55 protein-coding genes and 1 tRNA gene (1 of these 56 running past the window's edge) are annotated in these 56,213 nt (G+C 72.0%); 34 read left to right on the top strand and 22 right to left on the bottom strand.

What is annotated here, in order from left to right:
- Positions 1-95, bottom strand: partial view of a phosphatase gene (locus IH80_RS0106005; protein WP_030958298.1) — the start only. It extends 712 nt beyond the left edge of the window; the window shows 95 of its 807 coding nt (coding positions 1-95); its start codon is at positions 93-95; its stop codon lies beyond the left edge, outside the window.
- A 56-nt stretch (positions 96-151) separates the two neighbouring features.
- Positions 152-730 carry a TetR/AcrR family transcriptional regulator gene (locus tag IH80_RS0106000; RefSeq protein WP_030958297.1) on the bottom strand — a complete coding sequence of 193 codons (579 nt, stop codon included), beginning with the start codon at positions 728-730 and terminating at the stop codon, positions 152-154.
- Between the two features lie 99 nt (positions 731-829).
- Between IH80_RS0106000 and IH80_RS0105995 the strand changes: the two genes are divergently transcribed.
- From IH80_RS0105995 to IH80_RS0105935, 14 genes are all read left to right on the top strand, one after another.
- Complete coding sequence (locus tag IH80_RS0105995; protein WP_030958295.1) at positions 830-2,446, top strand: carboxyl transferase domain-containing protein; 1,617 nt, start codon at positions 830-832, stop codon at positions 2,444-2,446.
- Positions 2,447-2,472: 26 nt separating this feature from the next.
- A complete protein-coding gene (locus IH80_RS0105990; RefSeq protein WP_030958293.1) occupies positions 2,473-4,488 on the top strand; it encodes an acetyl-CoA carboxylase biotin carboxylase subunit in 2,016 nt (671 codons plus the stop codon).
- Between the two features lie 11 nt (positions 4,489-4,499).
- Positions 4,500-5,417 carry a hydroxymethylglutaryl-CoA lyase gene (locus IH80_RS0105985; RefSeq protein ID WP_030958291.1) on the top strand — a complete coding sequence of 306 codons (918 nt, stop codon included), beginning with the start codon at positions 4,500-4,502 and terminating at the stop codon, positions 5,415-5,417.
- Between the two features lie 7 nt (positions 5,418-5,424).
- Positions 5,425-6,585, top strand: coding sequence for an acyl-CoA dehydrogenase family protein (locus tag IH80_RS0105980; protein ID WP_030958290.1), 1,161 nt, complete (start codon positions 5,425-5,427; stop codon positions 6,583-6,585).
- A gap of 148 nt (positions 6,586-6,733) precedes the next feature.
- The gene (locus IH80_RS0105975; RefSeq protein WP_030958289.1) at positions 6,734-7,774 is read left to right on the top strand and encodes an ABC transporter substrate-binding protein; all 1,041 of its coding nucleotides are present in this window, start codon (positions 6,734-6,736) and stop codon (positions 7,772-7,774) included.
- A 107-nt stretch (positions 7,775-7,881) separates the two neighbouring features.
- Complete coding sequence (locus IH80_RS0105970; protein ID WP_030958287.1) at positions 7,882-8,781, top strand: siderophore-interacting protein; 900 nt, start codon at positions 7,882-7,884, stop codon at positions 8,779-8,781.
- Positions 8,782-8,927: 146 nt separating this feature from the next.
- Complete coding sequence (locus IH80_RS0105965; RefSeq protein ID WP_030958284.1) at positions 8,928-10,418, top strand: pyridoxal phosphate-dependent decarboxylase family protein; 1,491 nt, start codon at positions 8,928-8,930, stop codon at positions 10,416-10,418.
- Complete coding sequence (locus IH80_RS0105960) at positions 10,402-11,703, top strand: lysine N(6)-hydroxylase/L-ornithine N(5)-oxygenase family protein (RefSeq protein ID WP_030958283.1); 1,302 nt, start codon at positions 10,402-10,404, stop codon at positions 11,701-11,703. The genes IH80_RS0105965 and IH80_RS0105960 overlap by 17 nt, the downstream gene beginning before the upstream one ends.
- Positions 11,700-12,287, top strand: coding sequence for a GNAT family N-acetyltransferase (locus IH80_RS0105955; protein WP_030958282.1), 588 nt, complete (start codon positions 11,700-11,702; stop codon positions 12,285-12,287). The genes IH80_RS0105960 and IH80_RS0105955 overlap by 4 nt, the downstream gene beginning before the upstream one ends.
- Positions 12,284-14,065, top strand: coding sequence for an IucA/IucC family protein (locus IH80_RS0105950; RefSeq protein ID WP_030958281.1), 1,782 nt, complete (start codon positions 12,284-12,286; stop codon positions 14,063-14,065). The genes IH80_RS0105955 and IH80_RS0105950 overlap by 4 nt, the downstream gene beginning before the upstream one ends.
- A 147-nt stretch (positions 14,066-14,212) precedes the next feature.
- On the top strand, positions 14,213-14,512 hold the full coding sequence (locus tag IH80_RS0105945; protein ID WP_030958279.1) for a hypothetical protein: 300 nt from the start codon (positions 14,213-14,215) through the stop codon (positions 14,510-14,512).
- A gap of 9 nt (positions 14,513-14,521) precedes the next feature.
- The gene (locus IH80_RS45735) at positions 14,522-14,710 is read left to right on the top strand and encodes a hypothetical protein (RefSeq protein ID WP_037879009.1); all 189 of its coding nucleotides are present in this window, start codon (positions 14,522-14,524) and stop codon (positions 14,708-14,710) included.
- Positions 14,676-16,106, top strand: coding sequence for an alpha/beta hydrolase (locus IH80_RS40620; RefSeq protein WP_234432140.1), 1,431 nt, complete (start codon positions 14,676-14,678; stop codon positions 16,104-16,106). Before IH80_RS45735 ends, IH80_RS40620 begins: the two co-directional genes overlap by 35 nt.
- Positions 16,107-16,198: 92 nt before the next feature.
- Complete coding sequence (locus tag IH80_RS0105935) at positions 16,199-16,654, top strand: hypothetical protein (RefSeq protein ID WP_030958277.1); 456 nt, start codon at positions 16,199-16,201, stop codon at positions 16,652-16,654.
- Positions 16,655-16,691: 37 nt separating this feature from the next.
- Here IH80_RS0105935 and IH80_RS0105930 read toward each other — a convergent pair whose 3' ends face one another.
- Positions 16,692-18,272, bottom strand: coding sequence for a beta-N-acetylhexosaminidase (locus IH80_RS0105930; protein WP_030958276.1), 1,581 nt, complete (start codon positions 18,270-18,272; stop codon positions 16,692-16,694).
- Positions 18,273-18,324: 52 nt separating this feature from the next.
- On the opposite strand from IH80_RS0105930, the gene IH80_RS0105925 reads away from it, so the two are divergent.
- The 3 genes from IH80_RS0105925 (at position 18,325) to glmS (ending at position 21,474) form a co-directional block, all read left to right on the top strand.
- Positions 18,325-19,212, top strand: a complete 888-nt coding sequence (locus tag IH80_RS0105925) for a DUF4429 domain-containing protein (RefSeq protein ID WP_030958275.1) — start codon at positions 18,325-18,327, stop codon at positions 19,210-19,212.
- Positions 19,213-19,309: 97 nt separating this feature from the next.
- Positions 19,310-19,585, top strand: a complete 276-nt coding sequence (locus tag IH80_RS0105920; RefSeq protein WP_030025937.1) for a hypothetical protein — start codon at positions 19,310-19,312, stop codon at positions 19,583-19,585.
- 71 nt (positions 19,586-19,656) lie between these two features.
- Entirely contained in the window at positions 19,657-21,474 is a 1,818-nt protein-coding gene (gene glmS, locus IH80_RS0105915) for a glutamine--fructose-6-phosphate transaminase (isomerizing) (protein ID WP_030655524.1), read from the top strand.
- Positions 21,475-21,547: 73 nt separating this feature from the next.
- Here the strand turns inward: glmS and IH80_RS0105910 are convergent, their stop codons facing one another.
- Together IH80_RS0105910 and IH80_RS0105905 are read right to left on the bottom strand one after the other, a co-directional pair.
- Positions 21,548-22,117, bottom strand: coding sequence for an acetate uptake transporter (locus IH80_RS0105910; protein WP_030958273.1), 570 nt, complete (start codon positions 22,115-22,117; stop codon positions 21,548-21,550).
- 98 nt (positions 22,118-22,215) lie between these two features.
- Complete coding sequence (locus IH80_RS0105905; protein WP_030958271.1) at positions 22,216-22,749, bottom strand: universal stress protein; 534 nt, start codon at positions 22,747-22,749, stop codon at positions 22,216-22,218.
- 322 nt (positions 22,750-23,071) lie between these two features.
- Between IH80_RS0105905 and IH80_RS0105900 the strand changes: the two genes are divergently transcribed.
- The 4 genes from IH80_RS0105900 to IH80_RS0105885 all read left to right on the top strand — a co-directional run bounded on the left by IH80_RS0105900 (position 23,072) and on the right by IH80_RS0105885 (position 25,934).
- Positions 23,072-23,497 carry a hypothetical protein gene (locus tag IH80_RS0105900; protein ID WP_324609395.1) on the top strand — a complete coding sequence of 142 codons (426 nt, stop codon included), beginning with the start codon at positions 23,072-23,074 and terminating at the stop codon, positions 23,495-23,497.
- A 376-nt stretch (positions 23,498-23,873) separates the two neighbouring features.
- The gene (locus IH80_RS0105895) at positions 23,874-25,046 is read left to right on the top strand and encodes a helix-turn-helix domain-containing protein (protein ID WP_030958269.1); all 1,173 of its coding nucleotides are present in this window, start codon (positions 23,874-23,876) and stop codon (positions 25,044-25,046) included.
- A gap of 105 nt (positions 25,047-25,151) precedes the next feature.
- The gene (orn, locus tag IH80_RS0105890) at positions 25,152-25,754 is read left to right on the top strand and encodes an oligoribonuclease (protein WP_030958267.1); all 603 of its coding nucleotides are present in this window, start codon (positions 25,152-25,154) and stop codon (positions 25,752-25,754) included.
- Between the two features lie 107 nt (positions 25,755-25,861).
- Positions 25,862-25,934, top strand: a tRNA-His gene (locus IH80_RS0105885).
- 75 nt (positions 25,935-26,009) lie between these two features.
- On the opposite strand, the gene IH80_RS0105880 is transcribed toward IH80_RS0105885, so the two are convergent.
- Complete coding sequence (locus tag IH80_RS0105880) at positions 26,010-27,053, bottom strand: LacI family DNA-binding transcriptional regulator (protein WP_030958265.1); 1,044 nt, start codon at positions 27,051-27,053, stop codon at positions 26,010-26,012.
- 106 nt (positions 27,054-27,159) lie between these two features.
- Here IH80_RS0105880 and IH80_RS0105875 point away from each other — a divergent pair, with 106 nt between their 5' ends.
- The 4 genes from IH80_RS0105875 to IH80_RS0105860 are packed head-to-tail and all read left to right on the top strand — an operon-like array spanning position 27,160 to position 31,718.
- The gene (locus IH80_RS0105875) at positions 27,160-28,512 is read left to right on the top strand and encodes an ABC transporter substrate-binding protein (protein WP_030958263.1); all 1,353 of its coding nucleotides are present in this window, start codon (positions 27,160-27,162) and stop codon (positions 28,510-28,512) included.
- Between the two features lie 7 nt (positions 28,513-28,519).
- Positions 28,520-29,515, top strand: a complete 996-nt coding sequence (locus IH80_RS0105870; protein ID WP_030958261.1) for a carbohydrate ABC transporter permease — start codon at positions 28,520-28,522, stop codon at positions 29,513-29,515.
- On the top strand, positions 29,512-30,336 hold the full coding sequence (locus IH80_RS0105865; protein WP_078906345.1) for a carbohydrate ABC transporter permease: 825 nt from the start codon (positions 29,512-29,514) through the stop codon (positions 30,334-30,336). The genes IH80_RS0105870 and IH80_RS0105865 overlap by 4 nt, the downstream gene beginning before the upstream one ends.
- Positions 30,333-31,718 carry a GH1 family beta-glucosidase gene (locus tag IH80_RS0105860; protein ID WP_030958258.1) on the top strand — a complete coding sequence of 462 codons (1,386 nt, stop codon included), beginning with the start codon at positions 30,333-30,335 and terminating at the stop codon, positions 31,716-31,718. Before IH80_RS0105865 ends, IH80_RS0105860 begins: the two co-directional genes overlap by 4 nt.
- 17 nt (positions 31,719-31,735) lie before the next feature.
- On the opposite strand, the gene IH80_RS0105855 is transcribed toward IH80_RS0105860, so the two are convergent.
- A complete protein-coding gene (locus IH80_RS0105855; RefSeq protein WP_030958257.1) occupies positions 31,736-32,554 on the bottom strand; it encodes an NAD(P)H-binding protein in 819 nt (272 codons plus the stop codon).
- Positions 32,555-32,672: 118 nt separating this feature from the next.
- Between IH80_RS0105855 and IH80_RS0105850 the strand changes: the two genes are divergently transcribed.
- Complete coding sequence (locus IH80_RS0105850; RefSeq protein ID WP_037879005.1) at positions 32,673-33,173, top strand: MarR family winged helix-turn-helix transcriptional regulator; 501 nt, start codon at positions 32,673-32,675, stop codon at positions 33,171-33,173.
- Between the two features lie 301 nt (positions 33,174-33,474).
- Here IH80_RS0105850 and IH80_RS0105845 read toward each other — a convergent pair whose 3' ends face one another.
- The 6 genes from IH80_RS0105845 to IH80_RS0105820 all read right to left on the bottom strand — a co-directional run bounded on the left by IH80_RS0105845 (position 33,475) and on the right by IH80_RS0105820 (position 37,546).
- Entirely contained in the window at positions 33,475-33,774 is a 300-nt protein-coding gene (locus IH80_RS0105845; protein WP_030958254.1) for a hypothetical protein, read from the bottom strand.
- Between the two features lie 80 nt (positions 33,775-33,854).
- Positions 33,855-34,517: an NADPH-dependent F420 reductase gene (locus IH80_RS0105840; RefSeq protein WP_030958252.1), complete on the bottom strand. Its 663-nt coding sequence runs from the start codon at positions 34,515-34,517 to the stop codon at positions 33,855-33,857.
- A gap of 55 nt (positions 34,518-34,572) precedes the next feature.
- Entirely contained in the window at positions 34,573-35,223 is a 651-nt protein-coding gene (locus IH80_RS0105835; protein ID WP_051808847.1) for a disulfide bond formation protein B, read from the bottom strand.
- Between the two features lie 2 nt (positions 35,224-35,225).
- Complete coding sequence (locus IH80_RS45280; RefSeq protein WP_199819219.1) at positions 35,226-35,390, bottom strand: DUF5993 family protein; 165 nt, start codon at positions 35,388-35,390, stop codon at positions 35,226-35,228.
- A gap of 52 nt (positions 35,391-35,442) precedes the next feature.
- Complete coding sequence (locus IH80_RS0105825; protein WP_030958249.1) at positions 35,443-36,849, bottom strand: sensor histidine kinase; 1,407 nt, start codon at positions 36,847-36,849, stop codon at positions 35,443-35,445.
- Positions 36,850-36,856: 7 nt separating this feature from the next.
- Complete coding sequence (locus IH80_RS0105820) at positions 36,857-37,546, bottom strand: response regulator transcription factor (protein WP_030655573.1); 690 nt, start codon at positions 37,544-37,546, stop codon at positions 36,857-36,859.
- A 103-nt stretch (positions 37,547-37,649) separates the two neighbouring features.
- Between IH80_RS0105820 and IH80_RS0105815 the strand changes: the two genes are divergently transcribed.
- Entirely contained in the window at positions 37,650-38,174 is a 525-nt protein-coding gene (locus IH80_RS0105815; protein WP_234432139.1) for a hypothetical protein, read from the top strand.
- A 13-nt stretch (positions 38,175-38,187) separates the two neighbouring features.
- Here IH80_RS0105815 and IH80_RS0105810 read toward each other — a convergent pair whose 3' ends face one another.
- Complete coding sequence (locus IH80_RS0105810; RefSeq protein ID WP_030958246.1) at positions 38,188-39,063, bottom strand: spermidine synthase; 876 nt, start codon at positions 39,061-39,063, stop codon at positions 38,188-38,190.
- A 34-nt stretch (positions 39,064-39,097) separates the two neighbouring features.
- Positions 39,098-39,496: a hypothetical protein gene (locus IH80_RS0105805; protein ID WP_030958244.1), complete on the bottom strand. Its 399-nt coding sequence runs from the start codon at positions 39,494-39,496 to the stop codon at positions 39,098-39,100.
- A 242-nt stretch (positions 39,497-39,738) separates the two neighbouring features.
- Between IH80_RS0105805 and IH80_RS0105800 the strand changes: the two genes are divergently transcribed.
- Positions 39,739-41,052, top strand: coding sequence for a hypothetical protein (locus tag IH80_RS0105800; protein WP_030958241.1), 1,314 nt, complete (start codon positions 39,739-39,741; stop codon positions 41,050-41,052).
- An 805-nt stretch (positions 41,053-41,857) separates the two neighbouring features.
- On the opposite strand, the gene IH80_RS0105795 is transcribed toward IH80_RS0105800, so the two are convergent.
- Complete coding sequence (locus IH80_RS0105795; protein WP_051808845.1) at positions 41,858-42,970, bottom strand: TDT family transporter; 1,113 nt, start codon at positions 42,968-42,970, stop codon at positions 41,858-41,860.
- Positions 42,971-43,040: 70 nt separating this feature from the next.
- On the opposite strand from IH80_RS0105795, the gene IH80_RS0105790 reads away from it, so the two are divergent.
- Entirely contained in the window at positions 43,041-43,964 is a 924-nt protein-coding gene (locus tag IH80_RS0105790) for a LysR family transcriptional regulator (protein WP_030958239.1), read from the top strand.
- On the opposite strand, the gene IH80_RS0105785 is transcribed toward IH80_RS0105790, so the two are convergent.
- Complete coding sequence (locus IH80_RS0105785; protein WP_030958238.1) at positions 43,961-44,758, bottom strand: thioesterase family protein; 798 nt, start codon at positions 44,756-44,758, stop codon at positions 43,961-43,963. The genes IH80_RS0105790 and IH80_RS0105785 overlap by 4 nt on opposite strands.
- Before the next feature lie 232 nt (positions 44,759-44,990).
- Between IH80_RS0105785 and IH80_RS0105780 the strand changes: the two genes are divergently transcribed.
- Entirely contained in the window at positions 44,991-45,338 is a 348-nt protein-coding gene (locus IH80_RS0105780; protein WP_030958236.1) for a hypothetical protein, read from the top strand.
- A gap of 110 nt (positions 45,339-45,448) precedes the next feature.
- Here the strand turns inward: IH80_RS0105780 and IH80_RS0105775 are convergent, their stop codons facing one another.
- The 4 genes from IH80_RS0105775 to IH80_RS0105760 form a co-directional block, all read right to left on the bottom strand.
- Entirely contained in the window at positions 45,449-46,255 is an 807-nt protein-coding gene (locus IH80_RS0105775; protein WP_199819218.1) for a hypothetical protein, read from the bottom strand.
- A gap of 113 nt (positions 46,256-46,368) precedes the next feature.
- Positions 46,369-47,076 carry a gamma-glutamyl-gamma-aminobutyrate hydrolase family protein gene (locus tag IH80_RS0105770; protein WP_030958232.1) on the bottom strand — a complete coding sequence of 236 codons (708 nt, stop codon included), beginning with the start codon at positions 47,074-47,076 and terminating at the stop codon, positions 46,369-46,371.
- 43 nt (positions 47,077-47,119) lie between these two features.
- Entirely contained in the window at positions 47,120-48,598 is a 1,479-nt protein-coding gene (gene eat, locus IH80_RS0105765; RefSeq protein WP_030958231.1) for an ethanolamine permease, read from the bottom strand.
- Between the two features lie 135 nt (positions 48,599-48,733).
- On the bottom strand, positions 48,734-49,480 hold the full coding sequence (locus IH80_RS0105760) for a FadR/GntR family transcriptional regulator (protein ID WP_030958230.1): 747 nt from the start codon (positions 49,478-49,480) through the stop codon (positions 48,734-48,736).
- 77 nt (positions 49,481-49,557) lie between these two features.
- Here IH80_RS0105760 and IH80_RS0105755 point away from each other — a divergent pair, with 77 nt between their 5' ends.
- The 4 genes from IH80_RS0105755 to IH80_RS0105740 all read left to right on the top strand — a co-directional run bounded on the left by IH80_RS0105755 (position 49,558) and on the right by IH80_RS0105740 (position 54,542).
- On the top strand, positions 49,558-50,928 hold the full coding sequence (locus IH80_RS0105755) for a glutamine synthetase family protein (RefSeq protein ID WP_030958229.1): 1,371 nt from the start codon (positions 49,558-49,560) through the stop codon (positions 50,926-50,928).
- A gap of 64 nt (positions 50,929-50,992) precedes the next feature.
- Positions 50,993-52,345: an aldehyde dehydrogenase family protein gene (locus tag IH80_RS0105750; protein ID WP_234432142.1), complete on the top strand. Its 1,353-nt coding sequence runs from the start codon at positions 50,993-50,995 to the stop codon at positions 52,343-52,345.
- A gap of 5 nt (positions 52,346-52,350) precedes the next feature.
- Positions 52,351-53,142: a 3-oxoacyl-ACP reductase gene (locus IH80_RS0105745; RefSeq protein ID WP_030958225.1), complete on the top strand. Its 792-nt coding sequence runs from the start codon at positions 52,351-52,353 to the stop codon at positions 53,140-53,142.
- A gap of 104 nt (positions 53,143-53,246) precedes the next feature.
- A complete protein-coding gene (locus IH80_RS0105740) occupies positions 53,247-54,542 on the top strand; it encodes a haloacid dehalogenase-like hydrolase (RefSeq protein ID WP_030958224.1) in 1,296 nt (431 codons plus the stop codon).
- On the opposite strand, the gene IH80_RS0105735 is transcribed toward IH80_RS0105740, so the two are convergent.
- Positions 54,539-55,741 (bottom strand): amino acid deaminase/aldolase, encoded by a 1,203-nt coding sequence (locus tag IH80_RS0105735; protein WP_030958223.1) that lies wholly within the window; start codon positions 55,739-55,741, stop codon positions 54,539-54,541. The genes IH80_RS0105740 and IH80_RS0105735 overlap by 4 nt on opposite strands.
- Positions 55,742-56,213 lie beyond the last annotated feature (472 nt).

Below are 56,213 nucleotides of genomic sequence, written 5' to 3'. Positions count from 1 at the left end.
GCGACCTGCCCCGCGATCCGCGTGCGGACCAGATGGTCGATGAGTTCGGCGCGGCTGGGTACGGGCGTCTCTATCGGCTTCGGCATGCGGGCCATTCTGCCGCCGCCGGGGCGGAGGCGGCGCGTCCATTCCGGTCGGCGGACGCCCCGGGTCATGCCGACAGCGCCCCGAAGGCCCCGTGCGCGAGCCTGCGCAGCAGCGACTCCGTCGCCTCCCGGCCCAGGGCCGCCAGGTGCGGGGTGGAGTTGAGCAGGCCGAACACGGCGTGCACGGCGACGCGCACCTCCGCCTCGCCGACCTCGGGGTGCAGCTCCCGTACGACCTCCACCCACAGCTCCACGTACTGGCGCTGGAGCTGCCGCACGAGCTTGCGGTCGGCCTCCCGCAGCCGGTCGAGCTCGCGGTCGTGCAGCGTGATCAGCGCCTGGTCGTCCAGTGCGAAATCGATGTGGCCGTCGATGAGGGAGGACAGGACCCGGCCCGGGTCGCCCGCCGCCTCCGCGACCCGGTGGCGGCCGCCGGTGAGCAGCCGTTCGCTGATGCCGACGAGCAGCTCGGCGAGCATGGCGTCCTTGCCCGCGAAGTGCCGGTACAGGCCGGGGCCGCTGATGCCCACCGCAGCCCCTATTTCGTCCACGCCGACGCCGTGGAACCCGCGCGCGGCGAAGAGGCGGGCGGCCTCGCTGAGGATCTGCTCGCGTCGGGTGGGGGCGGCCGCTCTGATGCTCATGGGAAACCATTCTAGACAGGGCCGTTAGCGGTCGTTAACCTGAGCTCCACGAGCGTTAACGCTCATTAACCGCCTGGAACGAGCAAGGGAGCTCGACCGATGCAGCAGGCACCAGTGCTGACGAGCGCCGCGGACCCGGCGTCCGAGGCCTGGCGGACCAACGAGGCCGCCCACCGCGAGCTGACCGAGGGCCTGCGCGCCCGGCTCGACGCGGCCCGGCTCGGCGGCGGCGAGAAGGCCCGCGCCCGCCACACCGCCCGCGGGAAGCTCCTCCCGCGCGACCGCGTGGACACCCTCCTCGACCCGGGCTCCCCCTTCCTGGAGCTGGCCCCGCTGGCCGCCGAGGGCATGTACGGGGGCGCCGCGCCCGCCGCCGGGGTCATCGCGGGCATCGGCCGGGTCAGCGGCCGCGAGTGCGTGATCGTCGCGAACGACGCCACCGTCAAGGGCGGCACGTACTACCCGATGACCGTCAAGAAGCACCTGCGCGCCCAGGAAGTGGCGCTGGAGAATCGTCTCCCCTGCCTCTACCTGGTCGATTCCGGCGGTGCCTTCCTGCCCATGCAGGACGAGGTCTTCCCCGACCGGGAGCACTTCGGCCGCATCTTCTACAACCAGGCCCGCATGTCGGGCGCCGGCATCCCGCAGATCGCCGCCGTCCTCGGCTCCTGCACCGCGGGCGGGGCGTACGTCCCGGCCATGAGCGACGAGGCCGTCATCGTCCGCAACCAGGGCACGATCTTCCTCGGCGGCCCGCCGCTGGTGAAGGCCGCGACCGGTGAGGTGGTCACGGCCGAGGAGCTCGGCGGCGGCGAGGTCCACTCCCGCGTCTCCGGCGTGACCGACCACCTCGCGGAGGACGACGCGCACGCGCTGCGGATCGTACGGAACATCGTGGCGACCCTGCCCGCGCGCGGGGCCCTGCCCTGGTCGGTGGAGGCTCCGGAGGAGCCGAAGGTGGACCCGGCCGGGCTGTACGGCGCGGTCCCGGTCGACTCCCGCACCCCTTACGACGCCCGCGAGATCATCGCGCGGATCACGGACGGCTCCCGCTTCCAGGAGTTCAAGTCCGAGTTCGGCCAGACGCTCGTCACCGGCTTCGCCCGGATCCACGGCCACCCGGTCGGGATCATCGCGAACAACGGCATCCTGTTCGCCGAGTCCGCCCAGAAGGGCGCGCACTTCATCGAGCTGTGCGACCAGCGCGGCATCCCGCTGCTCTTCCTCCAGAACATCTCGGGCTTCATGGTCGGCCGCGACTACGAGGCCGGCGGCATCGCCAAGCACGGCGCCAAGATGGTGACGGCCGTGGCCTGCGCCCGGGTGCCGAAGCTGACGGTGGTGGTCGGCGGCTCGTACGGCGCCGGCAACTACTCGATGTGCGGCCGGGCGTACTCGCCCCGCTTCCTGTGGATGTGGCCCAACGCCAAGATCTCGGTGATGGGCGGCGAGCAGGCGGCCTCGGTCCTCGCGACGGTCAAGCGCGACCAGATCGAGGGCGCCGGCCAGGAGTGGCCGGCCGAGGACGAGGAGGCCTTCAAGGCCCCGGTCCGCGCCCAGTACGAGGAGCAGGGCAACGCCTACTACGCCACGGCGCGGCTGTGGGACGACGGGGTCATCGACCCCATGGAGACCCGGCAGGTGCTGGGACTGGCCCTGACCGCGTGCGCGAACGCCCCGCTGGGCGATTCGGGCTTCGGCATCTTCCGTATGTGACGTGATGTGACGTGAGGACCTCACTGATGTTCAGCACTGTTCTGGTCGCGAACCGCGGCGAGATCGCGGTCCGGGTCATCCGCACCCTGCGGGAGCTCGGCATCCGCTCCGTGGCCGTCTTCAGCGACGCGGACGCGGACGCCCGCCACGTACGGGAGGCCGACACGGCCGTCCGGATCGGTCCGGCGGCGGCCGCGGAGAGCTACCTGTCGGTGGAGCGGCTGCTGGATGCCGCGCAGCGGACGGGCGCCGAGGCCGTCCACCCCGGCTACGGCTTCCTCGCGGAGAACGCAGCCTTCGCGCAGGCCTGCACCGAGGCCGGGCTGGCCTTCATCGGGCCGCCCGCCTCCGCGATCTCCCTCATGGGCGACAAGATCCGCGCCAAGGAGACGGTGAAGGCGGCGGGTGTGCCCGTGGTTCCCGGCTCCTCCGGCAGCGGTCTGACCGACGCCGAACTGGTCGCGGCCGCCTCGGAGATCGGCATGCCGGTCCTGCTGAAGCCCTCGGCGGGCGGCGGCGGCAAGGGCATGCGGCTCGTCCGGGACGAGGCGGTGCTGGCCGAGGAGATCGCGGCGGCCCGCCGCGAGGCCCGTTCCTCCTTCGGCGACGACACCCTGCTGGTCGAGCGGTGGGTGGACCGGCCCCGGCACATCGAGATCCAGGTGCTGGCGGACTCCCACGGCAACGTGGTCCACCTCGGCGAGCGCGAGTGCTCGCTGCAGCGCCGGCACCAGAAGGTCATCGAGGAGGCCCCCTCGGTCCTGCTCGACGAGAAGACCCGCGCCGCGATGGGCGCGGCCGCCGTGGACGCGGCCCGCTCCTGCGGGTACGTCGGCGCGGGCACGGTGGAGTTCATCGTCCCGGGCGGGGACCCGTCCTCCTACTACTTCATGGAGATGAACACCCGTCTCCAGGTCGAGCACCCGGTGACGGAGCTGGTCACCGGCCTGGACCTGGTGGAGCTCCAGCTGCGGGTGGCCTCCGGCGAGGCGCTGCCCGTCACCCAGGACGACATCCGGCTGACCGGGCACGCCATCGAGGCCCGCGTCTGCGCGGAGGACCCGGCGCGCGGCTTCCTGCCGTCCGGCGGGACGGTCCTGGCGCTGTCCGAGCCGTCGGGCGGAGCGGTCCGCACGGACTCGGGCCTGACCGCGGGCGTACCGGTGGGCTCGACGTACGACCCGATGCTGTCGAAGGTCATCGTCCACGGGCCGGACCGCCCGGCGGCCCTGCGCATGCTGCGGGCCGCCCTCGCCGACACGGTGATCCTGGGCGTCCAGACGAACGCCGGTTTCCTGCGGCGGCTGCTGGCCCACCCGGACGTGGTGTCGGGCGACCTGGACACGGGCCTGGTCGAGCGCGACCTCCCGTCCCTCCTGCCGGAGGGGGTCCCGGACGAGGTGTACGCCACCGCAGCCCTGCTGGCGGGCACCGCGCCGGAGCCGCGGGCGACGGGGTGGGCCGACCCGTTCGACGCCGCGAGCGGCTGGCGCCTGGGCGGCACCCCCGCCTGGACCGTCCGCCACCTCCGCCTTCCCGGCCAGGACCCGGTGGAGGTCCGTACCCGGCAACGGGGCGCCGAGCAGGAGATCCTGCTGGGCGCGGCCGACAGCGGCGCCGCACCGGCCCGCGGCCGGATCGTCAGCCGCACCCCAGGCACCGTCACCGTCGAACTCGACGGCGTCACGCACCGCTTCAGCCACGCCGCCTCCCCGGAGGGGACCTGGCTCGGCCGCGACGCCGACTCCTGGCACGTGCAGGCGTACGACCCCGTCGCGGCGAACCTCAGCGGCGGCGGACGCAGCGGCGCGGACACCCTCGCCGCGCCCATGCCCGGCACCGTCACCGTCGTCAAGGTGGCCGTCGGCGACAAGGTGACGGCCGGTCAGAGCCTGCTCGTCGTCGAGGCGATGAAGATGGAGCACGTCATCTCCGCCCCGCACGCCGGCACGGTCACCGAGCTGGACGTCTCCCCCGGCACCACCGTCGCCATGGACCAGGTCCTGGCCGTCGTCACCCCGGACGAGGAGGAGGGCGCGTGATCGGCCTGCCCATGACCGTCCCGGCCCCCGGCCTGCCGTCCCGGGTCCGCATCCACGAGGTCGGCGCCCGCGACGGCCTGCAGAACGAGAAGACGGCCGTCCCCACGGAGGTCAAGGCTGAGTTCGTCCGCCGCCTGGCCGGCGCGGGCCTGACCACGATCGAGGCGACCAGCTTCGTGCACCCCAAGTGGGTGCCCCAGCTGGCCGACGCCGAGCAGCTCTTCCCGCTGCTCGCCGACGTGGACGCCGCCCTGCCCGTCCTGGTGCCGAACGAGCGCGGCCTGGACCGCGCGCTCGCCCTCGGGGCCACCCGTATCGCCGTGTTCGGCTCGGCCACGGAGACCTTCGCCTCCCGCAACCTCAACCGCACCGTCGCCGAGTCCCTCGCGATGTTCGAGCCGGTCGTGGCGCGCGCCCGGGAGGGCGGGGCGCACGTACGCGGCTACCTGTCCATGTGCTTCGGCGATCCCTGGGAGGGCGCGGTCCCCGTCCACCAGGTCGTCTCCGTGGCCAAGGCCCTGCTCGACCTGGGCTGTGACGAGCTGAGCCTCGGCGACACCATCGGCGTCGCCACCCCGGGCCATGTCCAGGCCCTGCTCTCCGCGCTGAACGAGGCCGGTGTGACCACCGACCGCATCGGCGTGCACTTCCACGACACCTACGGCCAGGCCCTGTCCAACACCCTCGCCGCGCTCCAGCACGGGGTCACCACCGTCGACGCCTCCGCGGGCGGCCTCGGCGGGTGCCCGTACGCGAAGAGCGCCACCGGCAACCTCGCGACCGAGGACCTGGTGTGGATGCTCGACGGTCTCGGCATCGAGACCGGGGTCGATCTGGCCGCCCTCACCGCCACGAGCGTGTGGATGGCCGAACGGCTGGGACGCCCCAGCCCCTCCCGTACCGTCCGCGCCCTCTCCCACAAGGAGTAGTCACACCATGTCCCTCGACCACCGGCTCGCCCCTGAGCACGAGGAACTCCGCCGCACTGTCGAGGCGTTCGCCCACGACGTCGTCGCCCCGAAGATCGGCGACCTGTACGAGCGGCACGAGTTCCCCTACGAGATCGTCGCCGAGATGGGCCGCATGGGCCTGTTCGGCCTGCCCTTCCCGGAGGAGTACGGCGGCATGGGCGGGGACTACCTCGCCCTGGGCATCGCCCTGGAGGAGCTGGCCCGCGTCGACTCCTCGGTCGCCATCACCCTCGAGGCCGGGGTCTCCCTGGGCGCCATGCCCCTGTACCTCTTCGGCACCGAGGAGCAGAAGCGGGAGTGGCTGCCGAAGCTGTGCTCCGGCGAGGTGCTGGGCGCCTTCGGTCTGACGGAGCCCGGCGCGGGCTCGGACGCCGGCGGCACCCGCACGACCGCCGTCAAGGACGGCGACGAGTGGGTCATCAACGGCTCGAAGTGCTTCATCACCAACTCCGGTACGGACATCACCGGTCTGGTCACGGTCACGGCCGTGACGGGCCGCAAGGCGGACGGCCGCCCGGAGATCTCCTCGATCATCGTCCCGTCCGGCACCCCGGGCTTCACGGTGGCCGCCCCCTACTCCAAGGTCGGTTGGAACTCCTCGGACACCCGTGAGCTGTCCTTCGACGGCGTACGGGTCCCGCTCGCCAACCTGGTGGGCGAGGAGGGCCGCGGCTACGCCCAGTTCCTGCGGATCCTGGACGAGGGCCGGATCGCCATCTCCGCGCTCGCCACGGGCCTCGCGCAGGGCTGTGTGGACGAGTCGGTGAAGTACGCCAGGGAGCGGCACGCCTTCGGCAAGGCCATCGGCGACAACCAGGCCATCCAGTTCAAGCTGGCCGACATGGAGATGCGCGCCCACATGGCCCGCATCGGCTGGCGCGACGCGGCCTCCCGCCTGGTGGCCGGGGAGCCGTTCAAGAAGGAGGCGGCGATCGCGAAGCTGTACTCCTCCACGGTGGCCGTGGACAACGCCCGTGACGCCACGCAGATCCACGGCGGCTACGGCTTCATGAACGAGTACCCGGTGGCCCGCATGTGGCGGGACTCCAAGATCCTGGAGATCGGTGAGGGCACCAGCGAGGTCCAGCGCATGCTGATCGCACGGGAGTTGGGCTTCGCGGGCTAGTCCGCACGCCCGTGCGGGCGCGGGTGGCGCGAGGGGGCCCGAAAAAAACTTAGGGCCCCCTTACCGTTTCCGGCCAAGGTTAGGCTAACCTTCCCCACGAACGGCACGCTGGTGGCCGCCCCGGTACGCACGAAATCGGACATCGATTATGCCCAAGTCCCGCAGCTTCTCCTTCACCCGTCGCGGCTTCATCGCCGCGGGCGGCGCCCTCGGTCTCGTCGCCACGCTCGCCGCGTGCGGCGGCGCCGACACGGCGAAGGGTGACGGCGACAAGGGCAGCACCGCCGCCGCTTCCTCCGGTCCCTGGAGCTTCAAGGACGACCTCGGCAAGGACGTCAGCGCCAAGTCCACGCCGAAGAACATCGTCGCCTTCACCGGCACCGCCGCCGCGCTGTACGACTACGGCGTCTCCGTCAAGGGCGTTTTCGGCCCGACCAAGACCGCCGACGGCAAGCCCGACGTCCAGGCCGGCTCGATGGACATCTCCAAGGTCGAGATCCTCGGCAACGTCTACGACGAGTTCAACGTCGAGAAGTACGCCGCCCTCCAGCCCGACCTGCTCGTCACCAACACCTGGGACGGCTCGTACTGGTACGTGCCCGAGGCCTCCAAGGACAAGATCCTGAAGCTGGCCCCGCACGCCGCGATCGGCGTCGGCGGCAACGTCTCGATGGACAAGGCCCTGGAGCGCACGGCGGACCTCGCCAAGTCGCTGGGCGCCGACATGAACGCCAAGGCCGCCGTCGACGGCAAGGCCCGCTTCGAGGCCGCGGCCGCCAAGGTCCGCGAGGCCACCAAGGCCAACCCGGGCATCAAGGTCCTCGTCGGCTCCGGCTCCGCCGACCTGTTCTACGCCTCCACCCCGGACACCTCGGCCGACCTGAAGTACTTCAAGTCCCTGGGCGTCGAGTTCATCACCCCCGAGAAGCTCGACGAGGGCGGCTTCTTCGAGAGCCTGAGCTGGGAGAACGCCGGCAAGTACAAGGCCGACCTCGTCCTGCTCGACAACCGCACCGGCACCCTGCAGCCGGAGGAGCTGAAGGCCAAGGCCACCTGGGCCGAGATGCCCGCCGTGAAGGCCGGCCAGATCGCCCCGCGCACCACCGAGCCGATCTACTCGTACGACAAGTGCGCCCAGATCCTCGAGGACCTCGCCAAGGCCGTCCAGAACGCCAAGAAGGTCGCCTGACCCACGCGCGGCGCCCGGTGACCCCGGGCGCCCGCCTCCAGGGCGTGTCCGCACGGACACGCCCTGGGCACGTCTGAGGCCGCACCGACTTCCAGGGGGACTTCCGCATGACCGTCACCGCGTCCGACACCCCGGCCGTGGCGCACTTCCGCTTCTTCGCGCTCGAAGTGCTCCGTACCCGCCGCCTGGGCCACTCGTTCCTGCGGGTCACGTTCGGCGGGGAGTCCCTCGCGGGTTTCCGCTCGGGCGGCTTCGACCAGAGCCTGTCGCTCTTCCTGCCCCCGTCCGGTACGGAGCACACCGAGCTCCCGTCCACCGACGAGGACACCTGGTTCGCCGCCTGGCGCGGCATGCCGGACGAGGAGCGGCCGGTCATGCGCTCCTACACCGTGCGCGAGCAGCGCCGTGACGAGGCGGGCGCGGTCGAGGTCGACATCGACTTCGTCCTGCACGGGGACTCCAGCCCCGCCTCCCACTGGGCCGGCCGCGCGAGCGCCGGCCGCCGGATCCTCGCGATCGGCCCGGCCGTCGCGGAGAACAAGTCCGTACGCTTCCAGGCCCCGGCCGACGCCGACGCGGTCTGGATGTACGCGGACGAGACCGCCGTGCCGGCCGCGGCCGCCATCCTGGAGCGGCTGCCCGCGGGCCGGCGCGTCCGGGCCTGGTTCGAGGTCCCGCACGAGGACGACCGGCTCGAACTCGACGCGCCCGCCGACGCGGACATCACCTGGATCGTGCGCGAGGGCGACGGCCGGGAGCGGACCGGCCGGGTCCTGGACGCACTCCGCTCGGCGCAGGTACCGGCCGCCGCGGCCCCGTACGTGTGGCTGGCGGGCGAGGCCGGCACCGTGCGCGCGGTGCGCCGCCACTTCGTGCAGGAACGATCCGTCGACCGCCGTTCGGTGCGCTTCACCGGCTACTGGCGGCTCGGCGCGAGCGAGGAGCAGCTCCTCGCCGAGGCGTACGCGGGGCAGGCGCCCAGCGAAGACCCCACCTCCGAGCTGTAGTCAGTTCCGTTCCGTTCCACAGCAGTTCGCGATGGGCCCTGGCCGAAACCGGGGTCCATCGCCATTTGGCCATTCTGTTAGGTTAGGCTAACCTAAACATCACACGCCCCACCCTCCCCATCTCCCCCCTGCCCGGAGGAAAGTTGATGCGTCGGCATCTGCTGAACGAGACGACCGCGGACATCTACCGCCGTTCCGTCACCGAGAGCGTCGACCGCGTCGCCGCCAAGCTCGCCACCACCGAGCGGCCGCACACCGGCATATCCGTCGACGAACTCGCTCCGGTCATCAACGGGATCGACCTCGACACCCCGCTCGGCGACACCTCCGCCGCGCTCGCCGAGCTGGAGGACGTCTACCTCCGCGACGCCGTCTACTTCCACCACCCGCGCTACCTGGGCCACCTCAACTGCCCGGTCGTCATACCCGCGGTGGTCGGCGAGGCCGTCATGGCCGCCGTCAACTCCTCCCTCGACACCTGGGACCAGTCCATCGGCGGCACGCTCATCGAGCGCCGCCTCATCGACTGGACCACGCGCCGCATCGGCCTCGGGGAGAAGGCGGACGGCATCTTCACCTCCGGTGGCAGCCAGTCCAACTTCCACGCTCTGCTGCTGGCCCGCGACGAGGCCTGCCGCACCGTCATGAAGCGCGCCATGGACGCCGGGATCGGCCTGACCAAGGCCGAACTCCTCCCGAAACTGCGCATCTTCACGTCCGAGGCCAGCCACTTCAGCGTGCAGAAGTCCGCCGCCATGCTGGGCCTCGGCTACGAGGCCGTCATCTCCGTACCCGTCGACCGCAACCGCCGCATGGACACCTCCGTCCTGGCGCTGGAGCTGGAGGAGTGCGCCGCCGAGGGCCTCTTCCCCATGGCCGTCGTCGCCACCGCCGGCACCACCGACTTCGGGTCCATCGACCCGCTCCCCGAGATCGCCCGCCTGACCGCCGAGCACTCCGCGTGGATGCACGTGGACGCCGCCTACGGCTGCGGCCTGCTGGTCTCCCCCACCCGCCGGCACCTCCTCGACGGCATCGAGCACGCCGACTCGGTCACGGTCGACTACCACAAGTCGTTCTTCCAGCCCGTCAGCTCCAGCGCGATGCTGGTCCGCGACCGCGACACCCTCAAGCACGCCACGTACCACGCGGACTACCTCAACCCGCGGCGCATGGCCGAGGAGCGGATCCCCAACCAGGTCGACAAGTCCATCCAGACCACGCGCCGCTTCGACGCCCTCAAGCTCTGGATGACGCTGCGCATCATGGGCGCCGACGGCATCGGCTCGCTCTTCGACGAGGTCATCGACCTCGCCGCCGCCGGCTACGACGTCATCACGGCCGACCCGCGGTTCGAGGTCGTCGTCGCACCGCAGATCTCCACCCTCGTCTTCCGCTTCCTGCCCGGCGAGGACGTTCCCGCGGAACTCCTCGACGAGGCCCAGCTCCACGCCCGCAAGGCGCTCTTCGCCTCCGGCGAGGCCGTCGTCGCCGGCACCAAGGTGGACGGGAAGCAGTACCTGAAGTTCACCCTCCTCAACCCGCAGACCACGACGGCCGACATCACCGCCGTCCTCGACCTCCTCGCCGCACACGCCGAGCAGTTCCTGGGAGAATCCCTTGCCGTCCACCACTGAGCCCCACGACTTCATCGGCATCGGTCTCGGTCCCTTCAACCTGGGACTGGCCTGCCTGACCGCGCCGATCGACGAGCTGAGCGGCCTGTTCATCGAGTCGAAGCCGCACTTCGAGTGGCACGCGGGGATGTTCCTGGACGGCGCGCACCTCCAGACGCCCTTCATGTCGGACCTGGTCACCCTCGCCGACCCGACGTCGCCCTTCTCCTTCCTGAACTACCTGAAGGACCAGGACCGGCTGTACTCCTTCTACATCCGGGAGAACTTCTACCCGCTGCGCGCCGAGTACAACGACTACTGCCGCTGGGCCGCCGACCGCCTCGACAACGTCCTGTACTCGACCTCCGTCACCGAGGTCACCTACGACGAGGCCGCCGCCCTCTACGAGGTCCGCACCGACGCGGGCGAGACCCACCGCGCCCGCCGCCTCGTCCTGGGCACCGGCACCTCGCCGTACGTCCCGGAGGCCTGCGCCGGCCTCGGCGGCGACTTCCTGCACAACGCCGCCTACATGCCCCACAAGGCGGAGCTGCAGAAGAAGAAGTCCATCACCCTGATCGGCTCCGGCCAGAGCGCCGCGGAGATCTACTACGACCTCCTCGCCGAGATCGACGTGTACGGCTACCAGCTCAACTGGGTCACGCGCTCCCCGCGCTTCTTCCCGCTGGAGTACACGAAGCTGACGCTGGAGATGACCTCCCCCGAGTACGTGGACTACTTCCACGCCCTCCCGGAGGACACCCGCTACCGGCTGGAGACCCAGCAGAAGAACCTCTTCAAGGGCATCGACGGCGACCTGATCAACGCCATCTTCGACCTGCTCTACCAGAAGAAGATCACCATGCCGGGCGCGGTGCCCACGACCCTGCTGACCAACACCTCACTGAACAGCACGGCGTACGACACCACCACGGGCACCTACACCCTGGGGCTGCGCCAGGAGGAGCAGGAGCGGGACTTCTCCCTCAGCACCGAGGGCCTGGTCCTGGCCACCGGCTACAAGTACCGCACGCCGGACTTCCTGAACCCGGTGCGCGACCGCCTGAACTTCGACGGCCGCGGCCGCCTCGACGCCGCCCGCAACTACAGCGTCGACACCACCGGCCGCGAGGTGTACCTCCAGAACGGCACCACCCACAACCACTCCCTGACCTCCCCCGACCTGGGCATGGCCGCCTACCGCAACGCGTTCATCGTCGGTGAGCTGCTCGGCCGCGAGTACTACAAGGTCGAGAAGTCCATCGCGTTCCAGCAGTTCGCCGCCCCGGAAGGCACCCACGCATGAGCACCACCGACACCCTCTACTCCCGGACGGACCCGGTCCTCGGGGACTTCGCGATCCGCCCGCTGGACCCCTTCGCCGACGCGGAGCTGCTCCACGGCTGGGTCACGCACCCCAAGGCCTCGTTCTGGATGATGCAGGACGCCTCGCTGCCGGACGTCGAGCGCGAGTACATGCGCATCACGGCGCACGAGCACCACCAGGCCTACATCGGCCTGCACGAGGGCCGCCCGGCCTTCCTGATGGAGACCTACGACCCGAGCGAGCTGGAACTGGTCGGCCTGTACGACGCCCAGCCGGGCGACGTGGGCATGCACTTCCTCGTCGCGCCCAGCGACCAGCCCCTGCACGGGTTCACCCGCGCGGTCATCACGACCGTCATGGCCGCGATCTTCGCCGACCCGGCCACCGTGCGCGTCGTCGTCGAGCCGGACGTCGCCAACACCGCCGTGCACGCCCTGAACGAGGTCGTCGGCTTCGTGCCGGAGCGCCAGGTCACCAAGCCGGAGAAGGAAGCGCTGCTGAGCTTCTGCACCCGCGCGCAGTTCGAGGCCGCCACCGGCATCACCCAGGGGGTGTCGATATGAGTCTCACCGACGCCGTCTCCCACCTCTCCCCCGAGCTGTGGGCCCGCGCCAACCGCGCCCTGGTCCGCAAGGCCATCGCCGAGTTCGCGCACGAGCGCCTGCTGACCCCCGTGTCCCTCGGCGGCGACCGCTACTCGGTCGTCTCCGACGACGGCGCGGTGGAGTACCACTTCGACGCCGCCCGGCAGGTCCTCGACCACTGGTCGGTGGACGAGGCCACCATCACCCGGCTGCGGGACGGCGCGTCCCTGCCGCTGGACGCCCTCGACTTCCACATCGAGTTCCAGCAGACCCTGGGGCTGAGCGCGGAGGTCATGCCGGTCTACCTGGAGGAGATCTCCTCCACCCTGGCGGGCTCGGCCTTCAAGTACACCAAGCCGCAGATCCCCGCCGGCGTGCTGGCCAAGTCCTCCTTCCAGGACATCGAGACCGGCATGACCGAGGGCCACCCCTGCTTCGTCGCCAACAACGGCCGGCTCGGCTTCGGCGTGCACGAGTACCACGCCTACGCTCCGGAGGCCGCGAACCCGGTCCACCTGATCTGGGCCGCCGCGCACAAGGACGTCGCCACCTTCACGGCCGGTGCCGGCCTGGAGCACGACAGCTTCATGCGCGCCGAGCTCGGCGACGCCGCGGTCGACCTGTTCGCGGCGAAGCTGCGCTCCCTGGACCTGGACCCGGCGGACTACCTGCTCTTCCCGGTCCACCCGTGGCAGTGGTGGAACAAGACCACGATCACCTTCGCAGCGGAGATCGCGGGCCGCCGCCTGGTGCTGCTCGGCGAGGGCGAGGACGCCTACCTCCCGCAGCAGTCGATCCGTACGTTCTTCAACACCACCACCCCGACCAAGCACTACGTCAAGACGGCCATCTCCGTCCTGAACATGGGCTTCATGCGCGGCCTGTCGGCGGCCTACATGGAGGCCACCCCCGCCATCAACGACTGGCTGCACCAGCTGATCGAGTCCGACGAGGTCCTGCGGTCCGTCGACTTCTCGATCATCCGCGAGCGCGCGGCCATCGGCTACCGGCACCTGCAGTACGAGCGCGCCACCGACCGCTACTCGCCGTACCGCAAGATGCTGGCGGCCCTGTGGCGCGAATCCCCCGTGAACTCCCTCGCGGACGGCGAGCGCCTGGCCACCATGGCCTCGCTCCTCCACGTGGACGCCGAGGGCAGGTCCTTCGTCGGCGCCCTCATCGAGGAGTCCGGCCTCACCCCGGCCGAGTGGCTGAAGCCCTACCTGCGCGCGTACCTGCTGCCGCTGGTGCACTGCTTCTACCAGTACGACCTCGCGTACATGCCGCACGGCGAGAACACCATCCTGGTCATCAAGGACGGTGTCGTACAGCGTGCGATCTTCAAGGACATCGCCGAGGAGATCGTCATCATGGACGCGGACGCGGTGCTGCCGCCCGCGGTCGAGCGGATCCGGGCGGACGTCCCGGAGGACATGAAGCTGCTGTCGATCTTCACGGACGTCTTCGACTGCTTCTTCCGCTTCCTGTCCTCCATCCTCGTCTCGGAGGGCATCTGCACCGAGGAGACCTTCTGGCGGGCCGTGGCCGACTGCGCCCACGACTACCAGGAGTCCATGCCGGCCCTCGCGGAGAAGTTCGAGCGCTACGACTTCTTCGCCGAGGAGTTCCAGCTGTCCTGCCTCAACCGCCTCCAGCTGCGCAACAACAAGCAGATGGTCGACCTCTCCGACCCGTCCGCCGCGCTCCAGCTGATCGGCACCCTCAAGAACCCCGTCGCGCCCTTCGCCCGACGGTGAGACGCGGGGCGGGGCGCTGCCGAATACGGTCCCTCGGCGGCGCCCCGCCTCCCGCCGTCCCGCTGTCCCGTATTCCGAACGAGCTGGCGAATCAGTTCGCTTGCGCATACGATCTCCGCGATCATCGGAAGCACGGGGGAGCGTTCCATGTCGTGGGACCAGAACATCTCGCAGGGTGAACTGCGGTTATCGGCCGGGGCCGTGGACACCTTGGTCAAAGACCTTCAGCCGGTACTGGCGAAGGCCCTGTCGGACTTGACCGAAGCGGGCACCTCCTTCGCGCCCTGGACCGCCGGAGCGAGGATGACGGGCGCGAGCGACGGCTGGGGAACCGCATTGCGAACCCTCCAGCAAACCTTTGCCGACCATGCGGAAGGCCTCAGGGGCCTCGCGAACGGCACCGACGTGATGGAACAGGAAATCCTGTCCAAGTTCCGGGGCTGGTGACCTGCCGCCGTGCCCGAACTCTTCGCCCAGCTGTTGCGTCAGGACTTCGCCGACCTCGACGCTGCCACCGCTTCCTGGAAGAAGCTGGCCAAGGCCTTCGACGACACCCAGCGGGGCAGCGCCAAGCGCGTCACCGGGCCCCTGCACAAGGCCGGCTGGGCCGGTGTCAGCGCCCACTACGGGTTCTCCGCCATGTGAGGCCACCGAGACGAAGCTCGGCACGGCCGAGGTGAACGCCCGCCTGATCGCCACGATCCTGCAGGCACTCGGCACCAAGATGCGCGCCGCCCAGCGCGATCTGCGCAGCGCGGTCGCGGACGCCGAAGCCGCCGGGCACAAGGTCCGTGACGACGACGGATGGGTCGAACCGAAGCAGGCCGTCGACCCCAAGTACCACAACGACCCCGACTACGCGGGCCTGCAACGCGAGGCCAACTCCGGACTCGGGGGCTTCCGGGCCCGTATCGACGCGGCGGTCGAGGCGGCCAGAACCGCCGGCCAGACGGCGGCCGACGCCCTCTACCAACTGGATCCCTTCGACCTCGACAAGCGCTACGGCGGCGCGCACGCCCAGGAGGACGCGGCGCGCGTCGCCGCTTACGCCGGTATCGACCCGAAGGCCATCCCGGACGGCAAGGACCCCCAGCGCTCGAAGGACTGGTGGGCCGGCCTGGACGAGGAGAAGCGGCAGTTCTACCTCGCCGCATACCCTGAGCGGATCGGTTCGCTGGACGGCCTGCCCGCACCCGTCCGCGACGAGGCCAACCGGGCCGCGCTGGACCTGCGCCTGAACGACTACGCACTGCGGGAGGGCACGCTCGGCTACCACGACCGGTACAACTACCGGAACCTGACCACCCTCAAGGACCGGCTGGAGAAGACGGACAGCGGCCCGCCGGACAAGCAGATGTACCTGCTCGGATACGGCACCGAGAAGGACGGCCGCGCGATCGTCGCCATGGGCAACCCGGACACGGCGCGACACACCGCCGTCCTGGTACCGGGCACGGACAACCAGCTGGACAATTACGGCGGCCAACTGGACCGCATCGGCAAGCTGCAGGACTCCGCGCGGAAGTCGGCCGCCCCCGGCGAGGACGTCGCCGTCATCAGCTGGATGGACTACGACGCCCCCGAGATCGACGGCAGCGTCACCACACGGGGCAGGGCGCACGCCGGGGAGGAGGACCTTCGGGACTTCACCCACGGCCTGCGCTCCGCGCACCAGGGCGAGCGCACCCACCTGACCGTCATCGGCCACAGCTACGGATCCACCATGACCGGCGCCGCCGATGCCGGCGGCCGCGGTCTGGATGCGGATGACGTGGTGGTGGTCGGCAGCCCCGGCCTCACCGTCGAGCGGGCGAACCAGCTGCACGTGAACCCGCAGCACCTGTGGGTGGGGGCCGCCCCGGACGACAATGTCTCCAACTGGTTCTCCGATGCCACCCTCGGGGAGGACCCGAAGGACCCCGCCTTCGGAGCTCAGCGGATGCCCGTGGACACGTCCGGGCACAGCGGCTACTGGAACGAGGGCAGCCGGAGCCTGGACAACCAGGGCCGCATCGTCGCCGGGCTGAAGCCGCGGCCCTGACCGTCGAACCGATCCGAAGGAGACCTCGAACCATGTCCAGGACCCTCAGGGTTTCCCTCACTCTCGCCGTCACACTGCTGCTTGGAGGCTGCATGTCCGACAACGGGGTCAACGATCCGCTCCCCCGTATGAGCAAGGACAAGGCGCAGGCGTGGGCGCAGCACTGGGTCGAGTCCATGGCCCGCACGACGAAGTCCGAGATCATCGCGGGCACTCCCGAGGCGAACTTCCACAACTGCACCGGCAAGAACGGTGAGACCGCCGACGACGGCCGCTTCATGCTGATGTTCAACGCCCGGGCCACACTTCCCCGGGACCGGTACGTCGAGGCCGCGAGAGCGCTGAAGGACGAACTCACCAAGCAGGGCTTCGAGATCGTGGGCTATCAGGAGGGTCCGGGCCAGGAGCGCGGTGCCTACGGGCTCCAGGCCACCCATCCGAAGGACAAGCAGTACGTCTCCGCGGGCGACGTCGGCGACGACGTGTGGAGCCTGTCGGTGGACACCCCGTGCCTGCTGCCGCCCGACGCGGAGCAGCAGCAGTTCTGAGCCCGGTGCCGCCGGCCCTGCCGCCGCGGCCGGGTCGTCAGCGGGACCAGGGGACGTCCGGGGCGCGGTGGTAGCCGATGTCCTGGGCGCCCAGGCGGGGGGCCTGGGCGGCCAGACGGCGGCTGTACGCCGTCCAGTCGAGGGCGGCCGGCGGGGACCAGCCCAGCTCCGCCAGGCCCAGCACCCGCGGGAAGGCCATCAGCTCCCACTCGGCCCGCGTCGCGACGTTCTCCGTCCACAGCGGGGCCTCCACGCCGAGCACCGCGGACTCCGGCACCCCGGCCAGGTAGGCCCCCGGGTTCCAGGAGTAGGAGCGCGCGACCGGGACGTAGCCCGCCCACGACAGGCCCGGCTTCGTCGCCGCCTCGTACTTCATGTCCAGGTAGACGCGGTCCGCGGGCGAGAGGATCAGCGGGTGGCCGGCCTTCGCGGCCGCCACCACGGCCGACCGGTCCGCGGCCGAGGTCTTGTCGTGGCCCCAGTACTGGAGCACCGCCCCGGCCGCCGGTCGCGCCGATGCCAGCTGGTGCCAGGCCACCACCGTCTTGCCGCGGCGGCCCACCACCTCCTGGGCCCGGTCCATGAAGGCCGCGTAGTCGGCCGCCGGCGTCGCGTGCGCCTCGTCGCCGCCGATGTGCAGGTAGCGGCCGGGCGTCAGCTCCGCCAGCTCCCCGAGCACGTCGTCGACGAACTCGTAGGTCCGCTCCTTCGCCACGCACAGCGAGCTGAAGCCGACCTTGGTCCCGGTGTACCGGGGCGGCGCCTTCCCGTCACAGTTCAGCTCGGCGTAGGAGGCCAGCGCCGCGTTGGTGTGCCCCGGCATGTCGATCTCCGGGACCACGTCCACGTACCGCTCGCCCGCGTACGCCACCAGCTCGCGGTACTCGTCCTTCGTCCAGTGGCCGCCCGGGCCGCCGCCGACCTCGCTCGCGCCGCCGTACTGCGCCAGCCGCGGCCAGGAGTCGATCGCCAGGCGCCAGCCCTGGTCGTCGGTGAGGTGCACGTGCAGGGTGTTGATCTTGTACTGGGCGAGCTGGTCCACGTACCGCTTCACCTGTTCCAGCGTGAAGAAGTGCCGTGCGATGTCGACCATGGCCCCCCGGTAGGCGAAGCGCGGCCGGTCGGTGACCGTGCCGCCCGGCACCGTCCCGGGCCCCGACACCGGCACCAGCTGACGCAGGGTCTGGCCCGCGCGGAACAGGCCGGCCGGGGTCCGCGCGACGAGGTCGACCCCGCTCGGTCCGGAGACCAGCCGGTACCCCTCCTCCCCGACCCCGTCGGCCGTCGCGTCGATCCTGAGCCGGATCCCGTCCCCCCTCGCCCCGCCGATCACCGGCAGCGGCAGCCCGCTCGGGCCGCGCAGCTGCTCCGCGAGCAGCTCGCCCACCCGGCGGACCTCCTCGCCCGCGCCCGGTCCCGTACGGATGACCGTGCCCGGCCCGAAGGAGTAGCCGGGCCCGGCGGCGCGCGCGGAGACCGGCGCCGGCAGGAGCCGTTCGAAGGGGGTGAGGGCCGCGGGCGGGTCGTCACCGGCGCTCGCGTCGTCGCCGTGGGCGGCGGTGCAGGAGACGGCACCGAGGACGAGGAGGGTGCCGAGCGCGCGTCGCAGGACTCTCATGTGCCCAGGTATAGGCCAACTGGCCCGCCGTGCGCGGTGGGAGAATCGCCGAATGGCGGAAATCATCCAGAAGGACGGAACCTGGACGTTCGACGGCGACGCGGTGCGCATCGTGCCCGGTCGCGACAAGGGGGTGGGGCTGTTGCGGCAGACCCTGGGTGAGGTGGTCGTGCCGTTGCGCGCGCTCGCGGGGATCTCCTACGAGCCCGGCCGCAAGGCCGGGCGGCTGCGGCTGCGGTTGCGCGAGGGGGCCGACGCGCTGACCCAGGTGACGGGCGGGCGGCTGCCGGAGGCCTCCGACCCGTACCGGCTGAGCGTGGAGCCGGACCGGACGGGGGTCGCGGAGTACTTCGTGGACGCGGTGCGCAACGCCCTGCTGCTGGAGCAGGTGGATCCGGGTCCCTCGCAGAGCTACCTGCTGCCCGGCCCGACCGTGCCGATAGCGGTGGGCGCGGGCGACGGGACCGTCACCTTCGACGGCGACCGCGTCGCTCTGGAGTGGAACTGGACGACCGAGGAGGCCAAGCGCTCCGGAGGGCCGCGCGAGTTCCGGGTCACGGACCTGCGGACGGTGGAGTGGGCGCCGGCGAAGGGGCTCGAGAACGGCTGGCTCCGCTTCAGCCTGGCCGGCGCGGCCCAGCCCGCCGCGCCGAAGTACGACCCGTACACGGTGGAGCTGTTCGGCTTCAAGAAGGACCCGCTGATGGCGCTCGTCGCCGCGGCGGTGGCGCTGCGGTTGCCGCACCCGGCCGGGCCCCCGCAGGACCGGGCCGTCGAGGACGCCCCGCCGAAGGAGCTCGCCGCGCCGGCCGCCACGGTCGCGGAGGACCACGACGCGCTGCTGCGCCGGCTGCGGGAGCTGGGTGAGCTGCACCAGACGGGAGTGCTCACGGCCGACGAGTTCGCCGCGGCCAAGCAGGCCGTTTTGCGTAGATTCTGACCGGATGCATCCATTCCGCTGGTCCAGACCAGAGGGATCCTGCCCGAAATCGGGCAGGATCTTTGCGTTGGACGGTCGGAACCGTCAGTATCTACGGGTGCTCGACCGCCGCCCGTCCTATGACGATCTCGTCGAACACCTGGTGCGCAGCACCTCGCTGCAGCGGGGCGAAGCGGCCCGGGTGGTCCTCGACGTGCTCGCCTACTTCGACGAGACGACGGAGGACTTCGTCCGCCGCCGCCACCGCGAACTGCAGGCCGGCGGAGCCGTGAACGCGGAGATCTTCGAGCGGATCGCGGCCGAGCTGCCGCACCGCGCCGTGGCACCTCCGGAGCTCTCGCTCCGGCAGCTGCGCCGCATCGTCTACGGCTGACCGGCCGCGGCCGGAGCGGCCGCGGGCGGGTGACGGGTACACGAACCGAATTTCAGGAGGGGCAAAACCGTATGTGCGGAATCGTCGGTTACATCGGAAAGCGTGATGTGGCACCGCTGCTGCTGGAGGGCCTGGCGCGGCTGGAGTACCGCGGCTACGACTCCGCGGGCATCGTCGTGAACAGCCCGAAGGCCGGCGCGCTCAAGATGGTCAAGGCCAAGGGCCGCGTCCGTGACCTGGAGGCCCGCGTCCCGAAGCGCTTCGCCGGCACCACCGGCATCGCCCACACCCGCTGGGCCACGCACGGCGCCCCGAGCGACGTCAACTCGCACCCGCACCTGGACCCGGAGAACAAGGTCGCCGTCGTCCACAACGGCATCGTCGACAACGCCGCCGAGCTCCGCGCCAAGCTGGAGGCCGAGGGCGTCGTCTTCGCCTCCGAGACCGACACCGAGGTCATCACCCACCTGATCGCCCGCTCCCAGGCCGACACCCTGGAGGAGAAGGTCCGCGAGGCCGTCAAGGCGATCGACGGCACCTACGGCATCGCCGTGATGCACGCCGACTTCACCGACCGCATCGTCGTCGCCCGCAACGGCTCGCCGGTCATCCTCGGCATCGGCGAGAAGGAGATGCTGGTCGCCTCCGACGTCGCCGCGCTGATCGCCCACACCCGCCAGGTCGTCACCCTGAACGACGGCGAGATGGCCACCCTGAAGGCCGACGACTTCCGCACGTACACCACGAGCGGCACGACGACGAACGCCACCCCGGAGACCGTGGAGTGGGAGGCCGCCTCCTACGACATGGGCGGCCACGACACCTACATGCACAAGGAGATCTCCGAGCAGCCCGACGCGGTCGACCGCGTGCTGCGCGGCCGGATCGACGACCGCTTCAACACGGTCCACCTGGGCGGCCTGAACCTGGACCCGCGCGAGGCGCGCGGCATCCGCAGGGTCAAGATCCTGGGCTGCGGCACCTCCTACCACGCGGGCCTGATCGGCGCCGGCCTCATCGAGGGCATGGCCCGCATCCCCGCCGACGCCGAGCCTGCGTCGGAGTTCCGCTACCGCAACCCGGTCGTGGACCCCGACACCCTGTACATCGCGGTCTCCCAGTCGGGCGAGACCTACGACGTGCTCGCGGCCGTCCAGGAGCTCAAGCGCAAGGGCGCCCGCGTCCTCGGCGTGGTCAACGTGGTCGGCTCCGCCATCGCCCGCGAGGCCGACGGCGGCGTGTACGTGCACGCCGGCCCCGAGGTCTGCGTCGTCTCCACCAAGTGCTTCACCAACACGGTCGTGGCCTTCGCGCTGCTCGCCGTGCACCTGGGCCGCATCCGGGACCTCTCGGTCACCGACGGCAAGCGGATCATCGAGGGCCTGCGCAAGCTGCCCGCGCAGATCCAGGAGATCCTCGACGGCGAAGAGGACATCAAGAAGCTCGCGGCCGAGTTCGCCGAGGCCAAGTCGATGATGTTCATCGGCCGGGTGCGCGGCTACCCGGTGGCGCTGGAAGCCTCCCTCAAGCTGAAGGAGATCTCCTACATCCACGCCGAGGCCTACCCCGCCTCCGAGCTCAAGCACGGCCCGCTGGCCCTGATCGAGCCCTCGCTGCCGACCGTCGCCATCGTCCCGGACGACGACCTGCTGGAGAAGAACCGCGCGGCGCTGGAGGAGATCAAGGCCCGCAGCGGCCGGATCCTCGCGGTCGCCCACCGCGAGCAGGAGAAGGCGGACCACACCATCGTGGTCCCGAAGAACGAGGACGAGCTGGACCCGATCCTCATGGGCATCCCGCTCCAGCTGCTGGCTTACCACACCGCCCTGGCCATGGGCCGGGACATCGACAAGCCGCGCAACCTGGCGAAGTCGGTCACCGTCGAGTAGCAGCCCCGGCTGTCACCGGACCCACGGGAGCCCCCGTGCGCACCGCGCGCACGGGGGCTCCTGCATGCCGTGCTCAGCCAGCGGCGACGGCGCCGCTGCGTCCTGCCCTGCCGAAGGCCATCGGCCAGTGCGCCAGGGCCGCGGTGGCCCCGTACCAGGCCAGCAGTCCGGAGACGGCGGCGACCCAGCCGCCCGCCTTGGCCAGTGCGCCGTTGTCCACGAAGGAGGCTATGGCCAGCAGGAGGAGGGAGAGGGTCAGGAGGGCGTAGACGCCCTGACCGAACAGACCGCTCGCGGCGGCGACCGTGAGGGTCAGCGCGAGCATCGCGAAGAGGACAAGAAACGTTCCGGCGGCCTCGTCCGAGGCAGAACCGCCCGCGCCCTTGGCCCACGTGAACCAGAAGACGCCGAGGCCCGCGAACGCGGTGCCGTTGAATCCGTTGCCGCCGCGGTACTCCAGGAGACCCAGGAGGAAGAGGGCGGCGCCGCCGACGTACATCGCGAGCGACACGGAGCCGGCAGCGGACACACCGTCGATGACACCGGTGTGGCCGATACCGAATGCGAGAAGGGTGAGACCCAGGGCGATGTTCCCGAGGGTCGAAGTCGAGGCCGTGCTTCCCGCAGAGACACCATTGTCCACGGCGGGCTCCCTTCGATCTGCAGTTGTTTGCTGCGTCCCAGCAGCATTTATCTACCCTTTACACGAGGGCACAACCGCACAATCGACTTAACACCCGGTCACGGAATGACAACGACCGGTCGCTGCGCACGCTTGGCGAGCCGCCCGGCCACCGACCCGAAGATCCTGCCGACGATCCCGTGCGTGGAGCCGACCACGATCGCGTCGGCCGAATACTCCCGGCCGACCTCCTCCAGCTCATGGCAGATGTCACCGCCGCGCTCGACCAGGATCCATGGCACTTCGGCCAGATAGTCGGCGCAGGCCAGCTCCAGTCCGAGCACCTCGGTGCGGTGGTCCGGCACATCCACGAAGACGGGCGGCTCGCAGCCGGCCCACACGGTGGTGGGAAGCCGGTTGGCGACATGGACGATGATCAGACCCGACCCGGAGCGGCGGGCCATGCCGATCGCGTACGCGAGCGCGCGCTCACTGGACGTCGATCCGTCGAATCCCACCACGACGCCGTGCCGGAAGGCCGGGTCGCAAGGGGAGTGTGTCTGTTCCACCGCGCGCAGCTCGGCGGCCGACGCGGGGTCGGCGAGCCGTTTGCGCTTGCGGTCCGCGGGTTCGTGGAATTCGTGACCGGCCATGGGTGTCTCGGCGAAGAGGTCCTTGGAGGAAGCAACAGGGGCGAAATCGGCGACGCAGTGTGACGGAGCTCTGTCCGGGAAGCATCTTCCCAAGCCCGTACCCACCAGGGTACGGCGACACTCCTGTCCTGCACAGGGCTTGCCGTACTTGGAGAGCGTCCCAGGGAGCATGCCGGAGCGCGGGCGCCTTGGCAATGGCCGCTGCCCCCTACAGCCAGTGACGGGGCGGGGAGTTGCCACCCGTGCGCGCAGTGACCGAGCCCCGCCGGGCGGCGTTGGACATGCGTCCGACCGTTCAGGAAGAGCCCGCAGGGAGTACGCCGTGCCCGGCCATCCGGTTCACCCCGACCAGCCAGCTCAGCCGACCCAGTCCGTCCACTTCCCCGACCCGAGCCCGCACTTCACCGCCTCTCCGCGTCAGCCGCTTCACCCGTCCGTGCAGTCCTCCGGACGCCCGCACGACGACCCCGCAGGGGAGGTCGTGCGCTGGGCCGCCTTCAGCTGCCTGCTCGTCCCGGTGGTCCTCGTCGTCTACGGGACGTCCTTCGGCGGGGCGGCGGTCGCCACCCTCGGCCTGTTCGTCGTGACGGCCGCCTGCCTGGTCCTGCTGCGGCACTCGGAGCGGGCCGCGGGCCGGGTCCGGGCGCAGGAGCGGCTTCCCTCGTCGCACCGCCGCCGGCACTCGCGCGGTGGCCCCGCGGGCCGCCGGGGCTGCCGCACCTCCGACGCCGCGTCCCCGCACGACTGACTCATTCGCACACCCACACCCGCACGTTTTCAGCCAACTTCCCGGCAGGGCGCCCCCCTTGCCGGAATGTCCCCCCGACTCCCCCACCACCAGCGACGACACTCGCCGGGGGGCGTTTTGGCCCTATGGGTACTGGCCACAGCCGGGATGTGCGCTTCCCACCCGGGTAGCGGAGTGGAACCCTTCCTGATCGAATGCTTTTCGCCAAGTTGAGAAGTCGACATAGCGCTGCGTGCTGAACTTGTCACGCCGACACCACGGGACGCAGTAGATTCGATCATGTATTTACGGCGGGGGATCCACGTGCAAGGCCGAGGGGAAACGTGCAGGTGCGACCAGACCAAGGAGTCGCGACACCCAAGGGGGGCTTAGCGCCATGAGCCAGGATTCCACCGCCGTCGTCACAGACGCCGGCCGGAAGCTCGCGGGGCGTCGCCGCAGGGAGATCGTCGCGGTGCTGCTCTTCAGCGGCGGACCGATCTTCGAGAGTTCCATTCCACTATCCGTGTTCGGCATTGACCGGCAGGACGCGGGAGTTCCACGCTACCGACTGCTCGTGTGCGCCGGTGAGGACGGTCCGCTCAGGACCACCGGCGGACTCGAACTGACCGCGCCGTACGGGTTGGAGGCGATCGCCCGGGCAGGCACGGTCGTCGTGCCCGCCTGGCGTTCCATCACTTCACCGCCGCCTCCGGAGGCGCTCGACGCACTGCGTCTGGCGCACGAGGAGGGGGCCCGGATCGTCGGACTGTGCACCGGGGCCTTCGTGCTCGCGGCCGCCGGTCTGCTGGACGGCCGGCCCGCGACGACGCACTGGATGTACGCGCCGACGCTGGCCAAGCGCTACCCGTCCGTCCACGTCGATCCGCGCGAACTGTTCGTCGACGACGGCGACGTGCTCACGTCCGCGGGCACGGCGGCCGGAATCGACCTCTGCCTGCACATCGTGCGCACCGACCACGGCAGCGAGGCGGCCGGGGCCCTGGCCCGCAGGCTCGTCGTGCCGCCGCGCCGCACGGGTGGCCAGGAGCGCTACCTCGACCGGTCACTGCCGGAGGAGATCGGCGCCGACCCGCTGGCCGAGGTCGTCGCCTGGGCGCTGGAACACCTCCACGAGCAGTTCGACGTGGAGACGCTGGCCGCCCGCGCCTACATGAGCCGGCGCACCTTCGACCGGCGGTTCCGCTCGCTCACCGGCAGCGCGCCGCTCCAGTGGCTGATCACGCAGCGGGTGCTCCAGGCCCAGCGGCTGCTGGAGACCTCCGACTACTCGGTCGACGAGGTCGCCGGACGCTGCGGGTTCCGCTCGCCGGTCGCCCTGCGCGGTCACTTCCGGCGGCAGCTGGGGTCCTCCCCGGCCGCCTACCGCTCGGCCTACCGGGCACGCCGGCCGCAGGCCGACGTGGCACAGGTGGCGGAGATCTCCACGGGACCGGTGCCGCACCAGCGCACTCCGCAGCCCCACCGGGCGGCGGCGGCCCTGGCCGCGGCGGGCCCCACGGTGACGGAGCTGTACGCCCCGAACCGGGTCCTGCGGGAACACGCGTAACCCCCACAACGGGTACGACAGCGAAGGTCCTCCATCGGTCACCGCCGATGGGGGACCTTCGGCATATGCGGTCGGCTCCGCAAGGGACCGCATAAGGTGGGACACATGAACGATCGCATGGTGTGGATCGACTGCGAGATGACCGGGCTCTCGTTGACGGACGACGCACTTATCGAGGTGGCCGCGCTGGTCACCGACTCGGAACTCAACGTGCTCGGCGAGGGCGTGGACATCGTGATCCGCCCGCCGGACCGCGCCCTGGAGACCATGCCCGACGTGGTCCGCGAGATGCACACCGCCTCCGGCCTGCTGGACGAGCTGGCCGGCGGAACCACCCTCGCGGATGCCGAGGCGCAGGTCCTGGCGTACGTACGGGAGCACGTGAAGGAACCGCGCAAGGCACCGCTCTGCGGGAACTCGGTCGGCACCGACCGCGGCTTCCTGCTGCGCGACATGGCCGCGCTGGAGAGCTACCTGCACTACCGGATCGTGGACGTGTCCTCGGTCAAGGAGCTGGCGCGCCGCTGGTACCCGCGGGCCTACTTCAACAGCCCCCCGAAGAACGGCAACCACCGGGCGCTGGCCGACATCAAGGACTCCATCACCGAGCTGCGCTACTACCGGGAGGCCGTCTTCGTGCCGCAGCCCGGACCCGACTCGGACACGGCCCGCAGCATCGCCGCCAAGCACACGACGCCGGGAGCGTAGGCGTCCTGCCCGACCCCTCCGGAGGGGGTGCGGGAAAAGGGTGGAGCGAGCACCCTCCTGAACCCTGTACCCTTTTCTTCGGCCGGTCGGTTCTCCGACCGGACATGGTGGGTGTAGCTCAGTTGGTAGAGCACCTGGTTGTGGTCCAGGTGGCCGCGGGTTCAAGTCCCGTCACTCACCCTGCGGGAAGGCCCCGGTACGCGGAAGCGGACCGGGGCCTTCTGCATGTCCCGCACCTTCGGGGCTCCAGGGCGGTCAGGACGACTCCCGGACCACCAGTCTGTTCTGCAGGACCACCGAGGGCCCGCCCGTGCCCGTGACGCTCCCCCGCCCTCCCGAGACGCGCTCCAGGAGCATCCTCGCCATGGTCCGGCCCATCTCCTCGATGGGCTGGCGGACGCTGGTCAGCGGAGGGTCCATGTGCCGGGCCACCACCGAGTCGTCGAAGCCGACCAGCGCCACGTCACTCGGGATCCGGCGCCCGGCCGCGCGCAGCTCCAGCCGGGCGCCCGCCGCCATGACGTCCGAGGAGGCGAAGACGGCGTCGAGCGCGGGGCTGCGCTCCAGCAGCTCGCGCATGGCCCGGCGGCCGCCCTCCTCGGTGAAGTCGGCGACCGCGACCAGCCGCTCGTCGACGGGACGGCCCGCGGCTGCCAGGGCCTGCCGGTAGCCGTCGAGCCGGCAGCGGGCTCCGTACACGTCCAGCGGGCCGGTGATCGTGGCGATCGTCCGGCGGCCCCGGTCGAGCAGGTGGCGCACGGCCTCGGCGGCGCCCTCCAGGTTGTCGGAGTCCACGCAGGGCAGCGTCTCGGCGGCGGACCGACGGCCGCTGATCACGGTCGGGATGCCGAGCTCGGCCAGCAGTTCCGGGAGCGGGTCCCCGGCGTGGACGGAGACCAGCAGCACGCCGTCGACACGGTGCCCGGACAGGTACTGCGCGAGGCGGCGGCGCTCGCGGTCGCTGCCGGCCAGGGTGAGGACGAGCTGGATGTCGGTCTCGGCGAGGGCGGCCCCGACCCCGCGCACCACTTCGGAGAAGTACGGCTCGGCGAAGAACCGGGCCTCGGGCTCCGGGATCACCAGCGCGATGGCGTCGTTGCGGTTGGCCGCGAGGGCGCGTGCCGCGCGGTTCGGCACGTACCCCAGCTCGGTCACGGCCGCCTCGACCGCGGCCTTGGTCTGCTCGCTGACCTTGGAGGACCCGTTGATCACCCGGGACACCGTGCCGCGCCCGACTCCGGCGCGCACCGCCACCTCTTCCAGCGTCGGCCGTCTCCCACTGCGCCCATGCCCGTTCATGGCTTCCTCCCGGTTGTGAATCTACCCCTTGACTACTGTGGGAGCGCTCCCACACTGTGTCACACGACACCCCCACGTTGTCGCCCACCCCTCCAGGGAGGAACCCATGCGAGCCCAGTCCCCGGCCCGAGCACGAGCCCGAAGAACCCTCGCCACGGCGGTCGCCGCGATGGGCGCCGCCGCCCTGCTGCTCGGGGGGTGTGCGCAGGACCCCGACGCGGCCCCGGAGCCGGGTTCCTCCTCCGCCGACGGGAAGGGCCGGACCACCCTGACCGTGGGCGTCTTCGGAGCCTTCGGACTCCAGGAGGCCGGTCTCTACGACGAGTACATGGCGAAGAACCCCTCGATCCGCATCGAGCAGACCTCCATCGAGCGGAACGAGAACTACTACCCCCAGCTCCTCACCCACCTGGGGACGGGCAGCGGCCTCGCCGACATCCAGGCCGTCGAGGTCAACAACATCGCCGAGATCACCGCGACCCAGGCCGACAAGCTGGTGGACCTGGGCAAGGCGCCGGGCGTGGACAAGGCCGCGTACCTGCCGTGGAAGTGGGCCCAGGGCACGGCGCCCGCCGCGAAGGGCGGGGCCACGGTCGGCCTCGGCACCGACATCGGACCGCAGGGCATCTGCTACCGCAAGGACCTGTTCGAGGCGGCCGGGCTGCCCACCGACCGGGAGGCCGTCGGCGCGCTGTGGGCGGGCGACTGGAACAAGTACCTGGAGACGGGCAAGGCGTACAAGGCGAAGGCCGGCGACGGCAAGGCCTTCGTCGACTCGGCGTCCGGTGTCATGGCGGCGGTCACGGGCAGCAGCGCGCAGCGGTTCTACGACGAGCAGGGCAAGGTCGTCTACAAGACCAATCCGGCGGTGCGGGGGGCCTTCGACCTGGCCGCGTCGTTCGCCACCGAGGGGCTCAGCGCCAAGCTGCAGCAGTTCACCCCGGGCTGGGACCAGGGCTTCGCCAACGGCGCCTTCGCGACGGTCTCCTGCCCGGCCTGGATGCTCGGCTACATCCAGGACAAGGCGGGTCCGTCGGGCAAGGACAAGTGGGACGTGGCCCAGGCGCCGAAGCCCAGCAACTGGGGCGGCTCCTTCCTGGTGGTCCCGAAGGCGGGCAAGCACGCCGAGGAGGCCGCGAAGCTGGCGGCCTGGCTGACGGCTCCGGAACAGCAGGCGAAGCTCTTCGAGAAGCGGGGCAGCTTCCCGAGCGCGAGCGCCGCCTACAAGCTGCCGACGGTGTCGGGGGCGAAGCACGAGTACTTCGGCGGGGCGCCGATCGGCGAGATCTTCTCGAAGGCGGCCCAGGGGGTGCCGGTGGCCGCGGTCGGCCCGAAGGACCTGGTCATCTCCCAGAACCTGGCGGACATCGGGATGCTCCAGGTCGACCAGAAGGGCCGGAGCCCGCAGGAGGGCTGGGAGGCCGCGGTGAAGGCCATCGACAACGCCCTGGACCAGTGAGGCGCCGGTGACGGACGAAACGGCTCTCCTGTCCCCCTCCGCCGCCGCCCCCGAGCGGTCGGCGGCGGAGGGGGGCGGCCGCGGCCGGCCGGGCCAGGTGTGGCGCTCGCGCCGTTACCGCTGGGACCTGCGCTGGAGCCCGTACGCCTTCGTGGCGCCCTTCTTCCTCTTCTTCGCCGCCTTCGGGCTGTTCCCGCTGCTCTACACGGGCTGGGCGGCGCTGCACCAGGTGGAGCTGACCGATCCGGACAGCATGACGTGGGTGGGCCTGCGGAACTTCACCCGGCTGTGGGACGACGAGTTCTTCTGGAACGCGCTGCGCAACACCGTCACCATCGGGCTGCTCTCGACGGTCCCGCAGCTGGCGATCGCGCTGGGCGTGGCCCATCTGCTCAACTACCGGCTGCGGGGCTCGGCGTTCTTCCGGGTCGCCGTGCTCACCCCGTACGCCACCTCGGTGGCGGCGGCGACGCTCGTCTTCGTGCTGCTCTTCGGCCGGGACTACGGGATGATCAACTGGCTGCTGTCGGCGGTCGGCCTGGGGGCGGTGGACTGGCAGAACGGGACCTTCGCCTCCCAGTTGGCGGTCTCCACCATCGTGATCTGGCGGTGGACCGGCTACAACGCGCTGATCTACCTGGCGGCCATGCAGGCCGTGCCGGGCGAGCTGTACGAATCGGCCGCGCTGGACGGGGCCTCGCGCTGGCAGCAGTTCCTCCACGTCACGGTGCCCTCGCTGCGGCCGACGATCCTCTTCACGTGCGTGGTGTCGACGATCGGGGCGACCCAGCTGTTCGGTGAACCGCTGCTGTTCAACGGCGGGGCGGGCGCCACGGGCGGCTCGGACCACCAGTTCCAGACGCTCGGGCTGTACCTGTACGAGCAGGGCTGGGTGAACCTGCACCTGGGCCGGGCCTCGGCCATCGCCTGGGCGATGTTCCTGATCCTGCTGCTGATCGCCGGGGCGGCCCGCCTGCTGCGCGGACGGGGGAATGCGCGATGAGATCACTGCGCGCGGGCCGGCTCACCTACCTGGCGCTCGGCCTCTTCACCGCCGGTTCGCTCTTCCCGCTGGTGTGGACGGCGATCGCGGCCTCCCGCACCAATACGCGCCTGGCGCAGACCCCGCCGCCGTTCTGGTTCGGCGGGAACCTGGGACGCAACCTGCAGATCGCCTGGACCGACGCCAACATGGGCACGGCCCTGCTGAACACGGTGATCGTGGCGGGCACCGTCACCGTCGGGACGGTCCTCTTCTCCACCCTGGCGGGCTTCGCCTTCGCCAAACTGCGGTTCCGCGGGCGCCGGATGCTGATGGCACTGGTGGTGGGGACGATGCTGATCCCGCCCCAGCTGAGCGTGGTGCCGCTGTACATGCTGATCGCGAAGCTGTCGTGGACCGACCGGCTCCAGTCGGTGGTCCTGCCCTCCCTGGTGTGCGCCTTCGGGGTGTTCTTCATGCGCCAGTACCTGGTGCACGCGCTGCCGACGGAACTGGTGGAGGCCGCCCGCACGGACGGGGCGAGCTCCCTGCGGGTCATGTGGCACGTGGTCTTCCCGGCGGCCCGGCCGGCGATGGCGGTGCTGGGGATGCTGACCTTCGTCATGTCCTGGAACGACTTCTTCTGGCCGATCGTCGCGCTGACCCAGAACGGCAGTCCGACGGTCCAGGTGGCCCTGACCGGACTGGGCCGGGGATACATCCCCGACCAGTCGGTGATCATGGCGGGTGCGCTCCTGGGCACGCTCCCGCTGCTGCTGGTGTTTCTCGTCTTCGGCCGCCAGATCGTCGGCGGCATCATGCAGGGAGCGGTAAAGGGATGACTGACACCCCGACGCACACGACTGACCCGTCGAACGGGACGGATCCGGGCGGGGAGCTCCGCTTCCCCGACGGGTTCCTGTGGGGCACGGCCACGGCGGCCTTCCAGATCGAGGGCGCGGCCGCACTGCGCGGGCCGTCCATCTGGGACACCTTCTGCCGCACCCCCGGCAAGGTGTACGGCGGCCACACCGGCGACGTCGCGGTCGACCACCACCGGCTGTGGCGCGAGGACGTCGGGCTCATGTCCGAACTGGGGCTCGGGGCCTACCGGTTCTCGGTGTCCTGGCCGCGCGTCCTGGCCGGCGGGACCGGCTTCTACGACGAACTCGTCGACGAGCTGCTCTCGCGCGGCATCCGGCCCTGCGTGACCCTCTACCACTGGGACCTCCCGCAGGAGCTGGAGGACGCCGGCGGCTGGCCCGAGCGGGAGACGGCCTATGCCTTCGCCCAGTACGCCGAGCAGGTCGCGGACGCGCTCGCCGACCGCGTGGAGCTCTGGACCACCCTCAACGAGCCCTGGTGCAGCGCCTTCCTCGGCTACGCCTCCGGCGTGCACGCCCCCGGCCGCACCTCCCCCGCCGACTCACTGCGCGCGGCCCACCACCTGAACCTGGCCCACGGCCTGGCCGCGGCGGCCCTGCCGGCCAGGACCCGGGTGGGCATCGCGCTCAACCCCAGCGCGGTACGTCCGCTGACCGGCTCGGCGGCCGACCTGGACGCCGCTCGCCGCATCGACGCACTGGCCAACCGGATCTTCACCGGGCCGCTGCTGAACGGCGCCTATCCGCAGGACCTGCTCGCGGACACCGCGTCCCTGACGGACTGGTCGTTCGTCCGCACCGGCGACGAGGCGCTGATCCGCCAGCCGCTGGACTTCCTCGGCGTGAACTACTACACGCCTGCGGTGGTGTCGGCGGCCCCGGACGGGAACGGCCCGCGCGCCGACGGCCACGGCGCCGCGTCCCACTCCCCCTGGCCCGCCGCGGACACGGTGGCCTTCCACCAGCCGCCCGGGGAACAGACCGACATGGGCTGGTCGATCGACCCGACCGGCCTGTACGACCTGCTGATGCGCTTCACCCGCGAGGCGCCCGGCCTGCCGCTGATGGTCACCGAGAACGGCGCGGCCTACGCCCCGGACCTGCACGACCCGGAGCGGATCGCCTACCTGCAGGCCCACCTCGCCACCGTCCACCGCGCGCTGACGGACGGCGCCCCGGTGGAGGGCTACTTCCTCTGGTCGCTGCTGGACAACTTCGAGTGGTCCTACGGGTACAGCAAGCGCTTCGGCATCGTGCACGTCGACTACGACACCCAGGTCCGCACGCCGCGTTCCAGCGCCCACTGGTACGCCCGCCTGGCCCGGAAGGGAGTCATGTAGCCGGCCTGCCGGGGAACTCACGCGAAGACGTCGGCGTGGTCCTCGGCCCAGGTCCTGAAAGTACGGGCCGGGTGGCCGGTGAGCTGCTCGACAGCGCCCGTGATCTCGACCGGGAGACCGTCCGTGGACGCCCAGTACTCCAGGAGCGCGTCGGCGTAGGGGCCGGGAACGTAGCCGTCGACCTCGGCCTTCCACTCCTCGGCCGACACGGCCTCGAAGGGTATGGACCGGCCGAGGACGTCGCCCAGTATCGAGAGCTGGGCCGCGAAGGTCAGCGCCTGCGGGCCGGTCAGCGTGTACGCGCGGCCGGCCAGGGCCGGATCGGTGAGGACCGCGAAGGCCGCCTCGGCGAGGTCGGCCTCGTGCACGGGGTCGCCGTAGGCGCCGGGGTAGGGCAGGCGGACCGGCCGGCCCGACCTCAGCGACCAGGCCCAGCCCCGGGCGTTGCTCGCGAAGGACCCCGGCCGCAGCAGGGTGGTGCGCAGCGGGGAGGCCGAGAGGGTCTGCTCGACCACGAGGTGAGAGGCCGACAGCGGGCTGTCGGCGGCGTCCGGGGCGAGCACCGAGGAGGAGGACAGGAGCACGACGTGCTCCACTCCGGCGGCCACGGCCTCCTTCACGAAGGCCTCGATGCCGGACGCCTCCGCATAGAGGAACACGGAGCGGATACCGGCGAGGGCGTCGGGATGCGTCGCCGGATCGCCGAGGTCGCAGTGGACGGCATCGGGGGTGCCCCGCTCGCGGGAGCCGAGGCGGTACGGAATGCCGCGGGCCGCGAGGAGGTCGACGAGGCCGCGGGCGACGGCGCCGCGGGCGCCGGTCACGAGAATGGACATGGCTGGTCCTCATTGGGGAGTGGTGTGGAGGGACTGACGCTAGGATGACCATGCGACACAGATTCTGCACTACACATCCTCTGCGTCACACAGATAAATTTGGAGCACGGAGAATCCGATGTCAACCGATTCCCCTCGTACGGGTGATGAGTGGAGCCGCGCCGAGCTCCTCGCACGCATCGTCACCGAGAGCCAGCGGCACTACGCCGACTACTCCCTCTTCAACCAGGCCATGGCCGACTCGGTCGGCCTGCACCCCACCGACATGCAGTGCGTCGCGCTCCTCGACATGGAGTCCGGCCCCGTCAGCACCGGTGACATCGCCCGCCTCACCGGCCTGACCTCCGGCTCGGCCACCCGCCTCGTCGACCGGCTGGTCAAGGCGGGCATCGTCGAACGGCAGGCCGACCCGAACGACCGCCGCCGCTCCCTCGTCTCCCTCTCCCCCGAGGCCCGCGAGCGCATCGGTGCGGCGTGGGACACCCCGGGCCGCGCCTTCGGGGCGGTGCTGGAGAGCTACTCCGACTCCGAACTCGCCGTCATCGCCGACTACCTGCACCGCGCCGCCGAGGTGGGGCGGGCCCAGGCCCAGCGGCTGACCTCGGGCGAACCGGGCTGACCTACCGCGGAAGGGCTTCCGAAGGGGCCCCTTGCCCTTCCGGCACTACGGTCCGGGGCAACGGGCAACGGCGCGCGCCGGAGAACCGGGAGGGCCGGCGTGCGGTCGGAGGTCGTCCGTGCCCCAGCCCATGCCCGCCCCCGTACCCGCGCCCGCACCCGCACCCGCGCCCGTACCCACGCCCGCGGCCCCCGCGCCCGACCCGGAGGCGGATCGCCTTGGGGGCCACTGCGCCGACGAAGCCCGAGGACCCCGTCGGCGGCGGCCGACGGGGTCCTCCGTGACCGGAGACCGGGCGGCCCTACGGCGAGGACTGCATCGCGGACAGGCCCTTCGCCAGGTCCTCGGCGTTCATGACGGGGGCGACCTCGACCTCGGCGTTGAACTCCAGGAACAGGTCCTCCATCAGGGACGGCATCAGTGAGCTGTCCTGGAGGTCGAAGACGATCCAGCAGGAGCGCACGCCCTCGTGCAGGCCGAAGTAGGCCGCCTCCGGCTTGACCCGCTCCATCAGTGTCCGGATGACCTGTGGCAGGCCGCCTGTCCGGATGGCCTCGTTGGTGGCAGCCGTGTCCATGTGCGCCCTGAGCATGACCCTCATGCGTTGCTCCTTCCCTCAGGGCCACCCTCGGCGCGGGCCAGGGGCGCGGCAACATTTGCGCCCCCGTCCGGGCCGGGCCGTCAGGCGCCCTGGACGTGGAAGTTGAAGTCCGTGTGCCCGAGCGCGCTCATCAGGCGGAGCCAGAGCGGGAGCAGCATCTCCGTGCCCCGGGCCGTCTCGATGCCGCCGAGGTCGAGGACGCTCTCCGGCGGCCATCCGAAGGAGTGCAGCAGCTCGCGCACCACCTTCTTGGCTTCCGCGTCCTCGCCCGAGACGAAGACGTGGTGCTCGCCGGCGACCCGGCCCGGCTCGACCATGATCTGGCAGTTCATCGTGTTCAGCGTCTTGACCACCCGCAGCCCCGGGAACGTCCGCTGGATCAGCTCGCCCAGGCTGTCGTCGTCCACCGGGTCCAGGCCCGGCGGGAAGCCGGCCGAGAAGTCCAGCGGGTTCGCGATGTCGATGAGGACCTTGCCGTCCAGGTGTGCGGCGTCCGCCTCCGTCAGCGCGGCGATGCTGACCTGCCCGCCGGTGGCGTTGACCAGGACCTCGCCGTCCCGCGCCGCCTCGGCGAAGCCCACCAGGGACACACCCGGGTGGACCTCCTGCCAGTCCGCGTACTCGGGCCGGCCCAGAGTGGCGCCGGGGTCCCGGGTCCCGATGACGACCTGGTGGCCCAGGGACTCGAGCCGGGCGGCCACCGTACGGCCGACGATCCCGGTGCCGAGGACTGCGTAGCGCATCCGTGCTTCCTTCCGGTCGGTGCGAAGGGGCCGGGCGGGCCCGCCCGGCCGTGGCTCAGTCCAGGAGCCCGGCGTCGTGGAAGAAGCGGTACCTGTTCGGGGCGTCCGGCAGGAACCAGTGGAAGCCCTCGTCCAGGAAGACCGCCACCATGCTCACGGCGATGACGAGGCCCAGGAACCACAGCGCGAACAGCCCCACCGCTCGCAGCGGCCCCGGCCCGGTCGCAGGTACGCCGCGGTCCGCCGTCGTGTGCGAGCAGGCCAGGAGAACGCCGATGACGACCACCGAGGCCTGGAAGAGGATCAGGGCCCACACGTACAGGTGCAGGCCGAACACCTCGCCCCCGTACCCCTTGGCACCCGGCAGGATGTGCAGCGTCGTCTGCCGCCAGGCCGCGAAGGAGCCCCCGGTCGCCGCGACCAGCGCCAGGCCCCAGCCCGTCATGTAGTGGCGGCCCGTCACCGAGCCGCGCAGCAGCGCCGTACGGATGATGTACGCCGCGCCCAGCGCCGCCAGCAGCATGAACATCCGCTGCACGACGCACAGCGGACACGGGTGCTCCCCCCGCGCGAACTGCTGGAGGAGGCCGCCGGACACCACGCCCGCCCAGCCGACGGCGAAGAGGCAGGCGAACCAGTACTGGACCTTGCCCGGCTGCGCGGCCTCGGGCGTGCTCTCCGGCAGGAGGCTCTCGATCGTGGCCATGGTCACCAGCTCAGGGTCAGGGCCAGGCCGCCGGTGACGTGGTGTGCCATCAGCAGGGTGACGGCGATGAGCATGACCCACCACGCCCCGAGCACGACCATCCGGGACGTCTCCCGGTACATGGCGATCAGCGTGGCGAGGAGCCCGCCGAAGATGAGGGTGTCCATGCCGCGGACCGTACCGAGACGAGGACATCCCGCCTGCTAGGCGCGCCCCCGGTCACGGCGTGGCGCGCCCCCGGTTACGTCGGTTGCCGCGTCGGCCGCGGCCCGACCGCCCCGCGCCCGGGCCGCCCGTGCTCCGCCCGTCCAGGCCGATCCACACGCGGACCTCGGTGCCGCCGAGCACCGAACGCCCCAGTCGGACGTCGCCGCCGGTCGACTCCGCGACCCGGCGCACGATGTCCAGGCCGAGGCCCGTGGACCCGTCCCGGCCGCCGTCGTTGCCGCGGCGCAGCGCCGCGTCCGGGTCGGAGATGCCGGGGCCGGCGTCCGAGACGAGCACGATCACCGCGTCGCCCGCGTCGTGGACGTCCACCGCGAAGGGGGTGCCCTCGGGGGTGTGCCGGAAGACGTTGCCCAGCATGGCGTCGAGGGCCGCGGCGAGTTCGGGCCGCGCCACGGGAATCCGCACGGTGCGGTCCACGCCCGCCAGCCGGACCTCGCGGCCCTCGTCCTCCGCGAGCGCCGACCAGAAGTCCATCCGGTCGCGGATCACCTCGGAGGCGTCGCAGCCCGCTCCCGCTCCCGCCCCGGCCAGACCGGCGGCCGGGCGCTGTTCCCGGGCCGTACGGATGATGGTGTCGACCTCGCGCTCCAGCTGCTCCACCGCCGCCCGGGTCTGCTCGGCGGCGGGGCCGTCCCCGAGGGAGGCGGTGTTGAGCCGGAGCACGGTCAGCGGGGTGCGCAGCCGGTGCGACAGGTCGGCGGCCAGTTCCCGCTCGTTGGCGAGGAGCTCGACCACCTGGTCGGCCATGGCGTTGAACGCGACCGCCGCCGAGCGCAGTTCCTTGGGCCCGGCCTCCGGTACGCGGGCCCCGAGCCGCCCCTCGCCCAGCTGGTGCGCGGCGTCCGCGAGCCGTTCGGCCGGCCGGACCAGCCGGGCGCCGAGCCGGTCGGCGACCGCGACCGAGCCGACGATCAGGGCCAGTCCGACGCCCGCGAGCACCAGCCAGGCGGTCGCGACGCCGTTGCTGACCTCGCTCTCCGGTACGAAGATCTCCACCACGGCGATGTCGCCGGATCCCAGCGCGATCGGCTGGAGCAGCGCCGAACCGCCGCCCGTCAGCGAGGCCGTGGTGGCGCGCCCCATCCGGCGGGTCTCCGCGACGGCGCGTTCCCCGGCCCGGCCCTCGCCGATGCTCACCGGCGCGCCGCCGCCGACCGCGGGCACGTGGACGGCCATCCGCTGCGCGGCGCCCATCTGCGTGGACTCCACGGCCTTGCTCAGCTGCCCCGAGTCGGTGGTGATGGACAACGTCGGCCCGATGGTGGCTGCCTGCCGTTCGGCGTTGGAGAAGGCCCGGTCACTGGCCATCTCCTGGACGACGAGCCCGAGCGGTACGGCGAAGGCCACGACCACCATGGCCGTGACCGCGAGGCACACCTTGACCAGGGCCCATCTCATCGCTGCATCACTGCGGCGGCTCCAGCTTCACGCCGACCCCGCGCAGCGTGTGCAGGTACCGGGGCCGGGCGGCGGTCTCGCCGAGTTTGCGGCGCAGCCAGGACAGGTGGACGTCGATGGTCTGGTCGTCGCCGTACGACTGCTGCCAGACCTCGGCGAGCAGTTCACGCCGGGCCACGACGACTCCGGGGCGCCCGGCGAGGAAGGCCAGCAGGTCGAACTCCCGGCGGGTGAGGTCCAGTACCGCCCCGTCGAGTTCGGCCTGGCGGCGCAGCGGGTCGATGGCGAGGCCGCCGACGCGCAGGACGCGCGAGGGCGGTTCGGCTCCGGCGGCGGCCCGGGCGCGGCGCAGGACGGCGGCCATCCGGGCGGAGAGGTGTTCGACGGAGAAAGGTTTGGTCAGGTAGTCGTCGGCGCCGTCGTTGAGCAGCCGGACGATCTCGGCCTCGTCGTCGCGCGCGGTGGCGATGATCACGGGCACGTCGGTGATGCCGCGCAGCATCTTGAGCGCCTCCGACCCGTCCAGGTCGGGCAGGCCGAGGTCGAGGATGACCACGTCGAAGCGGTGGTGCGCGACCTCGCGCAGTGCCTCCAGGGCCGTGCCGACGCTCCGCACGGTGTGCGAGGCCTCCGTCAGGTGCCGGATGAGGGCGGAACGTACGAACTGGTCGTCCTCGACCACGAGCACACTTGCCATGGGCGGCACCGTAGTCCATCCGGGCGACTGCACGGGGTGTCGGGCCACTCTTGTGACGCGTGGTGCAGTATGTGCCTTGATGCGAAGAGGACTTGTGCATGCCATGGCGTGGATGCTCGCGACCGGGGCGGCGGTGACGCTGTGCTGGTGGGGCGTCCACACCGTCATGTCGGGCACGGCCTACGACCGGCCGCTCGCGGTGCCCCTGGCCGGCCAGCCGCTGTCCTCCTCGACCGGGAGCGCGCAGCCCTCGGGCTCGCCGTCGCAGTCCCCGTCCGCCTCGGCCTCGGCCTCGCAGTCGCCCGGCCCGACCACGTCGCCGACCCCGGACGCCTCGCCCGGCAAGCCGTCGCAGACTACTGCGTCCTCCTCGCGCGGGCCGCAGCAGTCGGACGGCCAGGACTCGGGGAAGGTGCAGGCCTATCCGGTCTCCGGCGGCCGGGTCGTCTTCTCCCTCGGCGCCTCCTCGGCCGAACTGGTCACGGCGACACCGGCGGCGGGCTGGCGGATGCAGGTGTGGAAGCAGGACTTCTGGATCCGGGTCACCTTCACCCGGGACGGCCGCGAGGTGTCGGTGTTCTGCACCTGGCACGACCACCCGCCGATGGTGGAGATCGTCGACCCCTGAGGCGACCCGCCGGTTACCGGAACACGGCGGGCGGCGGCTGGGGCGAGGCCACCGCGGAGGCATCGGCGACCGGGGCCGCGCCGCCCGCGAAGTCGGCCAGCGCCCGGCCGTGCTCGACGCGGCCCGGATGCGGGTCGCTCGCGACCCGGCGGGTGAACTCCGCGACGGGCAGTTCCCGGTCGGCGGCCACCAGTACCGCATTGCCGAAACGTTTCCCTCGCCACACCACCGGGTCAGCGGCCAGCGCCAGCTCCGTGAACCGGGACGCCGCCGTCGCGATCTGGCCGCGCAGATGGGTCAGCGGCGGCCCGTCCGCGAGGTTCGCCACGTACCACCCGGTGGGTGCCAGGGCCCGGCGTACGTCGTCCAGGAACTCCGTGCTGGTCAGGTGCGCCGGAGTGCGCGCCCCGCTGAACACGTCAGCGATCACCAGGTCCGCCCAGCCGTCCGGCACCTTCGCCAGACCGGCCCGCGCGTCGACCGCCCGCACCCGGACCCGTGCCTGGGGGTCCAGCGGCAGGTGCTCCCGTACGAAGGCGACCAGGGCGGCGTCGATCTCCACGACCTGCTGGGAGGAACGGGGGCGGGACGCCGCGGTGTACCGGGCGAGGGTGAAGGCGCCGCCGCCCAGGTGCACCACGTTCAGGGGCCGCCGGGCCGGCGCGGCGAGATCGATGAGGTGACCGATCCGCCGCTGGTAGGAGAAGTCCAGGTACGCGGGATCGGCCAGGTCCACATGCGACTGCGGGGCACCGTCGATCAGCAGGGTCCAGGCGCCCGGCCGCTCCCGGTCCGGCTCCAGCTCCGCCAGGCCGCCGTCCACCTGCCCGACGACCGCCTCCGCGCCGCCGCGCCCGCGCTTGCTCTTGTTCCTGTCCTTGCCTGCCACCACCCCATTGTGCGGGCGGCCGGCCCGGGAGCGGTCAGCGGCAGTTGTCCGCGGCCTCGATCAGCCGGGCCGCCTCACCGAGCGCCGCACGCAGCACCTCGGGGTCGGTGACCGGCCCGACGGCCTCCGGCGGGAGCAGCCAGCCCGTGGCGCCCGCGGTGGGCGAGACGGCGTCGCCGAAGCGCATCCCCCGCCCGTTGGTCTGCGTACACGCGCTGCCCGGGAGGTCCCAGGCGTCGGCGGTGCCGGGCGGTACGAGGAAGCCGAGGGTGTCACCGGACCCGTCGTGCAGGACGGGCCCCACCGGGCCGGACCGGCCGGCCGCCCTGCGGATGATGTCCACCGCCTCCAGGCCCTGCCGCGCGGGCACGGTCACCAGGTCCGGGGCCGCGACACCGGGCTCGGGCGCGGTGTTCGTTCCAGTGCTCTCCATGCCGGCCTCCACCAAGGGGAACCCCTCCTCGATCCGTATCCGCATGGGTTCAACGCACGGGAACGTCAACGGGTGCGGCACCAAGACGCCGCAAAGGATGGCAGTTCATGGCGGATCACGGGTGAGATATCCGTTTTGTAGCTAAACATCGCGTGAACACCCCGTCGCTGGGGGTACGTTCATGCGCGCCGGACCCCACTGCACCAGCCGGCGCTGCGCTCCTCGCCAGAGAGGTCACGTCCATGGCGGCGTTCCCCCACTCACCCAACTCCACGTTCAGGCGGCTGCGCGGGCAGCTCTCCCCCGCCGAATTCGCGGCCCTGGTACGCAGGGCGGCGAAGGAGATCGGAGAAACGGTTTCCTGCGACGCGCGCTACATCGGCCGGGTCGAGTCCGGCGAGATCCGCTGCCCCAACTACGCCTACGAGCGGGTCTTCCTCCACATGTTCCCCGGCCGCACCCTGGCCGACCTGGGCTTCTCCCCCCGCGAGGCCGTCCGCGGCCGCTCGGCGCAGCGCGGCCCGCACCCGGTCCCCCGTTCCCCTTCCAGTGCCAAGGAGAGCGACGTGCTGCGTCGCGCGTTCATGGCGGGCGGCTCCGCGACCGTGGCGGCCGCGACGCTCAGCCTCACCCTGCTCGGCGACACCCGCCGACTGCCCACGCGCGCCGGCGAGTCCGAGGCCGCCGCCGTCGAGGACGCCGTACGCCGGATCCGGCTGCTCGACGACCGGCACGGGGCGGACGCCCTCTACCGCAGGGCCTCCGAACCCCTGCGCACCGCCTACGCCCTGCTCGACGCCGGGGCGACGCGCCAGTCCACGGAGGACAGGCTGCACTCGGGCGCCGGCGAACTGGCCGTCTCCGTCGGCTGGCTGGCCCACGACTCCGGCCGTTTCGACGACGCCCGCTCGCACTACGCGGAGGCGTTGGCCACGGCCCGGGTGGCACGGGACGCGGGCCTGGAGGCCCACGCCTTCAGCAACATGTCCTTCCTGGCCCGGGACACCGGTCGCGCGCGCGAGGCCGTACGGGCGGCCCAGGCGGGCCGGCGCGCCGCCTCCTCCCTCGGCTCACCCCGGCTGCTGTCACTGCTCGCGCTGCGGGAGGCCGGCGGGTGGGCGGGGCTCGACGACCGCAAGGCCTGCGAGGAGTCGCTGGCGCGGGCCCACCGGGAGTTCTCGCGGGGGCCCGCGGAGGCCGACCCCGAGTGGATGTCCTTCTTCGGCGAGGCCGAGCTGGAGTCGCTGGAGGCGCGGTGCTGGTCGGCGCTCGGCGAGCACGCCCGCGCCGCGCGGCACGCGCGGCGGGCCGCCGACCTCCAGGATCCGCACTTCGCCCGGAACGTGGCCCTCTACACCGCCGAGCTGGCCGGTGACCTGGCCCGGGCCGACGCCCCCGACGAGGCGGCGTGGGCGGGCGGGCGGGTGCTGGACCTGCTGGCCGAGGTCCAGTCGACGCGGGTCCGGTCGATGCTCGCGGAAACGGCCGCGACCCTCGTCCCCCACCAGCGGTCCCCCCGCGTGAACACGTTCCTGACCCGCCACGCCACGGCCTGACCCTCGGCTCCCGCCGGGGCAGCCACTGTTCCGGCGGACCGGTGGTACCCCTGGGCTCCCGCCGGGGGCGGCCATGGTTGCGGCGGGGCGGGGGTGCCCTGCGGCTCCCGCCGAGGGTGGCCACGGTTCCAGCTGGGCGGTGGTGCCCTGCGGCTCCCGCCGGGGGTGGCCATGGTTGCGGCTGGGCAGTGGTGTCCTGCGGCTCCCGCCGGGGGTGGCCATGGTTGCGGCGGGGCGGGGGTGTCCTGCGGCTCCCGCCGAGGGCGGCCATGGTTCCAGTGGGCGGGCGTGCCCTGCGGCTCCCGCCGAGGGCGGCCATGGTTCCAGTGGGCGGGCGTGCCCTGCGGCTCCCGCCGGGGGCGGCCATGGTTGCGGCTGGGCGGGGTGATGCGGTGTGGGGCGGTGCCCCGGCGGAATGTCTCCTCGGCTCGGCGCGTGCGGCCTTGTCGTGGGCAGGCGGGTTGGGTTGCGCGCTCGTGAGGCGCGACCGGGGCCGTCTGGCCGGGCCGGGGCAGCACGCGCCGAGCCGAGGAGATACCCCTGCCCGGCACCCCGACCCGGCTCCACCGCGCCCGTACCCCGGCCCCGCCGCACACTCCGGCCGGACCACCGCAAAGCAACCCCGCAGGGGCACCGCACCATTCAAGCCCCGCCGGCGATTGAGGCGCGGGTCCGGGCAGCGCCCGGCAGGCGGCCCGGCACCCGACCCGGCTCCACCGCGCCCGGACCCCGGCCCCGCAGCACATCCCGGACCCCGCGAAGCCCGCCGAGCAGCCCCGCAGGGGACCCGCGGCAGGGGTAGGGGTCAGAGGAGGCGGCCCGTGAGGAGGCCGCGGAGGGTGTGGGTGGCCACCAGCAGCCAGGCGGTCAGCAGGGCGAGGAAGAGGGCCGCGGCGAGCCAGCCGAGGGCGGTGAGCCCGGTGTGGCGGGCCAGGCCGGCGGCGCCGGTGACGCAGGTGCCGACGGGGAAGGTCAGCGCCCACCAGGTCATCGCGAAGCCCATGCCCTCCCGGGCCGCCCGCACCAGCAGGCACACGGCGAGCGCCAGCCACAGCAGGGCGAACCCCATCACGGGCACCCCGTAGACGACCGCGAAGGCGCCGAGCGCGCCGGCGTAGGGGGCGCCGATCGACTGGGGGGCCATGTCGGCGAGCTGGTTAACGGCGGTGGTGGACTGCCCGAGCGGACCGAGGACCAGGAACAGGGTCGGGGTCAGGGCCAGGGGCAGCGGGCCGCCCACGATCAGCCGGCCGAAGATCAGGGGGAGCATCAGCAGGGTGGCGAGCAGGCTGATCCCGAACATGGCGTAGCAGGCGAGCAGCATGGCCTCGCGGGGCTGGCCGGGGGCCAGGTGGGGTATCAGCAGCGGGCCGAGGGCGGCGGAGACCATGGGGGCGACGAGGGGCAGCAGCCACACGGGGGTGGCCTGCTTCGGCTCGACCTTGTGGCGCACCACCATCAGGTAGGGCACGGCCACGGCCGCGACCAGGCCGATCGCGGTGCCCGCGGTGAAGAGCACGGCGTCCACGGCCACGGCGGCGCCGGTCCCGATGAGGTCCTTGCCGACGATGAGGGTGCCGCCGCCGACGGCCAGCAGCGCCATCGAGAGGCAGCCGTAGAAGGGGGCGACGGCGGGGTCGAGCAGGTGGGCGCGGGCCTGGTCGCGGTGGTGGAGCCAGTGCCCGGCGCGGGCGGCGAGCAGGACGGCGAGGGCGAGGGCGGACAGCGCCCAGACGAGCTGGCAGGCCACGCGCTGGCCGGGGAGCTGGTAGGGGAGGGTCGCGCCGGCGTTGGCGACGATCGCGGTGCCCATGACGGAGGCGTACCAGTTGGGGCCGAGGTGACGCAGCGCCGGTGCCTTGTGGGCGGTGGGCGCGGGTTCGGTGAGGGTGCGGGGTCGCACGAGGGTGGTGGCCATGGGTCCAGCGTCACGCCGGGGCGGGCCGAACGGCAGGGATCATCTGTCTATAAGGCCATAAACTGATGTTATGGGTGAGGAGAACGTGGTTCCGCTGGCGCACCGCGTACCGGACCTGGGCGCGCTGGAGCTGCTGCTGGCGGTGGCCCGTGTCGGGAGCCTGAGCGGTGCCGCCCGGCGGCTGGGCATCACCCAGCCCGCGGCGAGCAGCCGGATCCGGGCGATGGAGACCCGGCTCGGTGTGGCGCTGGTGGACCGGTCCCCGCGGGGGTCGACGCTGACGGCCGAGGGTGCGCTGGTCACCGACTGGGCCCGGCGGGTGGTGGAGGCGGCGGAGGCCTTCGACGCGGGGGCGCAGGCGCTGCGGGGGCGGCGGGACTCGCGGCTGCGGGTGGCGGCCAGCATGACCATCGCCGAGTACCTGTTGCCGGGGTGGCTCATCGCGCTGCGCGGGCAGCGGCCGGACACGGCGGTCTCCCTGCACGCGGGCAATTCGGCGGTGGTCGTGCAGCGGGTGCTCACGCACGAGGCCGACCTGGGCTTCGTGGAGGGGCTGTCGGTGCCCGAGGGGCTGGACTCGGCGGTGATCGCGCAGGACCGTCTGGTCGTGGCGGTGGCGCCGGTCCATCCGTGGGCGCGGCGTTCGCGGGGGGTGGAGGCCGCGGAGCTGGCCGCGACGCCGCTGATCCTGCGGGAGCGGGGATCGGGCACGCGCCAGGTGCTGGACGCGGCGCTCGCCGGGCACGGCGGGCTGGCCGCGCCGCTGCTGGAGCTGGCGTCGACGACGGCGGTGAAGGCGGCCGCGCTGGGCGGCGCGGGGCCGTGCGTGCTGTCGGAGCTGGCGGTGGTGGACGAGCTGGCGGCGCGCCGCCTGGTGGAGGTGCCGGTGACGGGCGCCGAGCTCGGCCGGGCCCTGCGGGCGGTCTGGCCGGCGGGCGCCCGCCCGGCGGGCCCGGCCCGGGACCTGCTGTCCCTGACCCGCGGCACCCCTTAGGAGAGGGGCCGGACCGTGAGGATCTGTTCGGCGTGGCCGACCGGGCCGTCGACGTCGTGCAGGACGCTGCTGGTGAGCCCCTGCCCCGAGGGGCCGAAGGTGACGGTGGTGTCCAGGCCGGTCCAGGGGCCGCGCGGCTGCCGGTGCAGATGGATGGTCAGGTCGAGGTTCGGGAACATCCACGCGGTGGGGTCCTGCTGGACCGCGACGCCGTTCGCGGTGTCCACGAGCGCGACGTACGAGGCGAGGGCGCTGCTCTCCTCGCCGGCGACCAGAGCGAGCGGCGAGGACACCCAGGCCGCCGTGCGGCCGCGGCGGGAGAGCGGCGTCCGGCGGACCTCGAGGGAGGAGACGTAACCGCCGTCCCATTCGTCGTCCATCGCCCAGGGAGCGAGTTCGCCGGGGGCGGGCATCGGCTCGTGCGGGCTGTCGGCGACGCCGGAGGTGTCCAGGGTGGCCAGCAGCCAGGCGCGGGCGCGGACCACCGTCCGGCCGCCGATGACCACCGTCGCTTCGAGGAGTTCGATGGTCCGGCCCGGGCGCAGGGTCTCGACGGTGATCTCGCACTCGTCGAGTGCGATGCGGCCGAGGATGTCGTAGCTGATCCGCGCGAGCGCCAGGGGCTCGGGCCGCTGCGCCAGGTGGCCGTCGACGGCGTGGACCACGAGGCCGGCGAGTGGGCTGAAGTGCTGCTCGTCGGTGTTCCACGCGCCGCCCGCGTGGGCCGTGGGCTTGTAGCGGTGCTCGCCCGTCCGCTCGTAGTAGCTCTCGCGTGCGACGGCGCCGGTGGTCACGGGACGGTCTCCTCGGACGGGCTGGAATGCGCGGGCGGACATGGGTGTATCGATCACGCATCGTAGGAGGCGGGGCCGGGTGCGTCACTGTGATCTGCAGGACAGCAGGGCGGGGGGCGTGCATCCGTCCGGGCGAGGGGGGAACGATTCGCCGCTGCACGGAGGATGACCTCGGGCGGACCTGCGGGACAGGTGGCTCCCGCGCGTACCCCCCTACGAGGAGAACCCCCCGATGCGTCTACGTCATGCCGCCCTCGCCGCTTTCGGCGCCTTCACGCTCCTGTTGACCGTCCCGGCCTCGGCTTCGGCCGCCACGGGAGAGTTCCAGTACACGGTCGTCAGCCTCGACGGCCGTCCGCTGCGGGTGGCCCTGGACGACCCGGAGAGCGGGGAGTGCATCGCGCTGCCGGAGGTCGCGGACCCCGAGGCCAGTTACCCCGCGCACTCGCCGCGCAACAGGACCACCTCCACGGCGACGGTGTTCACCGAACCGGACTGCTCCGGTGACTGGTTCACGCTGCGGCCGCTCACCGGCCACGGCTCGGCCCGCCTGCAGCTGCGGTCGGTCGTCTTCAGCTGAGCCGCGACGGGACGCCCGCCGGGCCGCCGCAACCGGCCCGGCAGGTCAGCCCGGGGCCCGGCCCGGGACAGCAGCCCGGGGCCCGGGACAGCAGCCCGGGCTCCGGGACGTCAGCCCGGGGCCCGGGACCGGGACTGGAGGGCCTTCGTCAGCAGGGAGCCCGCGACGATCAGGGCCACGCCCAGCCACCACATGTTGTCGAAGATCAGGACGGCGATGCCGATCGGTACGAGCAGGCCCGCGAGCGGCACCAGGAAGCCCGCCCACCGGGTGGGCTCGGGAGGCAGGCCGGCGGCTTCGCGGACCGCCCGGGCGCGGGCGACGTCCGGGTACCAGACGGTGAACTTCACCGCGGCGACGATCGCCAGGATCTGGATGATCCAGCCGGTCCAGACGTTGCTCGGGTTGTGCAGGACCAGGTCCCCGTACGCTCCGGCGGCGGCCGCGATCAGGAAGGCGATGCCCCACGCCCCCGTGATCATGTAGTTGGTGCGCAGGAAGCCGCGGGTGTGCCAGAGGGACGGATCGACCTGCTCGCGGGCGTACTGGAGGGTGAACGGCATCCGCACGGCCATCGAGCCGAAGGCGATCACCGCCAGCGCGATGTTGGCCACCTCACCCGCGTAGGTCTCCAGCCAGTTCAGCGTCCCGTCGTCGACGAGGGCCCCGATGACGGCCATCGACGCGAAGAAGACCACGTCGGCCAGTTCCAGCAGCTTCCAGGAGCTTCCGCGGTTGACCAGGTGGCCCAGTGCGATCAGGGCGACCGCCGCGGCCAGGGCCAGCCCGACGGCCAGTTCGAACCGTCCGGGGCCGACCAGCAGCGAGAAGATGATCCACGGCGCCATGCCCACGACCGGGTTGTCCAGGAACCCGGCCACCGGCCCCCTCGTCGTGCGGTGTGCGTCGGTGCTCACCCATCCAGCGTGCGCGCGTGCGGGGCCCGGGGCCATTCGGGCGGACGGGTCCGCCCCCGGACCCTTCCGCGGGGCGGGGCCGGGGGCGGGGGCGGCGGTCCGCCGTTCGCCGGTCAGGCCACCGGTACCGCGCTGCGTGCCGCGGCCGCCTCGATCAGGGACGCCATCACCCGGGTGTCCCCGTCCCGCTCCGGGTGCCACTGGACGCCCAGCACCCAGCGCGCCGGGTCGGGCAGTTCGATCGCCTCCACCGTGCCGTCGAGCGCGTGCGCCGAGACGACCAGGCCGCGGCCCAGGCGTTCGACCGCCTGGTGGTGGTAGGTCGGGACCTGCGCCTCCTCCGGGACCAGGTCCGCGTACCGGGTGCCCGGGACCGGGCGGACCGGGTGCCAGGACATGACGCCCGGGGTGTCGACGTGGCCGTCGATGTGCTGGATCAGCGTGCCGCCCAGGGCCACGTTCAGCGCCTGCATGCCCCGGCAGATGCCGAGCAGGGGCACGTCCGCCTCCAGCGCGGCGTCGATCAGGGCCAGCTCCCACTGGTCGCGGACCGTCGCGGGGGCACCCGTACGGGGGTCGCGCGCGGCGCCGTAGTGGACCGGGTCCACGTCCGGGCCGCCCGCGACGACCAGGCCGTCCACCCTGCTCAGCACCTCCGCCGCCGCACCGGGCTCGTCCGGCGGGAGCAGCACGGCCGCGCCGCCCGCCGCCTGGACGAGTTCGTGGTACCCGGTCGGTACGAGGGACGCCGGGAGGTCCCACACGCCGTAGCGGGTGGATTCCTCGACGTAGGTGGTGATGCCGATGAGCGGCCTGGGCACGTTCGATACCTCCGGAAGGGGCGGGACGGACGGTGACAGGGTTTCAGTCGCGGGCCAGTTCCGCCTCGGCTTTCGCGAGGGCCGCGAACTCCTCCTCGGGGGCCGAGGCCACGAGGTGGTGCCGACTGTAGATCGCGAAGTAGGCCAGGGCGACGGCGTACACGGCCAGGGCGATGAACGCCGCGTCCTTGTCCACGAGGAAGGTGGCGACCAGGGCCGAGAGGGCGAGGACGAAGGCCACCGAGGAGGTCAGGATGCCGCCCGGGGTGCGGTACGGGCGCTCCAGTTGCGGCTCCCGGCGGCGCAGCACGATGTGGGAGAGCGCCATCAGGGCGTAGGAGATGGTCGCGCCGAAGACCGCGATGTTGAGCATGCGGGCGCCGTTGCCGGTGGCCGCGGCCAGGGCGAAGCCGATCGCGCCGGGGATGATCAGGCCCAGGTACGGGGCCCTGCGCTTCGAGGTGAGCGAGAGGAAGCGGGGCAGGTAGCCGGCGCGCGAGAGGGCGAAGAGCTGGCGGGAGCCCGCGTAGATGAGGGAGAAGAAGGAGGCGACGAGGCCGGCCAGGCCCGCGTAGTTCACGAACCGGCTCAGCGCGGTCGGGCCGCCGTCCCCCTCCAGGGCGACGACCAGCGGATTGCCGGCCGTCCTGACGGCGTCGGCGCCCTGCGCGCCGGTCGCCGCGAAGAAGGTGATCAGGGCCAGCAGGGCGAGGATGCCCATGGAGATGGCCAGCGCCTTCGGCATGGAGCGGACCGGGTCCTTGGCCTCCTCGGCGGCCAGCGGTACGCCTTCCACACCGAGGAAGAACCACATGCCGAAGGGGAAGGCGGCCCAGATGCCGAGCACGCCCAGCGGCAGCCAGGAGTTCGAGCCGAAGGCGTTCGGGTCGACCGGGATGTCGTTCAGGCCGTCGGCGCTGAATTCCGTGAAGGCGCCCACCGCGAAGATCAGCAGCGCGGCGACGGCCACCGCGGTGACGACCAGGCTGAAGCGCAGGGCCTCGCCGACGCCCCACAGGTGCACACCGATGAAGATCACGAAGCAGCCGAGGTAGACGGGCCAGCTGGAGGTCAGGCCGAAGAGGCCGAGGGACTCCACGTAGTCGCCGATGAAGATGACGATCGCCGCCGGGGCCAGGATGTACTCGATGAGGATGGCGGTGCCGGTGAGGAAGCCGCCCCAGGGGCCCAGCGCGCGGCGGGCGAAGCCGTAGCCGCCGCCCGCCGTCGGCAGGATGGTGGACAGCTCGGCGAGGGAGAAGACCAGGCAGGCGTACATGGCGCCCATGAGGACGGTGGCGATGGCGAGACCACCGAAGCCGCCCTTGTCGAGACCGACGTTCCAGCCGGAGAAGTCCCCGGAGACGACGTAGGCGACCCCGAGTCCGGTCAGGAGCAGCCAGCCGGCGCTGCCGCGGCGCAGGCTGCGGCGCTCCAGGTAGTCGTCCGGGCCGTCGCCGCCGGCGGGTGTCGTGGTGGGTGCGGGCGCGGCTGTCAGCCGTGCCTCGATGTCGTCGGCCATCGTGCGCTCCTGCCTGGGGGCAATGGTTGTGGGGCGTACCTTTGTCCCAGTGGAGCGGAGCGCGCAAGACCTCTGCGTAAAACAGAAGTTACGAAAACCTCTCGGACACCCCCCGTCCCTCCGTCCCCGTCCGCCTCAGGCGAGGAATCCGCGCAGCAGCGCCGCCGTGCCGCAGCAGTGCTCGCGCATGGTCTCGCGCGCCCCGGCCGCGTCCCGTTCCAGCACCGACTCCACCAGCGCGGTGTGCTGTTGCTGCGAGTGCTCCAGGTTGCGGACCAGCAGCGGTATGCAGTCGAGCAGGTCGTTGACGGTGGCCCGGACGGCCGCGTACTGGGCGGTCAGGGTGGCGGACCCGGCGAGCTCGCACAGGGTGAGGTGGAAGAGCGTGTCCTGGCGGCGGTAGTCGGCGAGCGGGGCGTCGTGGGTGGCCCCCAGCGCGGCCAGCAGCCGTTCGGTGCCCTCCTCGGTCAGCCCCTGTGAGGCGCACAGCCCGGCCGCCCCCACCTCCAGCACCTCGCGGAAGCGCAGGACGTCCTCGATGTCCACGCCCGCCACCCGCCTGCGCAGCTCCTCCTCGGTGCCGCCGGCCGGGGTGTCGGGGCGGGGGAGTACGAACGTTCCGCCGTACCGCCCGCGCCGCGCCTCCACCAGCCCCTGGTCCTGCAGCACCTTCAGGACCTCGCGCAGGGTGACCCGGCTGATGCCCATCCGCTCCGCCAGCTCGCGCTCGGGCGGCAGCCGCTCGCCGCCGGGCACCAGGCCCAGGCGGACCACCTGGAGGATCTGCTCCAGCGCCTCCTCGAACCCGTTGCCCGCCCGCACCTGGCGCAGCACCGGGTTCAGGCGCCGGGCGGCGGCGCCTTCGCTCGCCGTATCGGTCATCTCGGCTCCTCCCCTTCCCAAGCAATGGTTCTATTCAATACCTTAGGCCTCCTCGGCTCACCGAAGGAGAGAATCCCGTGGTAGACCGCAAGCCGCCGCTCGCGTCCGAGGAGCTCCGCGTCCTCGTCGCCAGCGGTGAGATCGACACAGTGGTCCTGGCCTTCCCCGACATGCAGGGGCGGCTCCAGGGCAAGCGGTTCGCCGCACAGTTCTTCCTGGACGAGGTCCTCGCGCACGGCACCGAGGGCTGCAACTACCTCCTCGCCGTCGACACCGACATGAACACCGTCGACGGGTACGAGATGTCCTCCTGGGACCGGGGCTACGGCGACTTCGCCATGCACCCCGACACCGCCACCCTGCGCCGCATCCCCTGGAACCCCGGCAGCGCCTTCATCCTGGCCGACCTGGCCTGGAACGACGGCACCCCCGTCGTGGCCGCCCCCCGGCAGATCCTGCGCCGCCAGCTGGAACGCCTCGCCGGGCACGGATACACCGCGATGGTCGGCACCGAGCTGGAGTTCATGGTCTTCCAGGACACCTACGAACAGGCCTGGAACGCCAACTACCGCGGCCTGACCCCCGCCAACCAGTACAACATCGACTACTCGGTCCTGGGGACCGGCCGCATCGAACCCCTGCTGCGCCGGATCCGCAACGAGATGCAGACCGCCGGACTGACCGTCGAGTCGGCCAAGGGCGAGTGCAACCTCGGCCAGCACGAGATCGCCTTCCGCTACGACGAGGCGCTCACCACCTGCGACCAGCACTCGGTCTACAAGACCGGCGCCAAGGAGATCGCCGCCCAGGAAGGCGTCTCGCTCACCTTCATGGCCAAGTACGACGAGCGCGAGGGCAACTCCTGTCACATCCACCTCTCGCTCACCGACACCGACGGACGCAACGTGATGGCCCGGGAGGGCCACGAGGAACACGGCATGTCCCCCGTGATGCGGCACTTCCTCGCCGGCCAGCTCGCCGCGCTGCGCGACTTCTCCCTTCTCTACGCCCCGAACGTCAACTCGTACAAGCGTTTCCGGCCGGGATCCTTCGCACCGACCGCCGTCGCGTGGGGCCTCGACAACCGCACCTGCGCCCTGCGCGTCGTCGGCCACGGCCGGTCCATGCGCTTCGAGAACCGCCTCCCCGGCGGCGACGTCAACCCCTACCTCGCCGTCGCCGGCCTGGTCGCGGCCGGGCTCTACGGCATCGAGAACCGCCTGGAACTGCCGCCGATCTGCACCGGCAACGCCTACACCGGCGACTACGCCCACGTCCCCGCCACCCTGCGCGAGGCCGCCGAACTCTGGGAGAACAGCGAGATCGCCAAGGCCGCCTTCGGCCCCGAGGTCGTCGCCCACTACCGGAACATGGCCCGCGTGGAACTCGACGCCTACGACTCCGCGGTGACCGACTGGGAGCTGCGCCGCTCCTTCGAACGCCTGTAGCCCCGCACGCCACCGAACCGAAACTGTGAGGCACCACGTGTCCGATGCGCTGGCCCCTTCCCATCTGAGTGTGCTGAATCCGGCCACCGAGGAACTCGTCGCCGTCGTCCCGGCCGCCACACGGGACGACGTCGACGCCGCCGTCGCCCGGGCCGCCGCGGCCCAGCGGGCCTGGGCGGCGGCCGCCCCCGCCGACCGGGCCCGCCTGCTGCGCCGCTTCGCCGCGGTCGTCGACGGGCACATCGAGGAACTGGCCCTGCTGGAGGTCCGCGAAGCCGGCCACACCATCGGCAACGCCCGCTGGGAAGCCGGCAACGTACGCGACCTCCTCGACTTCGCCGCCGGGGGAGTGGAACGGCTCTCCGGCCGCCAGATCCCCGTCGCCGGCGGCATCGACGTCACCTTCCTCGAACCCCTCGGCGTCATCGGCGTGATCGCCCCGTGGAACTTCCCCATGCCGATCGCCGCCTGGGGCCTCGCCCCGGCACTGGCCGCCGGCAACGCCGTCATCCTCAAGCCCGCCGAGACCACCCCGCTCACCGCGCTGCGCCTCGCCGAACTCGCCCTCGAAGCCGGGATCCCCGAACACCTCTTCCAGGTGCTCCCCGGCCGCGGGGACACCGCCGGCGACGCACTCGTCGAACACCCGGGCGTGGCGAAGATCGTCTTCACCGGCTCCACGCGCGTCGGCAAGCAGATCATGGCCAAGTGCGCCGACCGGGTGAAGCGCGTCACCCTCGAACTCGGCGGCAAGAGCCCCAACATCGTCTTCGCCGACGCCGACCTGGAGGCCGCCGCGGCCGCCGCCCCCATGGCCTTCCTCGACAACACCGGCCAGGACTGCTGCGCCCGCACCCGGATCCTCGTCCAGCGCTCCGCCTACGACCGCTTCCTCGACCTCGTCGCCCCCGGCATCGCGGCCGTCGCCGTCGGCGACCCGCTCGACGAGAAGACGCAAGTAGGCCCGCTGATCTCCCGGACCCAGCTGGACCGTGTACGGTCCTTCGTCACCGACGACCTCACCGCCATCCGCGGTACCGCCCCCGAAGGCCCCGGCTTCTGGTACCCGCCGACCCTCGTGACGGACGTCGCCCCCACCGCGCCCGTCGCCGCCGAGGAGGTCTTCGGCCCCGTCGCCGTCGTCCTGCCCTTCGACGACGAGGAGGACGCCGTACGCCTGGCCAACGCCACCGAATACGGCCTCTCCGGCTCCCTGTGGACCCGCGACATCGGCCGCGCCCTGCGCGTCTCGCGCGCCGTCGCCGCCGGCAACCTGTCCGTCAACTCCCACAGCAGCGTCCGCTACTGGACCCCCTTCGGCGGCTACAAGCAGTCCGGACTCGGCCGCGAGCTCGGACCCGACGCCCTCACCGCTTTCACCGAGACCAAGAACGTCTTCATCAGCACGGAGGCCTGAACCACATGTCCGTAGAGCCCACCGAGATCATCTGCCGCCGCCTCGTCGGCCGCACCGCCGTCATCACGGGAGCCGGCAGCGGCATCGGCCTCGCCACCGCCCGCCGCCTCGCCTCCGAAGGCGCCAACGTCGTCTGCGCGGACATCGACGAGACGGCCGGCAAGGCCGCCGCCGAGGAGGTCGGGGGCCTCTTCGTCAAGGTCGACGTCACCGACAAGGAGGACGTCGACGCCCTCTTCAAGACTGCCTTCGACACCTACGGCTCCGTCGACATCGCCTTCAACAACGCGGGCATCTCGCCCCCGGACGACGACTCCATCCTCACCACCGAACTCGACGCCTGGCGCCGCGTCCAGGACGTCAACCTCACCTCCGTCTACCTCTGCTGCAAGGCGGCCCTGCCCTACATGCAGCGCCAGGGCCGCGGCTCCATCATCAACACCGCCTCCTTCGTCGCCATCATGGGCGCCGCCACCTCCCAGATCTCCTACACCGCCTCCAAGGGCGGCGTCCTCGCCATGTCCCGCGAGCTCGGCGTGCAGTTCGCCCGCGAGGGCATCCGCGTCAACGCCCTGTGCCCCGGGCCCGTCAACACCCCGCTCCTCCAGGAACTGTTCGCGAAGGACCCCGAGCGCGCCGCCCGCCGGCTCGTGCACATCCCGCTGGGCCGGTTCGCAGAGCCCACCGAGATCGCCGCCGCGGTCGCCTTCCTCGCCAGCGACGACTCCTCCTTCATCAACGCCACCGACTTCCTCGTCGACGGCGGCATCTCCGGCGCGTACGTCACGCCCCTCTAGGCACGCACCCCAGCACCCCCCACCCGACAGCCGGGCGTCAGCACGACGCCCGGCTGTCGTGCTCCACCGCCCGTGACGCCTTCACCGCCAAGGAGCGTTCACCCATGTCCCCACGCGCCACCACCCGCCGCCTCCAGGCGCTCGCCGCCGCCGCGATCACCGTCGCCGCCCTCGTCGCCGTCGCACCCACCGCGGAGGCCGCACACCCCGGAGCACCCTGTACCACCCCGCAGCTGAAGACCGGCTGGTACGGCGACAACCGGGCGCGCCTCCAGCAGCTCATCGAGCGGTACGGCCGCTGCAACCCGTACCGGCCCACCCGCACCCGACCCGTCGCCGTCTTCGACTGGGACAACACCGTCGTCAAGAACGACGTCGGCGACGCCACCGTGTTCTGGCTGCTCCGCAACTCCAGGATCCGCCTGCCCGCCCACGGCGACTGGAGCACCACCAGCCGCTTCCTCACCCCCGCCGCGGCCGACGCCCTCGCCGCCGCGTGCGGAGCCCTCACCCGCCCCGGCACCCCGCTGCCCACCGGAACCCCGGCCGGAGCCGGCTGCGCGGACGAGATCAACGCGGTCTACGGCACCGCCGCGACCCGCACCGGCGCCGCCGCCTTCACCGGCTGGGACCGCCGCACCATGGAACCCGGATACGCCTGGCTGGCCCAGCTCATGCAGGGCTGGACCGCCCGCGAGATCCGCGGCTTCGCCGCCGCCGCCCGCACCGAGAACCTCGCCGCGCCCATCGGCGCCACCCAGCAGGTCGGCACCGGCCGGGCCACCGGCTGGGTCCGCTACTACGACCAGCAGCGGGACTTGATCAACAGCCTCCGCAAGGCCGGCTTCGACGTCTGGATCAGCTCCGCCTCCCCGCAGCCGGTCGTCGAGGTCTGGGCCGAGGGCGTCGGTATCGATCCGGGCCGCGTCATCGGCATCCGCAACACCACGACCCGCGGCGGGGCGTACACCACCCACCTCCAGGGCTGCGGATCCGTCGAGGATGGCGCCGACACGATGATCACCTACATCGACGGCAAGCGCTGCTGGATCAACGAGGAGGTCTTCGGGGTGCGCGGGCCCGCCGCCGAGAGGATCCAGCCGGCCGCCCGCCGCCAGGTGTTCGCGGCGGGCGACTCCGACACCGACATCTCGTTCCTGCGGGACGCCACCGCCCTGCGGCTCGTCGTGAACCGGAACAAGAACGAACTGATGTGCCGGGCCTATGACGACAGCGACGGCAAGTGGATCGTGAACCCGATGTTCATCGAGCCGAAGACACAGCGGACCAGTCCCTACCCCTGCTCCACCACCGGCTACGTCGACCACGACGGCACGGCCGGCCCGGTCCGCCGCGGCGACGGCACCGTCATCCCGGACCAGACGGACACCGTGCACTAGAGGAAGGTGCGGCCCTCACCCCGGTACGTCGGCACGCCGGCCGTGACCCGGTCGCCGTCGACGAGGTGCAGGGTGTCGAACCGTTCGCACAGTTCCCCCGCCTTGGCATGGCGGAACCAGACCCGGTCGCCGATCAGCAGGTCGTCGGCCGGGCTCCCCAGCAGCGGGGTCTGCACCTCGCCGGCACCCTCCTGCGGGTCGTAGCGCAGCCCCTGCGGCAGGTACGGCACCGGCAGCCGGTCCGGGCCGGGCGCACCGGAAGCCGGATAGCCCCCGCCGAGCACCGTCACCACCCCGACACCGGGCCGGCGCACCACCGGCTGGGCGAACAGCGCCGCCGGACGCCCGCGGAAGGAGGTGTAGTTGTCGAAGAGCCGCGGCACGTACAGCCCCGACCCGGCGGCGATCTCCGTCACCGCGTCCTCGGCCGCGGTCTGCTGCACGCTGCCCGTACCGCCGCCGTTGACGAACTCCAGGTCCGGTACGACGGCCCGCACGGCCGCCACCACCTCGGCCCGCCGCGCCGCCAGCTCCCTGCGGGCCGCGCCCTGCATCAGCCGGATGGCCCGGGACCGCAGCGGGCGCCCCGCCAGCGCGTCCCCGACCCCGGCGACGTGGCCCTCGTACGCCATCAGCCCCACGACCCGGAACCCGGGCCGTGCGGCGACCGTACGGGCCAGCGCGGCCAGTTGCGCGGGCTCTCGCAACGGAGAGCGGCGCGCCCCCACCCGGATCCGGCCGCCCATCAGGTGCAGGGCGGTGTCCAGCTCCAGGCAGACCCGGATCTCCTCGGCGCCGCCGTCACGGGCCGCGTCGATCAGCTCCAGCTGCGCGGGGTCGTCCACCAGCACGGTGACGGCGCCGGCCAGCTTGGCGTCGCCGGCCAGCTCCGCGAAGCCGGCCCGGTCGGCCGAGGGGTACGCGAGGAGCACGTCCTCGAACCCGGACCGGGCCAGCCACAGCGACTCGGCGAGCGTGTACGACATGATCCCGGCGAACCCGGGCCGGGCCAGCACCCGTTCCAGCAGGGCGCGGCACCGGACCGACTTGCTGGCGACCCTGACCGGCTTGCCGCCGGCCCGCCGCACGAGATCGTCGGCGTTGGCGTCGAAGGCCTCGAGATCCACGATGGCCAGCGGCGCGTCCAGGTGCGCGGTCGCCCGGTCGTACCGGGCGCGGTCGGCGGCGGGGGAGTTCATGGGCGGCAGCTTGCCAGAGGTCTGTACCGGTGGGTAGGGGGCGGACGCCGAGCCTCAGGCGCCGACGGGCTGTCACCCCCGGGGCTCCGCCCGAGCCCCGAACGCCGGCGGGCCCGGGCACGGCCCAGCCCCCAGGCTCCGCCCCCGGACCCCGCTCCTCAATCGCCGGCGACCCGGACTCGGGCCCGGCGGGCCGGGGGAGTCGGGTGCGACTCAGCACCTGGGGCTCCGCCCTGGACCCCGCACCTCAATCGCCGGCGAGGCCGAAACGGACCCGGGGGGCTGAAACGATGCCCGGCGGAAAAGGAGCCGTCGGGGACAGGCTTCGCAGGGGCGGGTTGGGGACGGGGTGGGGTGTTGGCCGGGACGTAAAACGTGATGTGTTGGCGCGGTGAGAGCCCGTACGGGCAGGCCCGCCCGAGGCGCCATAAATCATGCAGTCCCGGACGACACCCCACCCCGGCCCCGGCAC

Source organism: Streptomyces sp. NRRL S-378 (assembly GCF_000720645.1).
Lineage (GTDB): Bacteria > Actinomycetota > Actinomycetes > Streptomycetales > Streptomycetaceae > Streptomyces.
This window is presented reverse-complemented; position numbering and strand designations above follow the sequence as displayed.

Coding starts and splice junctions, on each gene's coding strand:
- IH80_RS0106000 (WP_030958297.1), bottom strand. CDS start 730: ATGAGCATCAGAGCGGCCGCCCCCACCCGACGCGAGCAGATCCTCAGC.
- IH80_RS0105995 (WP_030958295.1), top strand. CDS start 830: ATGCAGCAGGCACCAGTGCTGACGAGCGCCGCGGACCCGGCGTCCGAG.
- IH80_RS0105990 (WP_030958293.1), top strand. CDS start 2,473: ATGTTCAGCACTGTTCTGGTCGCGAACCGCGGCGAGATCGCGGTCCGG.
- IH80_RS0105985 (WP_030958291.1), top strand. CDS start 4,500: ATGACCGTCCCGGCCCCCGGCCTGCCGTCCCGGGTCCGCATCCACGAG.
- IH80_RS0105980 (WP_030958290.1), top strand. CDS start 5,425: ATGTCCCTCGACCACCGGCTCGCCCCTGAGCACGAGGAACTCCGCCGC.
- IH80_RS0105975 (WP_030958289.1), top strand. CDS start 6,734: ATGCCCAAGTCCCGCAGCTTCTCCTTCACCCGTCGCGGCTTCATCGCC.
- IH80_RS0105970 (WP_030958287.1), top strand. CDS start 7,882: ATGACCGTCACCGCGTCCGACACCCCGGCCGTGGCGCACTTCCGCTTC.
- IH80_RS0105965 (WP_030958284.1), top strand. CDS start 8,928: ATGCGTCGGCATCTGCTGAACGAGACGACCGCGGACATCTACCGCCGT.
- IH80_RS0105955 (WP_030958282.1), top strand. CDS start 11,700: ATGAGCACCACCGACACCCTCTACTCCCGGACGGACCCGGTCCTCGGG.
- IH80_RS0105950 (WP_030958281.1), top strand. CDS start 12,284: ATGAGTCTCACCGACGCCGTCTCCCACCTCTCCCCCGAGCTGTGGGCC.
- IH80_RS0105945 (WP_030958279.1), top strand. CDS start 14,213: ATGTCGTGGGACCAGAACATCTCGCAGGGTGAACTGCGGTTATCGGCC.
- IH80_RS0105935 (WP_030958277.1), top strand. CDS start 16,199: ATGTCCGACAACGGGGTCAACGATCCGCTCCCCCGTATGAGCAAGGAC.
- IH80_RS0105930 (WP_030958276.1), bottom strand. CDS start 18,272: ATGAGAGTCCTGCGACGCGCGCTCGGCACCCTCCTCGTCCTCGGTGCC.
- IH80_RS0105925 (WP_030958275.1), top strand. CDS start 18,325: ATGGCGGAAATCATCCAGAAGGACGGAACCTGGACGTTCGACGGCGAC.
- glmS (WP_030655524.1), top strand. CDS start 19,657: ATGTGCGGAATCGTCGGTTACATCGGAAAGCGTGATGTGGCACCGCTG.
- IH80_RS0105905 (WP_030958271.1), bottom strand. CDS start 22,749: ATGGCCGGTCACGAATTCCACGAACCCGCGGACCGCAAGCGCAAACGG.
- IH80_RS0105895 (WP_030958269.1), top strand. CDS start 23,874: ATGAGCCAGGATTCCACCGCCGTCGTCACAGACGCCGGCCGGAAGCTC.
- orn (WP_030958267.1), top strand. CDS start 25,152: ATGAACGATCGCATGGTGTGGATCGACTGCGAGATGACCGGGCTCTCG.
- IH80_RS0105880 (WP_030958265.1), bottom strand. CDS start 27,053: ATGAACGGGCATGGGCGCAGTGGGAGACGGCCGACGCTGGAAGAGGTG.
- IH80_RS0105875 (WP_030958263.1), top strand. CDS start 27,160: ATGCGAGCCCAGTCCCCGGCCCGAGCACGAGCCCGAAGAACCCTCGCC.
- IH80_RS0105865 (WP_078906345.1), top strand. CDS start 29,512: ATGAGATCACTGCGCGCGGGCCGGCTCACCTACCTGGCGCTCGGCCTC.
- IH80_RS0105860 (WP_030958258.1), top strand. CDS start 30,333: ATGACTGACACCCCGACGCACACGACTGACCCGTCGAACGGGACGGAT.
- IH80_RS0105855 (WP_030958257.1), bottom strand. CDS start 32,554: ATGTCCATTCTCGTGACCGGCGCCCGCGGCGCCGTCGCCCGCGGCCTC.
- IH80_RS0105850 (WP_037879005.1), top strand. CDS start 32,673: ATGTCAACCGATTCCCCTCGTACGGGTGATGAGTGGAGCCGCGCCGAG.
- IH80_RS0105845 (WP_030958254.1), bottom strand. CDS start 33,774: ATGAGGGTCATGCTCAGGGCGCACATGGACACGGCTGCCACCAACGAG.
- IH80_RS0105840 (WP_030958252.1), bottom strand. CDS start 34,517: ATGCGCTACGCAGTCCTCGGCACCGGGATCGTCGGCCGTACGGTGGCC.
- IH80_RS0105835 (WP_051808847.1), bottom strand. CDS start 35,223: ATGGCCACGATCGAGAGCCTCCTGCCGGAGAGCACGCCCGAGGCCGCG.
- IH80_RS45280 (WP_199819219.1), bottom strand. CDS start 35,390: ATGGACACCCTCATCTTCGGCGGGCTCCTCGCCACGCTGATCGCCATG.
- IH80_RS0105825 (WP_030958249.1), bottom strand. CDS start 36,849: ATGAGATGGGCCCTGGTCAAGGTGTGCCTCGCGGTCACGGCCATGGTG.
- IH80_RS0105820 (WP_030655573.1), bottom strand. CDS start 37,546: ATGGCAAGTGTGCTCGTGGTCGAGGACGACCAGTTCGTACGTTCCGCC.
- IH80_RS0105815 (WP_234432139.1), top strand. CDS start 37,650: ATGGCGTGGATGCTCGCGACCGGGGCGGCGGTGACGCTGTGCTGGTGG.
- IH80_RS0105805 (WP_030958244.1), bottom strand. CDS start 39,496: ATGGAGAGCACTGGAACGAACACCGCGCCCGAGCCCGGTGTCGCGGCC.
- IH80_RS0105800 (WP_030958241.1), top strand. CDS start 39,739: ATGGCGGCGTTCCCCCACTCACCCAACTCCACGTTCAGGCGGCTGCGC.
- IH80_RS0105795 (WP_051808845.1), bottom strand. CDS start 42,970: ATGGCCACCACCCTCGTGCGACCCCGCACCCTCACCGAACCCGCGCCC.
- IH80_RS0105790 (WP_030958239.1), top strand. CDS start 43,041: ATGGGTGAGGAGAACGTGGTTCCGCTGGCGCACCGCGTACCGGACCTG.
- IH80_RS0105780 (WP_030958236.1), top strand. CDS start 44,991: ATGCGTCTACGTCATGCCGCCCTCGCCGCTTTCGGCGCCTTCACGCTC.
- eat (WP_030958231.1), bottom strand. CDS start 48,598: ATGGCCGACGACATCGAGGCACGGCTGACAGCCGCGCCCGCACCCACC.
- IH80_RS0105760 (WP_030958230.1), bottom strand. CDS start 49,480: ATGACCGATACGGCGAGCGAAGGCGCCGCCGCCCGGCGCCTGAACCCG.
- IH80_RS0105745 (WP_030958225.1), top strand. CDS start 52,351: ATGTCCGTAGAGCCCACCGAGATCATCTGCCGCCGCCTCGTCGGCCGC.
- IH80_RS0105740 (WP_030958224.1), top strand. CDS start 53,247: ATGTCCCCACGCGCCACCACCCGCCGCCTCCAGGCGCTCGCCGCCGCC.
- IH80_RS0105735 (WP_030958223.1), bottom strand. CDS start 55,741: ATGAACTCCCCCGCCGCCGACCGCGCCCGGTACGACCGGGCGACCGCG.